Source organism: Mumia xiangluensis (assembly GCF_010994095.1).
Taxonomy (GTDB): Bacteria; Actinomycetota; Actinomycetes; order Propionibacteriales; family Nocardioidaceae; genus Mumia; species Mumia xiangluensis.
Window position 1 is genome coordinate 285137 of sequence record NZ_WJYO01000001.1, and the last position, 57671, is coordinate 342807.

At 71.3% G+C, this 57671-nt stretch carries 47 protein-coding genes (2 of these 47 running past the window's edge); 22 read left to right on the top strand and 25 right to left on the bottom strand.

What is annotated here, in order from left to right:
* The 3 genes from GH747_RS01280 to GH747_RS01290 all read left to right on the top strand — a co-directional run.
* Positions 1–1410, top strand: partial view of a sensor histidine kinase gene (locus GH747_RS01280; RefSeq protein ID WP_228552724.1) — the 3' portion only. The gene continues 3 nt to the left of window position 1, outside the view; the window shows 1410 of its 1413 coding nt (coding positions 4–1413); its start codon lies beyond the left edge, outside the window; it ends in the stop codon at positions 1408–1410.
* 63 nt (positions 1411–1473) lie between these two features.
* Positions 1474–2817, top strand: a complete 1344-nt coding sequence (locus GH747_RS01285; protein WP_228552725.1) for a S1C family serine protease — start codon at positions 1474–1476, stop codon at positions 2815–2817.
* A 105-nt stretch (positions 2818–2922) separates the two neighbouring features.
* Positions 2923–3885, top strand: a complete 963-nt coding sequence (locus tag GH747_RS01290; protein WP_149767535.1) for an endonuclease/exonuclease/phosphatase family protein — start codon at positions 2923–2925, stop codon at positions 3883–3885.
* A gap of 15 nt (positions 3886–3900) precedes the next feature.
* On the opposite strand, the gene GH747_RS01295 is transcribed toward GH747_RS01290, so the two are convergent.
* Positions 3901–5799, bottom strand: a complete 1899-nt coding sequence (locus GH747_RS01295; RefSeq protein ID WP_149767537.1) for an anthranilate synthase family protein — start codon at positions 5797–5799, stop codon at positions 3901–3903.
* 152 nt (positions 5800–5951) lie between these two features.
* Positions 5952–7598 carry a metallophosphoesterase family protein gene (locus GH747_RS01300; protein WP_149767539.1) on the bottom strand — a complete coding sequence of 549 codons (1647 nt, stop codon included), beginning with the start codon at positions 7596–7598 and terminating at the stop codon, positions 5952–5954.
* 134 nt (positions 7599–7732) lie between these two features.
* Here GH747_RS01300 and GH747_RS01305 point away from each other — a divergent pair, with 134 nt between their 5' ends.
* Together GH747_RS01305 and GH747_RS01310 are read left to right on the top strand one after the other, a co-directional pair.
* Positions 7733–9814 (top strand): discoidin domain-containing protein, encoded by a 2082-nt coding sequence (locus GH747_RS01305; RefSeq protein WP_149767541.1) that lies wholly within the window; start codon positions 7733–7735, stop codon positions 9812–9814.
* 88 nt (positions 9815–9902) lie between these two features.
* Positions 9903–10415 (top strand): flavodoxin family protein, encoded by a 513-nt coding sequence (locus GH747_RS01310; protein ID WP_149767543.1) that lies wholly within the window; start codon positions 9903–9905, stop codon positions 10413–10415.
* Positions 10416–10465: 50 nt separating this feature from the next.
* Here the strand turns inward: GH747_RS01310 and GH747_RS01315 are convergent, their stop codons facing one another.
* Complete coding sequence (locus tag GH747_RS01315) at positions 10466–12613, bottom strand: HelD family protein (RefSeq protein ID WP_228552726.1); 2148 nt, start codon at positions 12611–12613, stop codon at positions 10466–10468.
* 127 nt (positions 12614–12740) lie between these two features.
* On the opposite strand from GH747_RS01315, the gene GH747_RS01320 reads away from it, so the two are divergent.
* Positions 12741–13652, top strand: a complete 912-nt coding sequence (locus GH747_RS01320) for an ornithine cyclodeaminase family protein (RefSeq protein WP_149767547.1) — start codon at positions 12741–12743, stop codon at positions 13650–13652.
* 10 nt (positions 13653–13662) lie between these two features.
* Here GH747_RS01320 and GH747_RS01325 read toward each other — a convergent pair whose 3' ends face one another.
* Both GH747_RS01325 and GH747_RS01330 read right to left on the bottom strand, forming a co-directional pair.
* Positions 13663–14883: a globin domain-containing protein gene (locus GH747_RS01325; RefSeq protein WP_149767549.1), complete on the bottom strand. Its 1221-nt coding sequence runs from the start codon at positions 14881–14883 to the stop codon at positions 13663–13665.
* A gap of 53 nt (positions 14884–14936) precedes the next feature.
* On the bottom strand, positions 14937–15371 hold the full coding sequence (locus GH747_RS01330) for an RrF2 family transcriptional regulator (RefSeq protein WP_149767551.1): 435 nt from the start codon (positions 15369–15371) through the stop codon (positions 14937–14939).
* Positions 15372–15582: 211 nt separating this feature from the next.
* On the opposite strand from GH747_RS01330, the gene GH747_RS01335 reads away from it, so the two are divergent.
* From GH747_RS01335 to GH747_RS01345, 3 genes are all read left to right on the top strand, one after another.
* Positions 15583–19341, top strand: a complete 3759-nt coding sequence (locus GH747_RS01335; RefSeq protein WP_149767553.1) for an Ig-like domain repeat protein — start codon at positions 15583–15585, stop codon at positions 19339–19341.
* Positions 19342–19530: 189 nt separating this feature from the next.
* Complete coding sequence (locus tag GH747_RS01340) at positions 19531–20754, top strand: FlgD immunoglobulin-like domain containing protein (RefSeq protein WP_149767554.1); 1224 nt, start codon at positions 19531–19533, stop codon at positions 20752–20754.
* Between the two features lie 84 nt (positions 20755–20838).
* Positions 20839–21066, top strand: coding sequence for a hypothetical protein (locus GH747_RS01345; RefSeq protein WP_149767556.1), 228 nt, complete (start codon positions 20839–20841; stop codon positions 21064–21066).
* Between the two features lie 66 nt (positions 21067–21132).
* Here GH747_RS01345 and GH747_RS01350 read toward each other — a convergent pair whose 3' ends face one another.
* The 4 genes from GH747_RS01350 to GH747_RS01365 form a co-directional block, all read right to left on the bottom strand.
* The gene (locus GH747_RS01350; protein ID WP_149767558.1) at positions 21133–21822 is read right to left on the bottom strand and encodes a methionine ABC transporter permease; all 690 of its coding nucleotides are present in this window, start codon (positions 21820–21822) and stop codon (positions 21133–21135) included.
* Positions 21819–22847, bottom strand: a complete 1029-nt coding sequence (locus GH747_RS01355; protein ID WP_149767560.1) for a methionine ABC transporter ATP-binding protein — start codon at positions 22845–22847, stop codon at positions 21819–21821. The genes GH747_RS01350 and GH747_RS01355 overlap by 4 nt, the downstream gene beginning before the upstream one ends.
* Positions 22848–22852: 5 nt before the next feature.
* Positions 22853–23773, bottom strand: a complete 921-nt coding sequence (locus GH747_RS01360; RefSeq protein WP_149767562.1) for a MetQ/NlpA family ABC transporter substrate-binding protein — start codon at positions 23771–23773, stop codon at positions 22853–22855.
* A gap of 267 nt (positions 23774–24040) precedes the next feature.
* Positions 24041–25837 (bottom strand): NAD(P)-dependent oxidoreductase, encoded by a 1797-nt coding sequence (locus GH747_RS01365; RefSeq protein WP_149767564.1) that lies wholly within the window; start codon positions 25835–25837, stop codon positions 24041–24043.
* Between the two features lie 122 nt (positions 25838–25959).
* Here GH747_RS01365 and GH747_RS01370 point away from each other — a divergent pair, with 122 nt between their 5' ends.
* A complete protein-coding gene (locus tag GH747_RS01370) occupies positions 25960–26298 on the top strand; it encodes a winged helix-turn-helix transcriptional regulator (RefSeq protein ID WP_149767566.1) in 339 nt (112 codons plus the stop codon).
* Between the two features lie 58 nt (positions 26299–26356).
* On the opposite strand, the gene GH747_RS01375 is transcribed toward GH747_RS01370, so the two are convergent.
* The gene (locus GH747_RS01375) at positions 26357–27343 is read right to left on the bottom strand and encodes a TAXI family TRAP transporter solute-binding subunit (RefSeq protein WP_149767568.1); all 987 of its coding nucleotides are present in this window, start codon (positions 27341–27343) and stop codon (positions 26357–26359) included.
* Positions 27344–27350: 7 nt separating this feature from the next.
* The gene (locus GH747_RS01380; protein ID WP_149767569.1) at positions 27351–29468 is read right to left on the bottom strand and encodes a TRAP transporter permease; all 2118 of its coding nucleotides are present in this window, start codon (positions 29466–29468) and stop codon (positions 27351–27353) included.
* A 110-nt stretch (positions 29469–29578) separates the two neighbouring features.
* On the opposite strand from GH747_RS01380, the gene GH747_RS01385 reads away from it, so the two are divergent.
* A complete protein-coding gene (locus GH747_RS01385; protein WP_149767571.1) occupies positions 29579–30241 on the top strand; it encodes a response regulator transcription factor in 663 nt (220 codons plus the stop codon).
* A 3-nt stretch (positions 30242–30244) separates the two neighbouring features.
* Complete coding sequence (locus tag GH747_RS01390) at positions 30245–31642, top strand: sensor histidine kinase (RefSeq protein WP_149767573.1); 1398 nt, start codon at positions 30245–30247, stop codon at positions 31640–31642.
* Here the strand turns inward: GH747_RS01390 and GH747_RS01395 are convergent.
* Complete coding sequence (locus GH747_RS01395; protein WP_163695238.1) at positions 31581–32531, bottom strand: TAXI family TRAP transporter solute-binding subunit; 951 nt, start codon at positions 32529–32531, stop codon at positions 31581–31583. The genes GH747_RS01390 and GH747_RS01395 overlap by 62 nt on opposite strands.
* A 53-nt stretch (positions 32532–32584) precedes the next feature.
* Here GH747_RS01395 and GH747_RS01400 point away from each other — a divergent pair, with 53 nt between their 5' ends.
* Positions 32585–32878: a hypothetical protein gene (locus tag GH747_RS01400; protein ID WP_149767577.1), complete on the top strand. Its 294-nt coding sequence runs from the start codon at positions 32585–32587 to the stop codon at positions 32876–32878.
* 225 nt (positions 32879–33103) lie between these two features.
* Here the strand turns inward: GH747_RS01400 and GH747_RS01405 are convergent, their stop codons facing one another.
* The 9 genes from GH747_RS01405 to GH747_RS01445 form a co-directional block, all read right to left on the bottom strand.
* On the bottom strand, positions 33104–33853 hold the full coding sequence (locus tag GH747_RS01405; RefSeq protein ID WP_149767578.1) for an enoyl-CoA hydratase-related protein: 750 nt from the start codon (positions 33851–33853) through the stop codon (positions 33104–33106).
* 33 nt (positions 33854–33886) lie between these two features.
* Positions 33887–35053, bottom strand: coding sequence for an acyl-CoA dehydrogenase family protein (locus GH747_RS01410; RefSeq protein ID WP_149767580.1), 1167 nt, complete (start codon positions 35051–35053; stop codon positions 33887–33889).
* Positions 35050–37095, bottom strand: a complete 2046-nt coding sequence (locus tag GH747_RS01415) for an ATP-binding protein (RefSeq protein WP_149767582.1) — start codon at positions 37093–37095, stop codon at positions 35050–35052. Before GH747_RS01415 ends, GH747_RS01410 begins: the two co-directional genes overlap by 4 nt.
* Positions 37096–37168: 73 nt before the next feature.
* Positions 37169–38719, bottom strand: a complete 1551-nt coding sequence (locus GH747_RS01420; RefSeq protein ID WP_205602783.1) for an acyl-CoA carboxylase subunit beta — start codon at positions 38717–38719, stop codon at positions 37169–37171.
* Positions 38720–38799: 80 nt separating this feature from the next.
* Entirely contained in the window at positions 38800–39939 is a 1140-nt protein-coding gene (locus GH747_RS01425; RefSeq protein ID WP_149767586.1) for a winged helix DNA-binding domain-containing protein, read from the bottom strand.
* Between the two features lie 11 nt (positions 39940–39950).
* The gene (locus GH747_RS01430) at positions 39951–41150 is read right to left on the bottom strand and encodes an acyl-CoA dehydrogenase family protein (RefSeq protein ID WP_149767588.1); all 1200 of its coding nucleotides are present in this window, start codon (positions 41148–41150) and stop codon (positions 39951–39953) included.
* The gene (locus tag GH747_RS01435) at positions 41147–43090 is read right to left on the bottom strand and encodes an acyclic terpene utilization AtuA family protein (protein ID WP_228552727.1); all 1944 of its coding nucleotides are present in this window, start codon (positions 43088–43090) and stop codon (positions 41147–41149) included. The genes GH747_RS01430 and GH747_RS01435 overlap by 4 nt, the downstream gene beginning before the upstream one ends.
* Positions 43087–43974 (bottom strand): TIGR03084 family metal-binding protein, encoded by an 888-nt coding sequence (locus GH747_RS01440; RefSeq protein WP_149767590.1) that lies wholly within the window; start codon positions 43972–43974, stop codon positions 43087–43089. The genes GH747_RS01435 and GH747_RS01440 overlap by 4 nt, the downstream gene beginning before the upstream one ends.
* On the bottom strand, positions 43975–44574 hold the full coding sequence (locus GH747_RS01445; protein WP_228552728.1) for a TetR/AcrR family transcriptional regulator: 600 nt from the start codon (positions 44572–44574) through the stop codon (positions 43975–43977).
* Positions 44575–44689: 115 nt separating this feature from the next.
* Here GH747_RS01445 and GH747_RS01450 point away from each other — a divergent pair, with 115 nt between their 5' ends.
* From GH747_RS01450 to GH747_RS01465, 4 genes are all read left to right on the top strand, one after another.
* Positions 44690–45529 (top strand): MOSC domain-containing protein, encoded by an 840-nt coding sequence (locus GH747_RS01450; RefSeq protein WP_149767591.1) that lies wholly within the window; start codon positions 44690–44692, stop codon positions 45527–45529.
* Entirely contained in the window at positions 45526–46170 is a 645-nt protein-coding gene (locus GH747_RS01455) for an NAD(P)-dependent oxidoreductase (RefSeq protein WP_149767593.1), read from the top strand. The genes GH747_RS01450 and GH747_RS01455 overlap by 4 nt, the downstream gene beginning before the upstream one ends.
* 61 nt (positions 46171–46231) lie before the next feature.
* Positions 46232–47218, top strand: a complete 987-nt coding sequence (locus tag GH747_RS01460) for a DUF2804 domain-containing protein (RefSeq protein WP_149767595.1) — start codon at positions 46232–46234, stop codon at positions 47216–47218.
* 126 nt (positions 47219–47344) lie between these two features.
* A complete protein-coding gene (locus tag GH747_RS01465) occupies positions 47345–49684 on the top strand; it encodes a glycoside hydrolase family 3 C-terminal domain-containing protein (protein WP_149767597.1) in 2340 nt (779 codons plus the stop codon).
* A 3-nt stretch (positions 49685–49687) separates the two neighbouring features.
* Here GH747_RS01465 and GH747_RS01470 read toward each other — a convergent pair whose 3' ends face one another.
* From GH747_RS01470 to GH747_RS01485, 4 genes are read right to left on the bottom strand one after another with little or no spacing between them, the layout of a single operon-like run.
* Positions 49688–50200, bottom strand: coding sequence for an aminoacyl-tRNA deacylase (locus tag GH747_RS01470; protein ID WP_149767599.1), 513 nt, complete (start codon positions 50198–50200; stop codon positions 49688–49690).
* A 15-nt stretch (positions 50201–50215) separates the two neighbouring features.
* A complete protein-coding gene (locus tag GH747_RS01475; RefSeq protein ID WP_149767600.1) occupies positions 50216–50974 on the bottom strand; it encodes an SDR family oxidoreductase in 759 nt (252 codons plus the stop codon).
* A gap of 15 nt (positions 50975–50989) precedes the next feature.
* Positions 50990–51667: a histidine phosphatase family protein gene (locus tag GH747_RS01480; protein WP_149767602.1), complete on the bottom strand. Its 678-nt coding sequence runs from the start codon at positions 51665–51667 to the stop codon at positions 50990–50992.
* A complete protein-coding gene (locus tag GH747_RS01485) occupies positions 51664–52512 on the bottom strand; it encodes an SDR family NAD(P)-dependent oxidoreductase (protein WP_149767604.1) in 849 nt (282 codons plus the stop codon). Before GH747_RS01485 ends, GH747_RS01480 begins: the two co-directional genes overlap by 4 nt.
* Before the next feature lie 189 nt (positions 52513–52701).
* On the opposite strand from GH747_RS01485, the gene GH747_RS01490 reads away from it, so the two are divergent.
* From GH747_RS01490 to GH747_RS01510, 5 genes are all read left to right on the top strand, one after another.
* A complete protein-coding gene (locus GH747_RS01490) occupies positions 52702–53997 on the top strand; it encodes an ABC transporter substrate-binding protein (protein WP_228552729.1) in 1296 nt (431 codons plus the stop codon).
* Between the two features lie 133 nt (positions 53998–54130).
* Positions 54131–55042 (top strand): carbohydrate ABC transporter permease, encoded by a 912-nt coding sequence (locus GH747_RS01495; RefSeq protein WP_149767606.1) that lies wholly within the window; start codon positions 54131–54133, stop codon positions 55040–55042.
* Between the two features lie 10 nt (positions 55043–55052).
* Positions 55053–55961: a carbohydrate ABC transporter permease gene (locus GH747_RS01500; protein ID WP_228552730.1), complete on the top strand. Its 909-nt coding sequence runs from the start codon at positions 55053–55055 to the stop codon at positions 55959–55961.
* Complete coding sequence (locus tag GH747_RS01505; RefSeq protein WP_149767608.1) at positions 55958–57382, top strand: GH1 family beta-glucosidase; 1425 nt, start codon at positions 55958–55960, stop codon at positions 57380–57382. Before GH747_RS01500 ends, GH747_RS01505 begins: the two co-directional genes overlap by 4 nt.
* Positions 57379–57671, top strand: partial view of a LacI family DNA-binding transcriptional regulator gene (locus GH747_RS01510; RefSeq protein ID WP_149767610.1) — the 5' end (the start) only. The gene runs 748 nt beyond the window's last position; the window shows 293 of its 1041 coding nt (coding positions 1–293); its start codon is at positions 57379–57381; the stop codon falls past the right edge of the window. Before GH747_RS01505 ends, GH747_RS01510 begins: the two co-directional genes overlap by 4 nt.

The window sequence follows — 57671 nt, forward strand, 5'->3', positions numbered from 1 at the left end:
ACCGATCCCGCTCGCACCCGCTCGTGGCGTCGCTGGCTGCACGACCACACCGAGCAGGTCTCGCTGGCCGCCCGCATCTCGATCCTCACGACCGTCGCCGTCGGAGTGACCCTGGCGTGCGTGAGCGTGATCATCTACGTCAGCGTCAAGTCGGAGTTCACGTCGTCGGTCGACGAGAACCTCGTCTCGCGTGCGACGGCCGCCGTCCGCGCCGGGGTCGTCACCGAGTCCGACATCCAAGGCCTCCCCGAGGCCGCGCTCCTCGCCGCGGACGTCCACATGGCCGTGATCGAGGCCGATCGTGACTACACGGGGCTCGAGAGCTTCGTCGGGCCTGACGAGCTGGCGGTCGCTGCCGGGTCGAGGACGCACTCCCTGCGTACGTCCCAGATCGGCGGCACCAGCTATCGGATCGTCGCCGTCAACGCCGGCAACGGCCGTGCGCTGGTCCTGGGCCAGTCGCTCGCGAACATCGAGGCTGCGCTCGACCGTCTCCGGGTGGTCCTGTGGACGATCGGCGCGTTCGGCGTGCTCGTCGCCGGGCTGCTGGGCTCGGTGGTGGCGACGAGCGGGCTCCGCCCCGTACGCAGGCTCACGACGGCCGTCGAGCACGTCGCCCGTACCGAGGAGCTCAAGCCGATCGCGGTCCACGGCAGGGACGACCTCGCGCGTCTCACCGTCGCCTACAACCAGATGATGGTCGCGCTCGACGCGTCGCAGCAGCGGCAGCGGCAGCTGGTCGCCGACGCCGGGCACGAGCTGAGGACGCCGCTCACCTCGCTCAAGACGAACATCGAGCTGCTCGGCCAGGCCGAGCAGCGCGGCGGCATGTCGACCGAGGCGCGCCGGGAGCTGATCGGCGACGTGCACGCGCAGCTCGACGAGCTCGCGACCCTGGTCGGGGACCTGGTGGAGCTCGCCCGCGACGCGGGCGCCCCGGACCCGGAGCCCATCGACCTCGTCGACGTCATCGAGACCGCCGTCGAACGCGTCCAGCGGCGCGCGCCGGGCATCAGCATGAACGTGCAGCTCGAGCACTGGATCGTCGTGGGCGAGTCACGCGCGCTCGAGCGCGCGGTCACGAACCTGCTCGACAACGCCGCCAAGTGGAGCCCACCGCTGGGCGAGATCGACGTACGCCTCCGCGACGGCGTCCTCACGGTCGCCGACGCCGGACCCGGGATCAGCGACGAGGACCTCCCCCACGTGTTCGACCGCTTCTACCGCTCACGTGACGCCCGACGCCTTCCCGGCTCCGGGCTCGGACTGGCGATCGTCGCGCAGGCCGCCCAGCGGCACGGCGGCACGGTCACGGCCTCCCGCGGTCCGAACGGCGGGGCGTTGATGACGCTGCGGATCCCGGGGCGTGGCCTCGGCGACGACGGCACGACCCCCGCCGACCCAGTCTGACGTCTTCTTCTGATCCTAGGGATGTCTCAGGTACCTCTAAGAGACGCAGGACATGCTGAGGTCATGAACGAAGAATCCCGTCCGTCAGACCCCATGGGTCAGGCACCGCAGCCGGCGCCGCAGCCCACTCCCTCCTACGCGGCTCCGAGCGGCGCGGGATACCCGAGCACCTCGGGCACTCCGGCCGGCGCGGAGTACACGCACCGCTACGGCGCCACCGGCACGCAGGAGCGTCCCGCCGAGCACACCCAGCCGTACCCGTTCGGCTTCACCCCGAACGCGCTGACGCCTCCGCCGTCGAAGCCGAGGAAGACGCGCAGCGGCGGACTCGCCGCGGCCGTCGTCGCCGGCGCCCTCGTCGCCGGCATCGTGGGCGGCATCGGTGGCGCGGCCGGCTACGACGCGCTCACCGACGACGCGAGCACCGGCTCGCAGGTCTCGTCGCTCGATGCGTCGAACGTGTCGAACAGCTCGATCCCCGAGACCCAGATCGAGAAGGTCGCGCAGTCCGTCCTCCCGTCGACCGTCCAGCTCAACGTGCGCGGCGGCCAGGAGAGCGGCAGCGGCACCGGGATCGTCATCAGCAGCGACGGCGAGATCCTCACCAACAACCACGTGGTCGAGGCGGCCGCGGACGGCGGCGAGATCACCGTGTCGTTCAACGACGGCTCGATCGCCCGTGCCGAGATCGTCGGGCGTGACCCCGTGACCGACCTCGCGGTCGTCAAGGCCGCCGACAAGAGCGGTCTCACGCCGGCCAAGCTCGGCAGCTCCGCCGACCTCCGCGTCGGCCAGCAGGTGGTCGCGATCGGTTCGCCGTTCGGGCTGGAGAGCACGGTGACCACCGGGATCGTGTCCGCCCTGAACCGTCCGGTCCAGGCCGGCGAGAGCGCCGAGACGAGCAACGTCTTCCCGGCCATCCAGACCGATGCGGCGATCAACCCGGGCAACTCCGGTGGCCCGCTGGTCGACGCCGACGGTGCCGTCATCGGCATCAACAGCGCCATCCGTACGAGCGGTGGCGAGTCGGGCTCGATCGGGCTCGGGTTCGCGATCCCGATCGACCTTGCCAAGAACGTCGCCGCCCAGCTCGTCGACGGCAAGACGGTCGAGCACGCCCGGATCGGTGTGACCGTGTCCGACGCCGTCGAGACCGATGGCATGACGACGATCGGTGCCGAGGTGAAGTCGGTCAGCGACGGCAGCGCCGCGGCCAAGGCCGGCATCGAGACCGGTGACGTGATCGTCCGCATCGACGACCAGGCCATCGCGTCCTCCGACGCCCTCGTCGCCACCGTCCGCGGCTACCAGCCGGGCGACAAGGTGTCGCTGACCTACACCCGCGACGGCAAGCAGCAGACGGCCGACGTGACGCTCGACTCCGACGGCGGTTCGCTCGGCTCCTGACCGCCTCAGGTCCCCCTCCCCCCGAGAGGGCCGTACGCACGACGACGTGCGTACGGCCCTCGGTTTTTTGCTCCGGCCCCTCTCGCCGCACGGCACACTGTCCCCGTGCACACCGTCCTCCGGCTCGCCGCTCGTGGTCTCCCGGTCGCGCTCGCGGTCGCGCTCGCGATGCGCTGGCTCGACGTCACCGCCCGCGGGACCGTCCCCGCCGTACAGGCGCTCGCTCCTCTGTGGGTGGTGCTGACTGCGCTGGGCGTGGTCACGGTGATGGTCGTTCGCCGGTGGCGGGTGCTGGCCTGGTACGCGCCGGCGGCGCTGCTCGCGGCGTACGTCGCCGCGACGACGCTCACCCACGCGGGCGGCGCCGTCGACTCCCGCACACCCGGTCGCGACTTCACGCTCGCGTCGCTCAACGCGGACTACGGTGAGGCGGATCCTGCCGCGGTCGTGCGTCTGGTGGACGAGAGGCGCGTCGACGCCCTCGTGCTGCTGGAGGCGGACGCCGACTATCTCGCCGCGCTCGACGCAGCCGGGATGCAACGCCTCATGCCGTTCCGCGTGCACTCCGGCCGCGACAACCCGGTGGCCGGGTCGATGATCCTCGCCGGGGAACCCCTCGCCGCCGTCATCGCCCCGGCCGAGCCCGGGCCGTACGAGTTCGAGCAGCCGGCGGCCGACCTCGTCGTCGGCAACCGCCTGGTCCGCATCCGCGCCGTCCACCCGTGGCCGCCGATCCTGGGCGGCGCGTCCGCGTGGCGACGCCAGCTCGACCACCTCCGGATCTGGGCCGGCTCGCAGCCCGAGGGCGTGCCCGTCGTGCTCGCGGGCGACTTCAACGCGTCCGCAGACCACCCGGTGTTCCGGCGGCTGTCCGACGGGTTCATCGACGCCGTCGACGCGGCCGGACCACGACTCGCCCCGACCTGGCCGCGCGGACTGTCGCTGGTGCCACCGTTCGTCACGCTCGACCACATCCTCAGCCGCGGCGCTCGGCCGTACGTCGCCGACACGTTCACGATCGAGGGCACCGACCACGCCGGGGTGATCGCGCGGCTCCGCGTCCCCTGACCCGGTGCCCTCGAGTCACGCCAGGAGCTCGGCCACCATCTCGCCGATCAGACGGTCACCGTGCTGGGTGAGGATCGACTCCGCGTGGAACTGGATGCCGCGGTATCCCGGCCCAGCGACGGTGTGCACGTCGCCCGACTCCGCATCGGTCTCGATGCTCACGCCGGCGGGCAGCCCGGTGTCGGGCTCCCGTGCCACGAAGGTGTTGTAGAAGCCGACCGTCTCGGTGCGTCCGCGCAGCGGCAGCACCGACTGCGTGCCCTGGAACACGATGTCCTTGTAGACGAGGTCGAGCCCGACCGCCCCGCACAGGACCTGGTGCCCGAGGCACACGGCGAGGAACGGCGTACGCGACGCGAGCAGGTCGTCGACGGCACGGCGGACGGTCGCGATCTTCGGGTCGGCGAGATCACGGGGGTCGCCGGGGCCCGGGCCGACGACGACGAGGTCGTACCCGTCGTACGACGCAGGGCCGGCGTAGTCCTCGTGCCGGACCACGTCGGAGGCGATCCCCAGCACCCCGAGCACGTGCGACAGCATGTTGACGAAGTCGTCCTCGTTGTCGAGGATCAGCGCGCGTCGTCCCGCGAGCACCTCGGCCGGCGCCGTACCCGACTGGTCCGACAGCCAGAACTGGCTCAGCCGCTGGTTGCGGGACCCGAGCGCGATGAGCACCTCGTCGTCGTGCGCGAACGCGTCGAAGCCCGCCTGCGGCGTCGGCGCCGCAGGCACGAGGCCGAACGCGCTCAGCACTCCCGCCGCCTTCGCGTGCGTCTCTGCCGTCTCGTAGTCGGGGTCGGAGTCGCGCACCAGCGTCGCCCCCGCGGTCACCTTGAGGTTGCCGTCGAGGTCGACGTCGGCCGTACGGATCAGGATCGGCGAGTCGGCTGTCGGCTCACCGTCGGCATCCCGGCCGATCAGCGCCGCCGCGGCCGCGTAGTAGCCACGACCCTCCGTCTCGTACTTCTTGATCAGCCGGCACGCGTTCTCCACGGGGCTGCCGGTGACGGTCGCCGCGAACATCGAGTCGCGCAGCACCTCGCGCACGTCGCGGTGGGTCCGCCCCGCGAGAAGGTACTCGGTGTGGACGAGGTGCGTCATCGGCTTGAGGAACGGGCCGAGCACCATGCCGCCCTCGGAGCAGATGTCGCACATCATCTTGAGCTCCTCGTCGACGACCATGAAGAGCTCGTAGATCTCCTTCTCGTCGTCGAGGAAGCGCAGCAGCTCGCGCTTGCGATCAGCCTGTGTCTCGAGGCCGCGCAGGCGGAACGTGCCGGAGATCGGGTTCATCCGGACCTGGCCCGCGTCGACGCTCACGTGCCGTTCTGGGCTCGCCCCGATGAGGTAGCGCTCGCCGGTGAAGATCAGGAACGTCCAGTGCGCACCCCGCTCGCGCTCGAGCAGCCGCCGCAGCACCGTCAGCGCCGCCGTCGGACCCCAGTCCGCGAGGCGCGCCCGGTAGTGGCGCCCGATGACGAGGTTCGCTCCCTCACCCTGCCCGATCTCGGAGTCGATGACGTCGCGGACCATCGCGGCGTACGTCTCGTCGTCGGTCTCGAACCCGCCCTTGTCGTCCAGCCCGATCTCGCCGTCGGGGAGCGCCGCGAGCAGGTCGTCCAGCGCGACCTCGAGCGACGTCTCCGCTGCGATCACCGACAGCGGGGTGCCGTCGTCGTGCGCCTCGAAGCCCCGCTCGCGCACCTGGCGGTACGGGACGAGGACGAGGCTGTCGTACGAGTACCCCGTCGACGCCTCCGCGGTCGACGGCATGGCCGAGGGTTCGGTGAGCGGGACGTCGAGGAGCGAGTCGACATCGGTGCGGCCGCCGCCGAGCAGGAGCACGCGGTCGGAGTCGCGCACACGGATGATCGCGTACGCGGGAAGGGTGAGCAGGTGCTCGAGAGCGTTCATCGTCGGTCCTCGTACGGAGTGGTCGGCCGACGCGATCTCCAGACGCGGCCGAGAGGGCGGGGTCTGGGGAACAGCACGAGACACCACCTAGAGGTGGCGCCACCAACCGAGCGTGGTCCGTGCGGTCATGCGGCAGAGCGTAGCGCACGCGCTCACGGAGTCGGTGTCGGCGTAGGCGTGGGCGTGGGCGTGGGCGTGGGCGTGGGCGTGGGCGCGGTGAGCGTGGCGAGGTCGACGTACGGCTCGACGCCGATGGTGCCGTCGGGGTTGAAGTTCACCGGCTGCAACCCGACGGGGGTGCCGTCGGCGTAGGTGATGAGCGTCGCCTGCGCCTGGCGCCGCAGCTTGCTGCCCAGGGCGAACGCGAACGCGGCGCCTCCCGTGCTGGCGTTCGTGAAGCTCACCGTCCTGCGACCGTCCTCGGCGACCTGCACCGTCGGCCCACGCTGCACGTGCAGATGACCGGACAGCACGAGGTCGACGCAACCCGACGCGGCGACCTCGTCGCCCGTGGTCGGGCTGTGCACCACGACCGTACTGACGTCGCCGTCCTCGCACGACGTCGTGGTCAGCTCCTCGCCCTGCTGCTTGATCGAGGTGTTGCCCTGGCTCCATCCGGCCGTCAGGCCGGAGCTGCGGGGGTCGCTGAACCCGATGAACCGGATGCCCTCGACGTCGACCGGCTCGCCGTCGAGCACGGTGAAGCCCTCGTCCTCCATCTGGTCGGCGATGTACGGGCCCTCGTCGTGGTTGCCGGCCACCGCCACGACCGGCATGTCACGGAACTGGTCGGCGAGCGAACGGATGCTGAACCCCTCCCACGACCCGCCCGTCGACGTGTCGTCGCCGGCGTCGATCAGGAGCGACGCACCGACCTCGTCGGACACCGCCTTCACCACCGGGTCCATGCCGACGTTGTCGTGGCGGTCCGAGACGAGGACGGCGACGACCTCCCCGTCCTCCGGCTGACGCAGCTGGTCTGCGATCTCGGGGACGCGGTCGGCGAGGGCGCCGTAGAACTTGACCGACGTGTCGTACGTCGTGATGGCGGACTCGACGATCGACCTGCTTGCGTCGGTTGCACTCCCGGACGAGACCTCGATCCCGGCCAGGTCGACGTCGGCGACCTCGTCGGCGATCTCCGGGTAGACCTGCCCGATCGGCCGCCACCGCACGTCTGCCACGGTCTCCTCCGGCGGCTCCGGCCACGTCAGGAGGACGAGGGCAAGGACCGATGCCAGTCCGAGCGCGATCACCGCGCGCTGCGGTCGCTTCCGGCGTACGGCGCTGCGCACCCGCTCGGCGACCTCGCTGCGACGCCGCTGCCCGACGAGCATCCACACCGCGACCAGCAGGATCGCGACCACGAGCCCGGCGCCGAGCCCGCGCAGCGCCGACGTGATCGCGATGTCGCGCACCACGCTGCTGATCTGCGCGATCTCCGCCTCGGGCTGCGAGGCGATGACCGCGTCGCGGGCGACGAGCTCGTTGAGGCTGTCGGCCTCGGTGTCGCCGAGGTCGATGGACACCCCGAGGTCGAATGGCTGGTCGACCGCCATCCGTACCTTCGGGAGGACCGATCCGAAGTCGAGCGTGGCGTGGCCGTCGAACGTCGGCGTGACCGTGCCCGAGTGCGCACCCACGAGCACCGTGCGGTGGGCGTGCGTGAACAGGGTCATGCCGACGACGCACGCGACCGCCAGGCCGACGAGCGCGACGACCGCGGCCAGGAGCCAGCGGCGGGGGCGGCGGCGTACGGGGGTCGGGCCGGATGCGGTGGATTCGTTCGGGGAAGGCATCACCCCCAGTCTGTCGTACGCGCAAGGGGCGCGCGGCCGCCTTACACCACGACCGTCAACTTGGACTGGCGCCCAAGATGTGATGCCCCTAACATGCGTCACACCCGGTTGCACACCCAGTGGAGGTCGAGCCCATGCGAAGCAGCGCAAGACGAAGCGGACGGGGCAGGCGCGCGGCGACGGTCGGAGCCGTCCTGGCAGCGCTGGTGGGCGTCCTCGCGACGACGTCCTCGGCGCAGGCGCAGGGCGAGTGGTGGGAGCCCACCAACCCGCCGGCCGTCGAGTCCGAGGTCAACGTCACGGGCGCCCCGTTCACGGGCACGACCTCGACCGGCGACGTACGCGGATACATCGACGCGCACACGCACATGTTCTCCGACGAGGGCTTCGGTGGGCACGCGGTGTGCGGCGCGACGTTCAGCCACGCCGGCGTCGCGGACGCGCTCAAGGACTGCGACGGCCACGGCGTCTCGCTGCTCGAGAACCTCACCAACTCCGCCAAGGGCGCAGGGCCGCTCGACTCCCACGACACGACCGGGTGGCCGACGTTCCCCGAGTGGCCGTCGTACTCGTCGTTCACGCACCAGCAGATGTACTACAAGTGGGTCGAGCGGGCGTGGCGCGGCGGACAGCGCGTGATGGTCAACGACCTCGTCTCCAACACCGGGCTGTGCACGATCCTCGGCATCGTCGCCGGCCCCAACGAGGCACCGTGCGACGACATGGACGCGGTCCGCCGCGAGGCACGCAAGACGTACGAGCTCCAGGACTACGTCGACGCCCAGTACGGCGGCGCCGGCAAGGGCTGGTTCCGCGTCGTCACCACCCCGCAGCAGGCGCGCAGCGTCATCGAGCAGGGCAAGCTCGCCGTCGTGCTCGGCGTCGAGGTGTCCGAGCCGTTCGGCTGCAAGCAGGTCCTCGGGGTCGCCCAGTGCAACAAGGGCGACATCGACCGCGGGCTCGACGAGCTGAAGAGCCTCGGCGTCAGCAGCATGTTCCTCTGCCACAAGTTCGACAACGCCCTGTGCGGCGTGCGCTACGACGCAGGCACGACCGGCCTGATCGTCAACGTCGGCCAGTTCCTCACCACCGGCACCTGGTGGAACCCGCAGCCGTGCAAGCCGGGCGAGACCCCGGACAACACCGTCATCGGCGGCGTGATCCCGAAGGAGCTGTCGGTCATCCCCGGCCTGCCCGCGCTGCTGCCCGTCTATCCGACCGGCCCGCACTGCAACCCGCGCGGGCTCTCCGACCTCGGCGAGTACGCGCTGAAGGGCATGATGCAGCGCAACATGATGGTCGAGCTCGACCACATGAGCGCCAAGGCCGCCGATCGTGCGTTCGACGTCATGGAGGCCGGCGGATACCCCGGCGCGCTGTCGAGCCACAGCTGGCTGGCCGGCACCTCGACTGAGCGGCTGTACCAGCTCGGCGGCTTCGCCACGCAGTACGGCCACTCGACCGGCGAGTACGTCGCCGACTGGCAGGCGACGCGCGCCCTGCGCCAGAAGTACGGCGTCGGCTACGGGTTCGGCATGGACATGAACGGCTTCGGCGGGACTCCCGCGCCCCCTGCGGACGACACCGAGAAGATCACCTACCCGTTCACGTCCGCCGACGGCGGCGCGGTGCTCGACCGGCAGCGCACCGGGCAGCGGGTGTGGGACTACAACGTCGAGGGCGTCGCGCACTACGGCATGGTCCCCGACTGGATCGAGAGCCTCCGCCGCAAGGCCGGGTCCGCGATCACCGACGACCTGATGGCCGGCGCCCAGTCGTACCTCGACACGTGGACGGCATCGGCCACGTGGGCGCCGGGCCTGAACCTCGCCCGCGGCTCCACGGCGAGCGCGAGCTCCACCGAGTGGACGCTGCTCGGCCGCCTCAAGCCGTCGCAGGCGGTCGACGGCTCGCTCTCCACGCGGTGGGCGAGCGCGTGGGGCAGCGACTCCGAGTGGCTCCGTGTCGATCTGGCGACACCGCGCCAGGTGTCCCGCGTGACGATCGACTGGGAGGACGCGTACGCGTCGCGCTACCGGGTGGAGACGTCGCTCGACGGCTCGACGTGGTCGGCGGGGGCGACCGTCACCGCGTCGAACGGCGGCAGCGACGCCGTACGCATCCCCACGAGGTCCGCGCGGTTCGTCCGGGTGGTGAGCGAGAAGCGAGCCACGAAGTACGGGATCTCGATCCGAGAGCTCGGCGTCTTCAGCTGACGAGTCACGCTTTCGGCGGCCGCGAGTCACGCTCTGTGACTCGCGGCCGCCGGCCGTACGTCCTAGCGTAAGGCTGGGGGTGTCGCTGATGGCGCGCGTGCAGGTGGTCTACGAGTCGATCTGGGGCAACACCGCGGCGGTCGCGAGGGCGATCGGCGAAGGGATAGCCACGCGGCTCGGCGACGACGCCGTGACGGTGCAGGAGGCGTCCCCGCAGACGCCGCTCGATCCTGCCGCCGAGCTGCTCGTGGTCGGCGGGCCCACGCACGCGTTCGGCATGTCGAAGGCGGCCACGCGGGAGTCGGCCCGCGACCGCGGCGCGTCGCGGATCCCGGAGAGCGGCATCCGCGAGTGGATCGAGGCCCTCCCGTTCCCCGGGACGGCGGTGGGCGTCGCGACCTTCGACACCCGGACGGTGTCCCCGCGGCTCCCTGGCTCGGCCGCCAAGAAGGCACTCAAGCGGCTCGTCAGCCAGGGCTTCGAGCCGGCGGCGAAGGCCGAGACCTTCGGCGTCCACGGGTACGAGGGACCGCTCGCGGACGGCGAGCTCGAACGCGCCCGCGCCTGGGGCGCCGACCTCGCCGCCGCCGTACCGCAGTGACGCCTGGGCCCGCCGAGCAGAGACCCGGGGTCGCCCGAACATGAACCTGGTCAGGCCTCGACGCGGTCCAGCCATCGGCGCGTCGAGCCGACGGTGAGCAGGAGCTGGGTTGCCCGGGTCAGCACGACGTACAGCGTGCGCCACCCCGACTCCGCCTCGGCCACGACCTCGTCCGGCTCGACGACCAGCACGGCGTCGAACTCCAGGCCCTTGGTGTCGAGGCCGTCGAGCACGCGCAGACGATCGAGGTCGTCGAGCTCCTCGGCGAGCTCGGCGGTTGCCTCGACGCGACGCTCGGCCGGGACGACGACGGCGATCGTGCCCTCGACCTGCGCCGCGAGCTCGCGGACGCCCGTGCGCACCGCGGGCCACACCTCGTCGGGCGAGACGGCGACGTGGCGCGGCTCCTCCCCCGTGCGTCGGACGGCGTCCGGCGTGTCGGCGCCCGGGATCGCGACCCGCGCGACGTCCGCCGCGAGGTCGTAGATCTCGGCCGAGTTGCGGTAGTTCGTCGACAGGCGGAAGTAGTGCTCGTCCTTGCCGTCGAGGGCAGCGGCCCGTGCGGCGGCGGCCTCGTCGGGGTACGGCCAGGAGGACTGTGCCGGATCGCCGACGATCGTCCAGCTCGCGTACTTGCCGCGACGTCCGAGCATCCGCCACTGCATCGGCGAGAGGTCCTGCGCCTCGTCGACCAGGACGTGCGCGTACGAGTCGTCCTCGATCGACTGGGTCGCCCGCTGCTTGCGGACGGCGGACTCCTCGCGCTCGAACGACATCATCTGCTTGACGTCGTACGGGTCGTCGTCGGCGTCGTCCGGCGGCACCTCGCCGAGCAGGTAGCGCAGCTCGTCGATCAACGGGACGTCCTCGATCGACGGCGCGCCGCTCGACGAGCCGGTGTCGGCGCTGCGCCAGGCGGACGCGAGCAGGTCGATCTCGGCACGCTTCAGGACACCCTCGGCGTGCCGGCGCAGCGTGTCGGGATCGCCGAGCGACTCCCACACGTCCACGGCGTCGAGCGGCGGCCACCAGGCGGCCGCGAAGTCGAGGAACGCGTCATCGGAGGTGAGCACCTTGTCGAACTCGTCGCGCTCCTTCTCCAGCGCACGCTCACCCTCGACCTGCGACCAGAGCGCGTCGAGGAGGGTCTTCTGGACGCGGCCGTAGGCGCGGTTGCGCTGCTGGCCCGACAGCAGCTGCAGGCGCAGCCGGTGGAGGGCGGCGTCGTCGAGCCGCAGGACGTCGTCGCGGTAGAAGTAGCGGAACGAGGTCGGCTCGCCGGGTTGCGCGGCGCGCGCCGCCCGCGTCAGGAGCTGGACCATGCGCGCCGATCCCTTGATCGCCGCGACGGCAGGCGCATCGTGCCGGCGTCCGGAGACGCCGTCGACGACCTCGCCGAGCGAGCGCAGCGTCACCGACGTCTCACCGAGGCTCGGCAGCACGCGCTCGATGTAGTTCATGAAGACGCCGGAGGGCCCGACGACGAGAACGCCACCGGACTCGAAGCGGCGCCGGTCGACGTACAGGAGGTACGCGGCGCGGTGCAGCGCGACGACCGTCTTGCCCGTGCCGGGGCCACCGCCGATCGTGGTGGCTCCTCGGCTGGGTGCGCGGATCGCCTCGTCCTGCTCCTTCTGGATCGTGGCGACGACGGAGTGCATCGAGGCGTCTCGGGCGCGGCTCAGGCTCGCGAGCAGCGCACCCTCGCCGACGACCACCATGTCGGCGGGCGCGTTGTCGCCGTCGAGCAGCTCGTCCTCGACACCGACGACGGTCGCACCGCGGCTGCGCAGCACGCGGCGGCGGACGACGCCCGCGGGGTCCTGGGCGGTCGCCTGGTAGAACACCGCCGCGGCGGGCGCGCGCCAGTCGATGAGGAGGACCTCGCGCTCGGCGTCGCGGACGCCGATCCGGCCGATGTAGCGCTTGTCGCCGTCGACCAGGTCGAGGCGCCCGAAGACGAGGCCCTCGTGCGCGGCGTTGAGCGCCGCGATCCGCTTGGACGCCTGGTAGACCATCGCGTCGCGCTCGACGAGGCCGCCCTCGTGACCGACGTGGCCGCGCGCGTAGCCCTCACGGGCGAGCGCCTGCGCGGCCTGGGTCGACGCTTCGAGCCGGCCGTAGACGACGTCGACGTACGCCTGCTCGTCAGCGATCTCACGCTGCTCGGCGGGCACCGGGGTATCTGGGTCCGACACGTAGCTCCTCGGGAACGACACCTTTGACAGAACTCTCAAGTCTATCCGGGGTCCCCTCATTCCCACCGGGGTACCGCTGCACGGACTCCGCCTCGCCCGCCGGAGCCGTCTCTGCGACGGTGGAGCCATGGTCGAGCTCGTCACCGACACCGCGGTCCTCGCGACCCTCCGCGCGTCCGACGCGGTGCGCTGGATGAAGGAGGCCGCGGTCGCGGCGCACCGGGGTGACCTCCATGCTCCGGCGCGGGTCGCCGCGGACATCGGCGCCGGCGCGCTGGTCGTCACCGCGGGTCACCTCGACGGCTCCTGGTACGGCTACCGCGCGTACGACACCCTCGGCCTCGTCGCCGGGGAGCAGGTCGTCGTCGTCCACGACGCCGAGGCCGGCCGCGTCCATGCGGTCGCGATCGGCGCCGAGCTCGGCCCGCGCCGTACGGGGGCGATCGGCGGTGCCGCCGCGGACGTCCTCGCGAACCCCGACGCGTCACGCCTCGCGCTGATCGGCGCCGGGACCCAGGCGTGGACGCAGCTGTGGGCGATCGACGCCGTGCGTGAGCTCGAGGACGTCCGGGTGTTCGCGCGTGACCAGGGCCACCGCGCAGGGTTCGCCCGTCGTGCCCGCGAGCACTTCGACGTCCCCTGCACAGCGGTCACCTCCGCGCGCGAGGCCGTCGAGGGCGCCGACCTCGTCGTGTGCGCGACACCGAGCCCGAGCCCGGTCATCTCCTACGACTGGCTGACGCCCGGCGCGTACGTCGCCACGCTCGGGCCCAAGCAGATGGGCCGGCACGAGATCGGGTCGGACCTGCTCGACGCCGCCGACGTGGTCGTCACCGACTCGCGGGCGCAGGCCCTCGGGTACGACCCACCGAGCACCGTGGTCGGGACACGCGTCGAGGACCACCTCCACGAGCTGGGGGCGGTCCTCGACGGTGCAGCGGCCGGACGGACATCGCGCGACCAGGTGTGCCTCTTCTACTCGGTGGGGCTCGCGGGCACCGAGCCGTACCTGCTGGCGAAGCTGACCGGACTCGCGTGACGCGCTCCGGTCAGGAGGCGGACGGGATCCAGGTGTCGGGGCCGAACACCTCGTAGTGGATGCGCTCGGCCGGGACGGCGCGCGCGACCAGCGCGTCGCGGACGCCGAGCATGAACGGCAACGGGCCGCACAGGTACGCCGTCGCGTCGGCCGGCACCTCGACGGCCTCGAGGTCGACGCGGCCCGCACGGACCCGGCCCTGCGGCTCCCTCGTACCGAGCTCCTCGTACCAGGTGTGCAGCGTCGCGCCGGGGATCCGCTCGACCAGCGCGGACAGCTCCGCTCGGTGGGCGTGCCGCGCGGGCGTCCGGTCGGCGTGGATCACCTCGACGCGGCGCTCGGCGCGTGCCGCCGCGAGGTGGTCGAGCATGCCGAGGATCGGTGTCACCCCGATGCCCGCCGAGACGAGGACGAGCGGGTCGGACGAGTCGTCGAGGGTGAGGTCGCCGAACGGCAGCGAGACGCGGACGCGGTCGCCCTCGAACACGTTGTCGTACAGGTGGTTCGAGACCTCGCCCGCGGGCTGCGGCGTGCCGTCGGCTGCGAACGGGGCGATCCGCCGTACGCCGATGCGCCAGGCGCCGGCTCCCGGGGCGGCCGACAGGCTGTACTGGCGGATCTGGTGCGCGCCGTCGGGGAGCTCCACCTGGACCGACACGTACTGGCCGGGGAGGAAGGTCGGCAGCGCCACCCCGTCGGACGTCGCCAGCGTGAAGGCGACCGTGTCGGTGGAGACCAGCTGCCGCTCGGTGACGACGAGCTCGCGCCAGACGTCGCCGGCCTCGACGCCCGCCCCGGCGTACAGGCCCTTCTCGGCGGCGATCAGGGCATCAGCCATGTGCCAGTAGACCTCGTCCCATGCCGCGGCGACCTCGGGTGTGACGGCGTCCCCGAGCACCTCGACGATCGCGGCGAACAGGTGCTCGTGCACGATCGCGTACTGCTCCGGGAGGATGCCGAGCGAGGCGTGCTTGTTCGCGATCCGCGACATCAGCGCCGCCGGCGGGGGCGCGTCCGGGTCGACGAGAAGGGTCGCGTACGCGGCGATCGCCCCTGCCAGTGCGCGCTGCTGGTCGCCCTGAGCCTGGTTGCCGCGGTTGAACGTGTCCCGCAGCAGCTCGGGGTGCGCGGCGAACATCCGGCGGTAGAAGTTCGGCGTGATCTCACCGATCGCGCCGCCGACGACGGGCAGGGTGGCGCGTACGACCTCGGTGGAGGTGGCAGACAGCATGGGGGCTCCCTTCCTGGGGGATTGACGCTTCCTGAGGGGTGGACGTGACGACGTCATCGCGTCGCCAAGGTGAGGAGGACGGGCCCCGTCGGGTCGCCGGAGATGTCGGCCACCGTGTGCCCGTCGAGGGTGGAGAAGAACGCTTCACGTGCTTGCTTGAGGAGCCCGCGCAGGCGGCAGGCGTCACGCAGCGGGCACGGCACGCCGCCCTCGCAGTCGACGACCTCACCCTCACCCTCGAGCTGACGTGCGAGCCAGCCGATCGAGGAGGCGCGTCCGGCGTCGGTGAGCGAGAGCCCGCCCGTGCGCCCCCGGCGGGTCTCGACGACCCCGAGCGACGCGAGCCGGGCGACGACCTTGGCCGAGTGGGTGGCGGAGACGGCCATCTGGTCGGCGACGTCCTGGGTGCGCATCGTCTCGCCGGCCGGAAGGACCGCGAGGCGCATCACGATCCGGAGTCCCAGGTCCGTGAACTGCGCGAGCTGCATGACTCGACGCTACTTAAATCGGAATCTCAGATGCAAGATATGTGGGGCGTCGTGAAGATCACACGTGACCGAAACCGGACACCGGTTTAACTTTCCTGACATCCCGTCGTCTCAATTCACGCGATGGAGACTTTTAGCGTCTCCGCGGGGAGCCGAACCAGCGCTCCTCGCGGTCAGCGTCTGCCCTTACAGACGCCGAGCTGGAGTCACCTTGAGAAGAAGCATCCTCGGCCGTCGCCTCGTGCACGGCCTGGTCGCGGCAGGCCTCGCCACGAGTGCCGTCGCCGCCGTCCCCCTCCCCGCATCGGCGGAGACCGGCTCCGTACGGACGGGCGACGGCTGGACCGTCACCGACCTCGGCGGCGCGTACGAGGTCACCGTCGAGCTGGACGACCCCCTCCCGATCAAGTCCGACGCGCCGACCATCGAGGCGGACGGGCACGCGGTCGGCCTCGCTGCCGAGTCCGCCGACGGAACGAGCCTGACGACCATCACCACCGACCGGGCCGTGCTCACCGCGACCTCGCTCGAGGCCGGCTGGTCCAGCATCGAGAGCGCTGACGTCGACTCGGCTGCGAAGGCGCGCGGCGTCGCCGCGACCACCGTGCCGGACCTGTCCGCGCAGGCGGAGCTCGACGACGACCCCGGCTCGCTCGGCTCGTACGCCTGGGACGAGGACATCTACGACTTCGGCGACCAGTCGATCGACCTTGTCTCGATCGGCGGCATCCGCGGCGAGGTCCGCGGCAAGGTCTACCTCCCCCGTACCGGCGGCGCACGCCCGGTCGTGATCTTCATGCACGGCCGACACACGTCCTGCTCGCAGGGCACCGCCAACCCCGCCCGCTGGCCCTGCGGCCCGAACCAGGTCCGCATCCCCAGCTACCAGGGGTACGACGACGCCGCGCGCGCCCTCGCCAGCCACGGATACGCGGTCGTGTCGATCTCGGCCAACGCGATCAACGCCAACGACAACCAGCTGTCGATCGACTACGGCCAGCTCACCCGTGGCCAGCTGACGCTCGACACGCTGTCGCTGCTGAAGAAGGCGAACGCGGGCGAGACCGTCTCCCTGCGTGACAACGCCGCCGACCGTGACATCACGCTCGACCAGGCGCTCGCCGAGACCGACGACGACATGCTCGACACCGCGCACGAGGCGTCGCTGACCGCTGGTGACCTCGTCGGCCGCCTCGACTTCTCGAGCATCGGTCTCATGGGGCACTCACGGGGCGGCGAGGGCGTGGCGTCTGCTGCGGTCCTCAACGCCGCGCTCGACGAGCCGTGGGCGATCAAGTCCGTCCTGCCGCTCGCTCCGGTCGACTTCAACCGGTTCACGATCCCGGACGTCACGATGATGACGCTCCTGCCGTACTGCGACGGCGACGTCTCCAACCAGCAGGGCCAGCACATGTTCGACGACTCGCGCTACGCGTTCGACGACGACGTGCTCCGCTCGGCGATGTGGGTGATGGGCGCGAACCACAACTTCTTCAACACGGTCTGGACACCGGGCGTCTACCCATACGCGGTCTCCGACGACTGGTCGAACGGCACCCGCATCAACGATCCCGTCTGCGGGACGTCCGCTGCCGTCGCGGAGACCTCGATCCGCCTCAGCCCCGCCGACCAGTACGACGTCGGCACCGCACTCGTCGCCGGGTTCTTCCGCCTGACGCTGGGCGAGGAGAAGCAGTTCCTGCCGGTGTTCGACGGCACCGGCGCCGTCGCCGGCACGCTCGTCGGCAAGGACATCCGGACCACGGCGGTCCAGGCACCGTCCAGCCGCCAGGACATCGAGACGTTCACCGAGACGAGCAGCAACGTCCGCCCGTACGGCGCCGCGTCCTTCGGCATCTGCGCGAGCCTGGGCGGACGCGCGGTGTCGCAGCCGTTCGCCGCCTGCGCGCCCTCCACGCTCGGCAGCGGCCAGGTGCCGCACTGGGCCCCGATGAACTGGGGCGGCGACGTGCCGACGTCGCCGATGGGCAAGCTCTCGTGGACCAGTGCGGGCGAGGTTCGCGTCACCGTCCCGAAGGCCGCCCGCGACGCCTCGGCGTACGACCGGCTGTCGCTGAAGGTCGCCGCCGACGAGACCATGGCCGCCGAGACCGATCTCGCCATCACGCTCGTCGACGGGGCGGGCGCCACGGTCACCAAGCAGGTGTCCGAGCTCAACCCGCTCGCCCTCCGGCGGATGCCGATCAGCACGGGGGCAGGCGCGGCGACGCTCGGCAAGATCGTGCTCCAGCAGGTCAACCTGCCTCTGGCGGGTCTCGGTATCGACGTGAGCGACCTGCGCGAGGTCCGTCTCGGCGCAGGGGCGGCGACGACCGCAGGGTCGGTGCTCGTGTCCGACCTGTCGCTCGACGCGCCCTCGCTCGGAAACCCCGAGTCGAGGACGCGTCCCTCGGTCGGCGTCGGCGCCCAGCGCGTCGACGAGGGCACGGGGCCGGGCACCGTCGACGTCGCGGTGACGCTCAACCGTCCGTCGGACGAGCCGGTCGTCGCCTACGCGTCGGTTCTCGGTACGGCGAGCACCACGTCCAAGGTCGGCCGCACCGTGCGGAAGGTGACCTTCGCCCCCGGCGAGGTGTGCAAGGTCGTCGAGGGGCCGACCTACGGCGACTCCGCGACGTCGGCGAGCGCGAGCGTCACCTTCAAGGTCACCGCCACCAACACCAGCGGCGGCGTCATGGGGCCGCGGGCTCTCGACTGGCTCACCGTCCGCGAGGACGACGGCGTCACCGTCTCTGACGGCGACCCGACGACGCCGGACCCGGTCGACCCGGCAGCCTCGCTGCCGGCCGTCGGGACCCCGGGCGACGCGTGCGCCGAGCTCACCGCCCAGGGCACCGTGCACGACCTCACGGTCAGCGACGCCGCTCCCGCACCGGAGGAGACGACGACGGTGTCGGCGACCGGGTTCCGCGCCGGTGAGTCCGTCGCCTTCACGCTCGGCGGAGATCCCGCTGGGTCGGCGACAGCCACGTCCACCGGTGCGGTGTCGTACGACCTCGTGGTGCCCGCGGGCACGCCCACCGGCCCGGTCGCGGTGACCGCGACCGGCGCGGGATCGCTGCGCGAGGCCGCAGGCGACCTGACCGTCCTTGCCACGACGTCGACCGCGCTCGCGATCGAACCGGCCCTGCCGGCGATCAACGAGCCGGTCACGATGACGGCGACCGTCACCGGGGCGTCGGAGGGCACGGTCACGTTCACCGACGGCGGCAAGCCGCTGGGGAGCACCGACGTCGTCGACGGCACCGCGACGCTCGAGGTGCCAGGTCTGAAGGCCGGCACGCACACCCTCGCCGCGTCGTACGCCGCGACGACGAGCGCAGACTCCTCCACCTCCGACGCGATCTCGCTGACGCTCGAGAAGGGGCGGTCGACGATCGCGCTCGTCCTCTCCGCCACCGCCAGCACCTTCGGGAGCACGGTGCGCGGACAGGTGGCGGTCGCGGGCTCGCCGGACGGCACCGTGCAGATCGGGTACGGCTCGGTGAGGCGGAGCGTCCGCCTGACCGACGGACGCGGGAGCTTCACGCTCCCGGCCACGCTGGCCCCCGGGACGTACGCGGTCGCAGCGACCTTCCTCGGCACCGACGAGGTCGACGCCAGCTCCACGGCGACAGCCTCTCTGCGCGTCGCGAAGAAGGCGACCGCCGCGTCCGTCTCGTCGAAGTCGTCGGTGAAGCGCGGCAAGAGGCTGACGCTCACGGCGAAGGTGCGCGGCGCCGTCGCCGGGACCCAGCCGACCGGCACGGTGAAGGTCTACGTCAAGCGCGGTGGCGGGGCGTACAAGGTCGTCAAGACCGTTCGTCTCACCGCTGCTCAGGCAGGCACCGCCACCGTCGGGTACGAGGCCCCGCGCACGAAGAAGCTGCGCGTGAAGGTCGTCTACAGCGGCGACACCCGCTACGGCGCGAGCACGTCGGCCGTGAAGGTGGTGACGATCAGGCGCTGACGCCGCGGCCTCGGGCGTTGGGCCGGGACCTGCTCGGGCAGGTCCCGGCCCGTGCGACGTGGCGACACTACGACTGAGACATCCCCGAGGTCACGGTTCGGAAACACGCCAGCCGCCCGCCTGGCGTACGCCGTACGCTGACGCAGCACGCCACCCCCGGCGAGCACGATCCCCCGCCGAGGTTCCCCCATGCGTCGCACCCTTGTCCCTGCCCTCGCCCTTGCGCTCGTCCCCTTCGTGGCAGCGCCCGCCGCTCACGCCGGCACGGCCACGCCGGGTGTCATCACCCCCGGCGTCCCGGCGACCCTGACCTTCACGCTCGCCGAGGAGATCCCCTCGGCGGTCGTCGAGATCCGCGCGGCAGGGAGCTCCACGGTCGTGGCGTCGCTGCCGCTGACCGAGCTCCCGATCGGCGACGCGAGCGTGCTGTGGGACGGCCGGGCCACCGGCGGCGCACAGGTCGCCGACGGTGTGTACACCGCGAGGCTTCGCGCCGACGTCGACGGCTCCACCCCCGTCGACGAGGTCACCGTCCGCGCCAACGTCGTCGCCCCGCGTGCGACCGCGGCGCCGAGCGTGTCCGCCAGCACGGTCTTCCCGCACGTCGACGGGTACGGCGATGCCGTCACGCTCACCAGCCCAGGGGTGACGAGCGAGGTCGCGACGACCTCCTCGCTGCAGGTCCTCAACGGCTCGGGTGCCGTCGTCTGGTCCAGCGCCGCGCGCAGCGCCCGCTGGACGGGGCGCACGACTGCCGGAGCCACGCTGGCGAAGGGCACGTACCGGGTCCGTTCGCGCTTCGTCGACTCCGACGGTCTCGTCGGCTACAGCCCCGTACGCAACGTCGCCGTCTCCGCGAAGCGGCTGGTGACCTACGACGTCCGTGCGACCGTGTCGCCCCGCGGGTACCTCTCCGGCAGCTACGTCGGGAAGTGCGGCAAGATCGTCAAGCCCGCGCGCAAGGGCAAGGCGTGGAAGAAGTCGGTCGCTGTCTCGAGCAACCACCGCTGCACGCGCAAGGGAGCGCGCTCGGCCGCCGAGGCGTACTTCTCCGCTCGCGGCATCGGCGCCTACGACTACCGCTCCTTCACCGTCCAAGCCGTCGGCGGCGGCCACACGAAGGCACGCAAGAACACCGCCGGAGGCTTCGGGATCACCGGAGCGTGGGACGACATCAGCACCATGCGCCGGCTGTCGCCCACGTACGGCACCCGCACGGTCTTCCGTGCCTCCGGCGCGTCGCTTCGCCGGTTCGTCGAGCGTGGCCAGTGGATCTCGTGGGGCGTCGCGACCGTCGACGGCGGCCGGTACGACATCAAGGCGTTCCGGATCACGATGAGCTACCGCGCACTCGTCGACCCCACCGCCCGTGGTGCGCGCGTCGCGCCGGGTGGACTGCAGGCGCGCGGCTGATCTCGCAATCTGCGACTGGCGCCCACCCTCGCTAATCTGGCGCATCGTCCGCCGACCCCGCGGCGGACGGGCCCAGGAGGAGCCATGGCCACCAGAACGTCCAGGAAAGCGTCCACCCGACAGGTCGTCACCGTCATCGTCGTCGTGTGGCTCGTGATCGGCGCACTCGCGGCAGCGCAGCGCGGATACTTCCGCGGCTCGGACGCGAACTGCGCGAAGATCAGCACCATCGCGGTGACGATCATCGCCGGACCGCTCAACTACGTCGGCGCCAACCCGAAGATCGACTGCAACATCGAGCCGAGCAAGTAGCCGGCACACGTCGGGCCCGGCACGTGGATCACGTGCCGGGCCCGACGTCGTACGGAGCCGTCGTCGTCAGCGACGCAGCACCCGTCGCGCCAGCCGGTTGCCGGCGAACTGCACGACCTGGACGATGGCGACGATGATCAGCACCGCCGTCCACGTGACGACCGTGTCGAACTGGCGGTAGCCGTACTGCAGGGCGAAGTTGCCGAGCCCGCCACCGCCGATGACGCCCGCGATCGCCGACATGTCGATGATGGCGACGAACGCGAACGTGTAGCCGAGGATCAGTGGCCCGAGCGCCTCGGGGATCAGCACGGTGCGGATGATCCGCGTACGGCTCGCGCCCATCGCTCGCGCTGCCTCGATGACACCGGGCTCGACCGTGACCAGGTTCTGCTCGACGATGCGCGAGATGCCGAAGGCCGCCGCGAGCGTGATCGCGAAGATGATCGCCCGGTTGCCGATCCCGATGCCGACCACGACCCGCGCGAGCGGCTGCAGCGCCGCGATGAGGATGACGAACGGGATCGGCCGGAAGAAGTTCACCAGCACGTTGAGGATCACGTTCACCGTGCGGCTCGGGACCAGGCCCGCGGGGCGCGTGACGTACAGGCTCATGCCGAGCGCCATGCCGATGATCCCGCCGAGGACGAGAGCGATCGCGACGATGTAGAGCGTCTCGTACGTCGACTGCCAGACCAACGGCCACAGCTCGCCGAGGTTCGTGTCGACGGCCCTCACGACAGTCGGGGCACTCATGCGAGCTCCCGCGCGTCGATGCGCGACCGGATGGCCGTGAGCGCGTCGTCGACGTCGGCGTCCGCGCCGTCGAGCGCGAGCGTGAGGTTGCCGAACGTGCGGCCGCCGATGTCCTCGATGCCGCCGTGGACGAGCTCGAACACGACACCGCGGCGTACGAGCTCGGCGTACACGTCGGCCTGCCTCACCGCAGGGTCACGGAACGCGAGCCGCACGAACCGACCGGGGTGGCGTGCACGGAGCCGCGCCAGTGCCTCGTCGTCCGGCAGGTCGTCGACGATCGTCGAGACGAACCGGCGCGTGACCTGCGCCTGCGGATCGGAGAACACGTCGAAGACGGCGCCGCGCTCGACGATCCGACCGCCCTCCATCACCGCGACCTTGTCGGCGATGGACTTCACGACCTCCATCTCGTGCGTGATGACCATGATGGTGATCCCGAGCTCCTCGTTGACCCGACGCAGCAGCGCCAGGACCTCCTGGGTCGTCTCCGGGTCGAGCGCGCTGGTCGACTCGTCCGCGAGCAAGAGCTTCGGGGACGTCGCGAGCGCGCGAGCGATGCCCACGCGCTGCTTCTGCCCGCCGGAGAGCTGGTCGGTGTAGGTGTGCGCCTTCTCGGCGAGCCCGACGAACTGCAGCAGCTCGGCGACCCGCGCGTGCGCCTCGTCCTTGCCGACGCCCGCGACCTGGAGCGGATAGATCACGTTGCCGTACACCGTCCGCGACCGCAGGAGGTTGAACTGCTGGAAGATCATCCCGATCCCCCGGCGCACGTGCTGGAGTCGGCGCTCGGACAGCCCGGTGATCTCCGTGCCGTCCACCCTGATCGACCCGGACGTCGCCGTCTCCAGCGCGTTCACGAGACGGATCAGGGTGGACTTGCCGGCGCCGGAGTATCCGACGATCCCGTAGACGTCCCCGGCCTCGACGTCGAGGTCGACGCCGTCGATCGCGCGCACGGGGCTGCCGTGGCGCGACGCGGCCGGGAACACCTTCGTGACGTCGCGCAGCTCGACCAGAGGCATGGGGCCTACTGCTCCTGGATCTGCGACTCGACGTCGGACAGGGTCTTCTCCAGGTCGGTGTCGGGGATCTTCACGATCTCCGCAGTGTTGCCCGAGACCTCCTGCACTCCGTCGATGACCGGCTGGCTGGTCTGGTAGATCTCGACCAGCTTGCGGTAGGTCTCGTTGTCCTTGTCCTCCGCGCGGACGGCGAAGATGTTGACGTACGGCTGCGCCTTCGGGTCCGAGGCGTCGTCGGTGACGAGCGCGTCGGAGAACGAGAGGCCCGCCTTCTCGACGAAGTCGTTGTTGATGACCGCGGCGGCGACGTCGGGCAGCGAGGTCGGGGTCAGGTCGGCCTTGATGGCCTGGACCTTGACCTTCGAGTCCGACTCGACGTCGTTGAGGGTCGAGAACGGGCTCCCGCCGTCCTTCAGCGAGATCAGGCCCGCCGACTGGAGGAGGAGGAGCGCACGTGCCTGGTTCGTGTCGTCGTCCGGGACCACGACCGTGTCGCCGTCCTTGATCGCGTCGACTGAGTCGACCTTCTGCGAGTAGAGGCCGAGCGGGTAGATCGCCGTCGACCCGATCGGGTAGAGGTCGTCGTCGTTCTTCACGTTGTAGTCGGCGAGGTAGATGATGTGCTGGAACTGGTTGATGTCGATCTCGCCCTCGCTGACCGACGGGTTCGGCTGCGCGTAGTCGGAGAAGTCGACGACCTCGACGTCGATGTCCTCCTTGGCGGCCTCGTCCTTGAACGTCTTCCAGTACGGGTCGCTGGCACCGACCACACCGAGCCGGACCTTGGTCGCACCCTCGGCGTCGTCGTCACCTCCCGCGACGAGCACGTAGGCGAGGACGGCCACCACGAGGGCGGCGACGGCGGCCACGATCCAGAGACCCTTGCGGGACTTCGGCGGCGCGACTTGGGGGACCTGCTCGGACATGGGTTGCTCCTTGCGGCAGTGTGCTGCTGGCTCGGTAACGGGTGCGGGGATGTATGCCCCGTACATCCGAGACTGCGTCGGCCATCCGCATCCTGACCAGGCGTCTCATGATGCGAGATTCCTGCGATCGCCGAAACCGCCTGGAAACAGAGGGATCCGCGCGGAACGGCGTGACCGATGCCACGCCGTTCCGCTCATCGTGAGCGATTGGCAGCCCCCTCGGCGGTGAGAGCGGTCCTACAGCGCGCGCCGCTCGTGGGACCAGGCTCACCGCGGCTGCGGATGACCCGCCCCGGCCCCGAGCGATGCCGCCAAGCGCGAGATCCCCTCGCCGCCGTGGCCGTCCGCGACGACCTTCGCGGCGAGCGTGGCAGCCGCCTCGATCACCGACCCGTCGATGCGGTGCTCGCGCGACACCTCGACCACGTGCGTCATCGTCGCTGCGGCCGACGCCACCGACGCGTCCTCCCCGGGGTACGCCCCGGCCTCGAGCTCTGCCGCCATCTCAGGGACGACGGCGTCCATGATGGCCACGATCCCCGACGCGTACGGCGCAAGGTCCGACGGGGCGACCCCCTCGGCGCGAGCGAGGGCGAGCGCGTGGGCGTACCCGTTGACCGTCGTCCAGAAGAGGTCGAGGAGGGCGACGTCGTACGCCGAGGCGCGACCGGGGTCCTCGCCGAGCCAGGTCACCGTGCCGGCGAGGGTCTCGAGCACCTCGGCGACGCGTGCGAAGACGTCGTGCCGGCCGCTCACGAGGACGAGCGCCGCTGGTCCTCCGATCGTCGCGGTCGGCGTCATCACCGCTCCGTCGAGGTAGGCCGAGCCGCGCTCGGACGCCCAGTCGGCCAGGCCCCGGGCGCGCCGTGGCGTGTCGGCCGTGAGGTTGACGACCGTTGCTGCCGACAGCGCGGGCCCGGCCGCCTCGAGGATCTCGCGCGCGGCGGCGTCGTCGATCACCGAGACGAGGGTGACCTCGCTCGCCGCCATCGCCTCCGCGACCGAGCTCGCCTCGCGCGCGCCGTCGCGGACGAGGTCACCGGCGCGACCCGGCGTCCGGTTCCAGACGGTGACCTCGTGCCCGGCGGCCACGAGCGTCCCGGCGAGAGCGCGCCCCATCGGGCCCATCCCGAGCACCGTCACCGACGATCTGGACCGTGGCGGCGCCGCCGCCCCGCGACTGTGGAGCAGCTCGACCACCCCGGCCATGTCCTCCGCACCGTGACCGTCGTCCACGCGACGCTGCATCAGTGCGTGCAGGGGTGCGTACAGCTCGGCACTCACTCCCTGGGCCGCGCTCGCCTCGCCGATGGAGTCGTTGGCGACCTGCATCGCCAGCGGGGAGCCGGTCTCTGCGTAGTCACCGCGGTCGATGCTCCGCGCGGACTCGGGCAGGGTGCCGAGCATCGCGGACAACCACGGTACGAGCAGCTCGTCGGTGAAGGACTCGACCCCGTGCCCCGCCGACCGGACCAGCGCGGCGGCGTGGAAGAACCCGCCGAGCATCCCGTACATCCCGGCCAGCAACGAGAGGTCGTACAACGAGGCGGCCCCGTCGTCGTCGCTCACGTAGACGGGCCGGCCGAGCACGGTGAGGACCTCGCGCGCGGCGTCGTACGCCTCCCGCGGGCCGCTGTACAGGACGAACGCGTGCGGCCCTCCGATCAGCTCGGGGACCGCCATGATGCCGCCGTCGAGGACCGCGTGCCCGCGATCGCGGGCCGCCGCGGCGAAGGACTCGGCCTCCTGCGGGGTGCCGTTCGTCAGGTTGACGACGACGCGGCCGTCCGACGGGGGCGCCGCTGCGAGGACGGCGCGAGCGGCCTCGTGGTTCACCACGCAGAGCACGACGACGTCGCTCGCTGTGAAGGCCTCGGCGAGGTCGCCGGCACCGCGTGCACCGCGGGCCACGAGACCGTCCGCCCTCCCGGCGGTGCGGTTCCACACCGTCGTGTCGAACCCCGCGTCGACGAACGTCGACGCGAGCGCGGAACCCATCGCGCCGAGGCCGATCACAGAGACGCTCGTGGGGGTGGTGGGGCTGCTGGTCCGGTCGTCGGTCATGTCGCCTCTGCTCTCCGTCGGCGAGACGCTCGGCGGCCTCGCTCTCCTGACCAGCGTGGTTCGGGCACCGTACGATCGACAAGTACCTACTTTCTAGTTCGGTACTCACCCGGAGGTAAGAAATGAGCGATGACGGCGACTTCGGCCCGTACACCTGCGCACTCGATGCCGGTATGACGGTCGTCGGAGGCAAGTGGAAGGCCCTCATCCTCTGGGCACTCCGGGACGGACCGCTCCGCTTCGGCGCGCTCCGGCGGGAGGTCGGGGCGATCAGCGAGAAAATGCTGATCCAGCAGCTCAAGGAGCTTCAGGCGTACGGCGTCGTCCACCGCGAGTCGTACCACGAGGTCCCGCCACGCGTGGAGTACTCGATGACGCCCTCGGGCAAGGCCCTGCTCGACGCCCTGGATCCGCTCGGCGACTGGGCGGAGCAGCACCGGGAGCAGATCCTTACGCGCTGAGTGCGGGGAAGGACCCTCGCCCCTCCCCGCACGCAGCTCCGCGCCGCACCGCGGGCGGCTACTGGATCTCCTCGATCGCCCGCTCCGACCCGGGGTGGACCGGGATGGGGTCGGACTTCGCCGCGTCGTCGATCGTGATGTCCTTGGCTGCCGGGTGCACCGCGACCAGCGCGTCGGTGTCCTCGTAGACGAGGGTCGTCAGCGCGCACGCGACGTTGTCGGGCATGTCGTTGCGAGCGAGCAGGACGTTCGGGACGGCGATCGTCGGCACGTCGGCGTCCAGCTCGTACGTGGCGGCCGGGATCGTCGCCTCCTCGTAGACCGGGTTGACCTCCTGCAGTGCCGCCAGCTGCGGCGTGATGTCGAGGAACTCCACGTCGTCGCCCATCGAGGTGAACAGGTCAGTGATCGCCGGCGTCGGGAGACCCCCGGACCAGACCAGCCCGTCGATCGACCCGTCCTTCATGCCGTCCACGGTCTTGGTGAGGTCGAGACGCTGCGCCGAGACGTCGTCCTGGGCGAGCCCGGCGGCCTCGATCAGCCGCTGTGCGATGACCTCCGTGCCCGACTTCGGCGAGCCGGTGGAGATCCGCTTGCCCTCGAAGTCCGCGATCGACGCGATGTCGGCGTCCTTGCGGACGACGACCTGGGTGTAGTTCGGATAGATCCGCCCGATCGAGGAGACCTCCTGCTTCTCCGTGAACGACCCCGTGCCCTCGACGGCGTCGGCGGCGGTGTCGGCGAGCGAGAACGCGATGTCGTAGTCGCCGGCGACGAGCTGCTGCACGTTCTGCACCGACGCGCCTGTCTCCGCCGCCGTCGCCTTGAGGTCGGTCTCGTCGTTGATGAGCTGCGCGAGTCCGCCGCCGACGACGTAGTAGACGCCGGTCGAGTTGCCGGTCGCGATGCCGATCCGGCCCGAGCCGGCGTCGCAGCTGTCCTCGTCGCCGCCCGCCTGGTCGTTGTCCTGCTGACCGCCGCAGGCCGCGAGCGCGAGGGACGCGGTGAGGGCGCCGGCGGTGATGAGCGTACGGGTTCGTCTCATGGCTACTTCACTCCTGGGTGATGGGTGTGGCGGTGGGCGTCGGACGACTCCCCCGGCGGCCGAGCACGTGGACGACCACGGCCGCGGCGAGCAGCGCGAGGCCGACGGCGATCGACACCGGGACGAGGTAGAGGAGGAGGAGAGCGGCCGGGATGCAGAGCAGCCGCTCGAGGCGCCGGGTCGGTCCGAACATCCAGCCCGACGTCGCGACGGCGAGCGCGGCGACCGCGCACGCGACGACGAGGGTCGTCCAGACGACGTCGACGAACGGTCCACGCCCGAGGAGGGCGGCGCCGTTGTCGGTCATGATGAAGGCCATCGGGGCCAGGAACGCGGGCAGCGTGTACTTGCACGCCTGCCACATCGTGGCGATCACCTTGCCGCCCGTGATCGCGGCGGACGCGACGGCCGCGAGCGCCGTCGGCGGTGACACCTCCGACAGCACGGCGTAGTAGAAGATGAACATCGCGACCTCGGGACCGTCCGCGCCGAGGCTGATCAGCGCCGGGCCGATGACGATCCAGCTGAGGATGAAGGACGCGGTGACCGGGACGGCGAGCCCGAGCACGATGATCGCGACGGCGGAGAACAGCGCGCTGAGCACGACCAGCGTGGCGTGGTTGGGCGCGAGAGCGTCGGCGGCGTCGACGAGCAGGTCCGACAGCACCTGGCCCAGGCCGGTCTTCGCGATGGTCGACGTGATCACACCAGCGGCGGCACAGACGGCGATCACCGGGACCGCGGCGCGGATGCCGGTCGCGAGCGCGACGTAGAGACGGGCGGCGTAGTCGCGGACGGAGTCGCCCAGCGGCAGGGTCTCGGCCGTGGCCTGGTCCTCCTCGATGCCGCCGGCGAACCTCCGTCGCGACAGCACCGCCTCGAGGAGCCCGAAGAACGCGGCTACCGCCGTCGCGTACACGACCGCCTTGAACGGCGGGACGTCCAGCGCGAGGAACACGATGATCACGCCGAGGCTCACGAAGTGGTAGCCGAACCGGCCGAGCAGCGCCCACGGGCTGTTGACGTCGACGTCGACCCTGCGCGCCCCGAAGCGCCGCGCGTCGATCTCGACCGCCAGGAAGATGCCGAGGTAGTAGAGCAGCGTCGGGACGAGCGCCCAGCCGAGCACCTGGAGGTACGAGACGCCGAGATACTCCGCGATGATGAACGCCGCTGCACCGAGGGTCGGCGGCGACAGGATCGCGCCGATGCCGGACGCCGCGAGCATGCCGCCGGCCGCCTCGCGCGGGTAGCCCGCACGCTTGAGGATCGGCCACGCGAACGACCCGAGCGTGACCGCAGTCGCAGTCCCCGAGCCCGACACGGTGCCCAGCAGGAAGCCGGACGTCGCGACCGTACGACCCGGAGCCGTGCCCGACTTCCGGAACAGCGAGAAGCTGAACTCCACGAAGAAGCGCCCCGCGCCCATCCGGTCGAGCACCGCCCCGTAGATCGTGAAGAGCACGATGTACGACGCTGCGACGTCGAGCGGGACCCCGAAGAAGCCGCTCGCCTCGTTGTAGAGCGCGTTGACGATCTGGTCGATGTCCTCGCCCCGGTGCGAGATCACCCAGTCGATCGGCAGGAAGCCGCCGTAGTAGGCGTACGCCAGGAACGCCACGCACACGATCGGGAGGACCCAGCCCGTCGTACGGCGCGTCGCCTCGAGGACGAGCAGGAGGAGGACGAGGCCCGCGGCGACGTCGAGCGGCTCGAGCGCGCCCTGCCGGTCGAGGAATGAGCTGAAGCCCCCGCCGCCGGCGCTCCACTCGGGGAGGGGAAGGACCGGGTAGAGCCCGACGACGAGGGCGGCCAGTGCGAGCAGCCAGTCGACCGGACCGGGATCGTCACGGGTGTCGGTACGGCGTCGGGCGCGCCCGCGGTACAGGAGGAAGGCCAGCGGCAGGGTGACGCCGAGGAAGACGATCAGGTAGTACTGGTTGCCCTGCCGCAGGGGGAAGAACACCTGCCAGAGGACGAAGGCCGCGACCACGAAGCACCACAGCGTCATCGCGCGGTCCCACCGCCTCGAGAGCCGACGTGAGGGGCGCTCCTCGTCGTACTCGGATGCGAGGTGGTCGAGGTCTTCCTTGTCGACCGGGGTATCGCGCTCGGCGGTGGGCATGACCGGTAACGTATGCGTGACCCAGGTCACAGAGACCGGTCCGAGCGCCAGCCTTTACACAGTCTTGACGTCGCGCACGATGCCATCGAGACACCCCCAGGAGGCCCGCCGTGCGAGTCCTTCTCGTCGAGGACGACGACGCCGTCGCCAGCGCACTCGCGGCCGCCCTCCAACGCGTGGGGCTGGCGGTCGACCGCGCCGGCGACGCCGAAGAAGGGTGGCAGAAGCACGGCGACGCGGCACTCGTCCTGCTCGACATGGGGCTTCCCGACTCCGACGGGTTGGCGCTGTGCCGACGCATCCGGGCCGCACAGAGCGAGGTGCCGATCATCGCCGTCACGGCTCGGCGCGCCGAGGCGTCCGTCGTGGCGGCACTGCAGTCGGGGGTCGACGACTACGTCACCAAGCCGTACAGCACCGAGGTGCTTCTGGCGCGCATCGACGCAGTCATGCGGAGGGTCGGTCGAGGGCTGATGATCGGCGACGTCGTGGTGGGCGACCTCGCCCTCCAGCCCGAGGACCAGCGCGCCGCCCTCGGCGACACCGAGCTCGACCTCACTCCGAAGGAGTTCGAGCTCCTCCTCGTCCTCGCCCAGAACGCGGGCCACGTGGTCGACCGGACCGCGCTCATGGAGCAGATCTGGAACACGACCTGGGTCGGCGGTTCGCGGACGCTCGACGTCCACGTGGCCACGCTGCGGGCCAAGCTGGGCCGCCCCGACCTGATCGAGACCGTGCGCGGCAAGGGCTACCGCATGCCGACGGCAGGGTGAGCCGTGCGCCGCCGTCTGCTCGTCCTCTCCACCGTCGCCCTGTCGTTCCTCCTCGTCGCGCTGATCGTCCCGTTGATCGGCACGTACGCCTCGGACCGCACCCAGGACCTCTTCGTGATCCGGCAGGCCGACCTCAACCGGCTCACGGTCGTCGCCGGCACCGCCGTGGAGACCGGGTCGGTCGCCTCGCTGAGGTCCGAGCTCGCCCGGTACGAGGAGGTGTACGACGCCCGGCTCGTCGTCGTCGACGCCGACCGCCGTACGGTCGCCGCCTCCCCCGGTGAGCTCGACCCCGCAGCGGTCCCCCGCGAGGTCTCCCGGGCGCTGGCCGGGAACAGCGCCGAGGAGCCGCAGCCCTTCTGGCCGTGGTCGGCCGACACGTACGTCGTCGCGGCGCCGATCGGGCGCGACGCCCAGGTGCTCGGTGCCGTGGTGATGGAGATCCCGACCGGCGGGGTCCGCGGCGACGTCGCCGCGCGTCTCGCCCTGCTGCTCGGCGCCGGACTCGGCGTCCTGCTCCTCGCCGCCGTCGGTGTCGCCGTCCCGCTCGTCCGGTGGATCCTCCGCCCCGTCGACGAGCTCGACGACGCGACGCGGCGGATGGCGCACGGCGACCTCTCGACCCGCGTGCCGGCCGACGACGGACCGCCCGAGCTGCGCCGGCTGGCGTCGTCGTTCAACGACATGGCCGACCATGTCGAGGTCTCCCAGCAGCAGCAGGCCGAGCTGGTGGCCGACGCCTCCCACCAGCTGGGCAATCCCCTGACAGCGCTCCGGCTCCGCGTCGAGACGTTGAGCGCGAAGGCCGACGCCGACGTCGCGGCCGAGCTCGACCTCGTGCTCCGCGAGACCGACAGGCTCACCCGCATCGTCGACTCGCTGCTCGACCTCGGCCAGGTCGAGGCCGAGCGCGCCCCGCAGGTCCCGGTGGACGTCGCCGACGCCGTACGCGCACGCTGCCGCGTCTGGGAGCCCGCGATCGCCGACCTTCGGGTCGACGCTCCGCCCCGTGCGACGGCGCTCGCGACCGCCGACCTCGTCGACGTCGTCCTCGACGCGGTGCTCGACAACGCGACGAAGTTCGCTGGCGGCGCCGCGGTCGAGGTGACCGTCGCCGAGGGATCCCGGACGGTCGACCTCGTGGTGCGGGACCACGGCCCCGGGATACCCGACGAGGACCTGTCGAAGGTGGGTGCGCGATTCTTCCGTGGGACGCGGCACCAGAACGTGCACGGCACCGGCCTCGGGCTGGCGATCGTACGGGCGCACGTGGCCAAGTCGGGCGGGGAGCTCGCCGTACGCCGGCCGGACGGCGACGGCCTCGAGGTCTGCGTGACCCTCAGGCGCCCCGCTCGCGGTAGTAGCGCAGCGCCCCCGGATGCAGCGCGAGCGGCGACGTGAAGATCGCCGCACCGAACGTCGGTTGACTGACGCCGGGCTCGAGGCGCTCGATCTCGTCCTGCGCCTCGAAGACGAGCCGCGTGATCGCGTACGCGAGGTCGTCTCCGACGGCTGGGTTCGCGACGAGGTAGTTCTTGACGCTGAGCGTGCTCACGGCGTCGGGCAGGCCGTACGCGCTCGGCGGGATCGGCGCCCGCACGTACTGCGGCCCGTACGCCGCGACCATCGGCTCGACCGCGTCGCCCAGGTCGAGCAGCCGGAGCGGCACCTGGTCCGAGAGCAGCGCGATGGCCTGGTTGGGGAGACCGCTGACGAAGAAGAACGCGTCGAGCCGTCCCGAGCGAAGGTCGTCGGCCGAGTCCTGCAACGAGGAGTCGGCGAAGCGTGCGGTCGGCTCGCGCACGCCGTGGACGTCGAGGATGCGGCCGGCGATGACCCGCGTCCCGGACCCTGGCGCGCCGACGCCGATGCGCGCCGTCCGCAGGTCGGCGACGCGGCGGACTCCGGAGTCCTCGCGGACGACGAGGTGGACGAAGCTGTCGTACATCCGCGCCAACGCGACCAGGTCGCGGTCGTCGGACGTGACGGCGTCGGCGGCCGCATCGCCGAGGGAGAATCCGACGTCGCACTCCCGTTCGGCGACGAGGCGCAGGTTCTCGAGGGAGGCATCGGTGCCGTGCGCCTGCGCATCGACGCCGTCGAGCCTCGTCTCGAGCACGGTCGTCAGCGCGCGGCCGTACCGTACGAAGACGCCGCCCGGGTTGCCTGTCGCGATGCGTACCCTGGCGCTGTCGAACTGGGCCCAGCCCCGGCCGACGCACCCCGAGACGCCGGCGAGCAACGGGAGTCCGAGCAGCGCCAGCGCGCGACGGCGGGGAAGGTCGGGCACCGGACGATCATAGAGCCTTGCGCGTCGTACATGTGTTCGAATAGACTCCAGTCATGTTCGAGATCGGATGCGTCGACGGGGTGATTCGGACGCGGGCGTCGCACCGGAGCGCCGACGTCCTCAACGTCGGCCGCACCCAACGCCTCGCGACCGACCGACACCGCGACTTCGGGCGCACCGACCTCGACGACCTGCTCGGGCTCTGTCCGCGCTGTCACCACCTGCTGCACGCGGGCAAGCTCCACGCAGAGCGTGACTCGGACACTGGGGAGGTCGTCCTCCGGAAACGTCTCGGCAGCGGGTCAGCGCACGGGAGGAGCTCGAGCGCGGGGTCCGTCGGATGCTGATCCAACGCCAGCTGCGCGAGATCCGGCGACTGATGCGCGAGACCTCGCAACGTGAGCAATCCGCACACGCGGCGTGAGGTTTCGCCGCACCCTGGATGCACGCACGCCGGGCACGACCGGACGGGGGACCGGTCGTACCCGGCGTGCGTCGTGCTTCGCGCGTCGTGCCGGCGTACCGCGCGTGCAGCAGGCAAACGTGTCTGGGCAGCGGAACAGCCCAGCGCGTCAGCCCTTCTTGCGGTTCAGGAATGCCAGCATCGCCGTACGCGCCTCGTCCGAGCCGAACAACCGCCCGGACTGCTCGGCGACCTCGTCACCGAGTGCGTCGATCCGCGCGACGAGGTCGGCGTTGAGCAGTGCCTTGGTCTCGCGCAGCCCCTGCGGGTACGCCTTGCGGAGACCGACCAGCACCCGCTCGAGCGCGGAGTCCAGCTCGGCCGCGGGCACGACCTCGGTCACGAGCCCGTACGCCGCCGCGTCCGCCGCCGAGAAGGTCTCCCCCGTCAGGAACGTCCGCGACGCGGCACGCGGAGTCATGCGCGCGAGCGTGGTCAGGGAGATGACCGCAGGCGCGAGCGCGAGGCGTACCTCGGTGAACGCGAACGTCACCTCCTCCGCGCACACGACGACATCGGCCGCCCCGACGATCCCCAGACCACCCGCACGGACCGGTCCGTGCAGCCGGACGACGACTGGTTTCGGCAGGGTGGCGATGAGGCGCTGGAGCTCGACGAGTCCCTTCGCACCCTCGACCATCCCGCCGCCCGCCGCCTCCGAGAGGTCGGCGCCAGAGCAGAACACCGTCCCCGCGCCGGCGATCACGACGGCGAGCACGTCGGGGTCGGCGGCCGCCGTCTCGAGATGTCCGGAGAGCTCCGTCACGAGCTGCTTCGACAGCGCGTTGCGGTTGTGCTGGCTGTCCAGGGTGATGGTCGCGACCTGGTCCGCGACCTCGAGGTGGACGAGCTCGGTCATGGGTTGTGCTCCTTCGGTGGGGCCGGGCGGGGATCAGTACGACTTCGGGAGACCGAGCGAGAACTGCGCGACGAAGTTGAGCACCATCTCGCGGCTCACCGGTGCGATGCGCGACAGACGCGAGCCTGCCAGCATCTGCACCAACCCGTACTCCTCCGCGAGGCCGTTGCCGCCGTGGGTCTGGATCGCCCGGTCCACGGCGGCACAGACGACCTCACCCGCGGCGTACTTGGCCATGTTCGCGGCCTCGCCGGCACCCATGTGGTCGCCCGCGGCGTAGAGCGCCGCCGCCTTCTGCGTCATGAGGCGAGCGAGCTCGATCTCGATGTGGGTCTGCGCGAGCGGGTGCGCCACGGCCTGGTGGGCACCGATCGGCGCCTTCCACACCTGACGCGTCTTCGCGTACTCGGTGGCGAGCTCGAGGGCGAGCCGTGCCGTGCCGGTCGCGAACGACGCCGCCATGATCCGCTCGGGGTTGAGCCCGGCGAACAGCTGCTCGATCCCGGCGTCCTCGCTGCCGATCAGCGCGTCCGACGGAAGGACGACGTCGTCGAAGAACAGCGTGAACTGCTTCTCGGGGCTGACGATCCCCATCGGGATCTCCTGCCACGTGAATCCCGGGGCATCGGTGGGGACGAGGAACAGCGCCGGCTTGAGGTTGCCGGTCTTGTGGTCCTCGGTCCGCGCGACGACCAGCACCTGGCTCGCCTCGTCGACGCCCGAGATGAAGGTCTTTCCGCCGGACAGGCGCCAGCCACCGTCCTCCTGGCGGTACGCCGTCGTGGTGATCTTGTGCGAGTTCGAGCCGGCGTCCGGCTCGGTGATCGAGAACGCGAAGGTGCTCGTTCCGTCAGCGAGGCCAGGGAGCCAGCGCTGCTTCTGCTCGTCGGTGCCGTACTGCGCGATGATCGTGCCGACGATCGCGGGCGAGACCACCATCAGCAGCAGCGGGCACCCGGCCGCGGCCAGCTCCTCGCAGACGGCCGCGAGGTCGCCGATCTCGCCGCCGCCACCGCCGTACTCCTCCGGCACGGCGACGCCGAGGTAGCCGAGCTTGCCGGCCTCCTCCCACAGCTCGGTCGTCTTGCGACCCTCGCGATAGGCGGCGTTGAAGTAGTCGCGGCCGTACTTGCGGCCGAGCTCGGCTACCGCCTTGCGGAGGTCACGGCGCTCCTCGGACTCGGCGAATGCGGTGCTCATGCGGTCTCTCCTTCGTCGGTGCCTTCGATCACGGCGAGCACGGCGCCGGACTCGACCTGCGAGCCTGCGCTGACCGCGAGCTCGGTGACGACGCCATCGGTCGGCGCCGTGATGGTGTGCTGCATCTTCATGGCCTCGAGGACGACGACCACGTCGCCCTGCGAGACGGCCTGGCCCTGCTCGACACCGACCGAGATCACGGACCCCGGCATCGGCGCGAGAAGGGACCCGGCGACGACCTGGTCGGCGGGGTCGGTGAACCGTGGGACGACCGTGAGGTCGAGCGGTCCGGCGGGGCCGTCGACGTCGATGGAGGCGCCGTCACGTGCGACCGCGTACGCCCGTGCCACACCGTCACGCTCCAGCACGACACGGTCTGCCGTGACAACGCTCGCGACAGGCACGACCGCGTCGTCGTCGGAGTCGGCGGCCTGCGGGGTGAGGCGGCCGACCACCGACGCGTACGCGACGGAGACCTCTTCACCCCGGACCACGTACGACGCGGTGTGCGGCTGACTCGCGACGTTGCGGAAGCCCGCCGGGATGCGGGACAGGACCGGCGCCGACTCCGCAGCCGCCACTGCCGCAGCGAGCGCTGCGGCAGTGGCGTAGTCGGCGATCGCCGACGCGTCGGCGCGCGGTGCGGACCAGTCGTCGATCCGCTCCTCCAGCAGCAGCGTGCTGAGCTTCCCCGCGGCGAACTCGGGAGCGCCGAGGATGCCGTGGAGGAGGTCGAGGTTCGTGGTGACGCCGTGCAAGCGCGTACGGCCCAGCGCCCCGCGCAGAGTCCGGATCGCCGAGGCGCGGTCAGGGCCGTACGCGATCACCTTGGCCAGCATCGCGTCGTAGTGGATACCGACCTCGCTGCCCGCCTCGACACCGGAGTCCAGCCGCAGTCCGTACGCCGACGGACCGGTGAAGCGGGCGACAGAACCAGGCAGGTCGAACGAGCGGACCGTGCCGGTCTGCGGAGAGAAGTCGTCGGCGGCGTCCTCGGCGTACAGGCGGACCTCGATCGCGTGGCCCCGCGGTGCCGGAGGCTCCGACATCCCGGCCACCTCCTGGAGCGCCCGCCCCTCGGCGACGGCGATCTGCAGGGCGACCAGGTCGAGTCCCGTGACGGCCTCGGTGACCGGGTGCTCCACCTGGAGCCGCGTGTTCATCTCCAGGAAGGAGATCAGCGCGGACTGCTCGTCTCGTTCCTCCACGCTCTGCCCATGCTCGTCTCGTTCCTCGACGAGGAACTCGACCGTCCCCGCGCCGGTGTATCCCACCTGCTTCACGAGAGAGCGGGCGGCGTCGTGCAGCGCCGTACGGGTGGCGTCGGACAGCCCGGGTGCGGGAGCCTCCTCGACGACCTTCTGGTGCCTGCGCTGCAGCGAGCAGTCACGGTCACCGAGGACCCAGCAGGTCCCGTGGGAGTCGGCCATCACCTGGACCTCGATGTGCCGGGCGTGCTCGAGGTAGTGCTCGACGAACACGGTCGTGTCGCCGAACGCCGACCCGGCCTCCGCGGCAGCCTGCTCCATCGCGGCCGGCAGCGCATCGAGGTCGCGCACGACGCGCATGCCGCGACCGCCGCCACCCGAGGACGCCTTGACGACGAGCGGGAGGTCGGAGGTCGTCATGGCCTCGGGCTCGAGCATCCCGGCCACCGGGCCGCCTGCTGCCGCCATGAGCTCCTTGGAACGCACCTTCGACCCCATCGCCTCGATCGCCTCGGGATCGGGGCCGATCCAGACGAGCCCGGCGTCCCGCACGGCGGCGGCGAAGTCGGCGTTCTCCGACAGGAATCCGTAGCCCGGGTGGATCGCGTCCGCACCCGACGCCTGCGCAGCCGCGATGACGAGGTCTCCACGCAGGTACGTCTCACCGGGCGCGTTGCCCGGGAGGCGGACGGCGGCGTCGGCGTCGCGGACGAACGGGGCGTCCGCGTCGGCGTCGGAGTGCACCGCCACCGTCGCGATGCCGAGTGCTCGGCACGTCGCGAACACCCGCCGGGCGATCTCGCCCCGGTTCGCGACCAGCACCTTCTGAATCATCGTGCTCTCTCCTTCATCCATCCCGCTGGTCGAGTAGTCCGAGCCCCCCAGGGCGAGGGCGTATCGAGACCCGTCACAGTCGGAACACCCCGTAGCCGCGGGCACCCTCGACGGGGGCAGTCGCGATCGCGCTCAGGCAGATGCCGAGCACGGTGCGGGTGTCGCGCGGGTCGATGACACCGTCGTCGTACAGGAGCCCTGACGTGAAGTACGCCAGCGACTGCTCCTCGATCTGCTTCTCGATGAAGGCGCGCATCTGCTTGTCGCCGTCCTCGTCGTACGGCTGCCCCTTCGCCTCGGCGGCTCCGCGCGCGACGATCGAGATGACGCCCGCCAGCTGCGCCGGCCCCATCACCGCGGACTTCGCGTTGGGCCAGCTGAACATGAAGCGCGGGTCGTACGCCCGTCCGCTCATGCCGTAGTGGCCGGCGCCGTACGACGCCCCGATGACGACCGAGATGTGAGGCACCGTCGAGTTGGAGACGGCGTTGATCATCTGGGCGCCGTGCTTGATGATGCCGCCCTGCTCGTACTCGGCACCGACCATGTATCCGGTCGTGTTGTGCAGGAACAGCAGCGGCGTGTCGGTCTGGTTGGCGAGCTGGATGAACTGCGTCGCCTTCTGGGCCTCCTCGCTGAACAGCACGCCCTGCGCGTTGGCGAGGATGCCGATCGGGAAGCCGTGCACGGACGCGAACCCCGTGACGAGCGAGGAGCCGTACAACGGCTTGAACTCGTCGAAGCCCGATCCGCCCTCCGGAGCGCCGTCGACGATGCGCGCGATCACCTCACGCGGGTCGAACGGCACCTTGAGGTCCGACGGCACGAGGTCGAGCAGCTCGTCGACGTCGAAGGCCGGCTCCGCGTACGAGGCAGCGGCGGACGGCCCCTGCTTGCGCCAGTTGAGGCGACGGACGATCTGGCGGCCGAGGCGGATCGCGTCGTACTCGTCGACGGCGAGGTAGTCCGCCAGTCCCGAGGTGCGCGCGTGCATCTCCGCACCGCCGAGCGACTCGTCGTCCGACTCCTCGCCGGTCGCCATCTTCACCAGCGGCGGACCTCCGAGGAAGACCTTGGCGCCCTCCTTCACCATGACGACGTAGTCGCTCATGCCGGGCACGTACGCCCCGCCTGCGGTCGAGTTGCCGAACACCAGCGCCACCGTCGGGACCCGCGCCGCGCTCGAGCGCGTGATGTTGCGGAACGTCGCGCCGCCCGGGATGAAGATGTCCTTCTGCGTCGGCAGGTCGGCACCGCCGGACTCGACGAGGTTGATGGTGGGGAGCCGGTTCTCGGCGGCGATCTGCGCCGCGCGCAGGCCCTTCTTGACCGTGAGCGGGTTGCTCGACCCGCCCTTCACGGTCGGGTCGTTGGCGATGATCATGCACTCCACGCCCTCGACGACACCGATGCCGGTGACGATCGAGCCGCCGACCGGGAAGTCGGTCCCCCACGCGGCGAGCGTGGACAGCTCAAGGAACGGCGCGCCCTCGTCGAGCAGCAGCTCGATGCGCTCACGGGCGAGCAGCTTGCCGCGCGCGTGGTGGCGGTCGATGTAGCGCTGTCCGCCGCCGGCGAGTGCCTTCGCGTGCTGCTCCGCCAGGTCGGCGATCTTCTCCAGCATCGCCTCGCGGTTGGTCGGCACAGTGCGATCGGACGGTGGTCCGTCGCCGGTGGTCGGGGCGGCGTCGGCCGCGGTCGTGGTCATGCGGGTTCCTCCAAGGTGAGCTCGACCGGTTGGCCGAGGTAGCGGGAGAATCGGTCGGCCTGGTGCGCGAAGCGCTCGCGCAGGTCGGCCGGTGTGGGGACGAGCATGGTGAGCGTCAGGACCACCGGGTCGGCCTTGCGCTTCGGACGGGGCCACTTCCAGCCGCCCACGACCCGACCGTCGTCGGTCGCGAGGCCCCAGAAGAAGATGCCCTCCATCGGTTCGCGGACGAAGTCCTCGGACGCGTCGACGACCTGGCGGTTCTTGTACGAGATGAGGTACTCGTCGTACGGCGGGAGCAGGTGGCTGCCCAGCCCGTCGCCGCCGCTGGTTGAGCGAGCCTGCGAGTCGAAGCCACCCACCCCCCAGTACGTCAGCCCCTCGCGTTCGAACGACGCCGCGCCGCACGCCTCGAAGCCGCGGCGCGCGTCGCCGACCGTGATGCCACCCCACCACGACAGGTCGTGGGGGGTCGCCGGGCCGTGGCCCAGCAGGTACCGTCCGGCGAGCCGCGCAACGGCCTCGTCGTGATCCAGCGGAGCAGACGCCGGCACACGGTCGTCGAACGCGGCGAACGTCTGCTGCTTGCCCTGGGGTGCGCCGCTGATCACGACCCGCTCGAGCTCGGCGCGGAGCGTGATGAAGCTGATCCGCTTGGCGGTGTCGACGCCGCGCTGCTCCAGCCGCTCGGCGAGATCCTTGCGGGTGAGGTGGTCGCCGTCCGCGAGAGCGTCGGCAACCGCGTCGAGGACGTTCGTCAGCTCGGCCGGGTCGTCGAGGCCGGTCGCCCGCCACGCCGACCCCATCGTGCGGATGACTCGCGGCCCGGTCAGCTCCAGCATCCAGCGCGCGTCGGCCGGGCGTACGAAGTGCCAGGTCGGACGGAGGACGTGCGTCCGCAGCAGCTCGCCGCTCCCGACGAGCGCACCCACGTCGGCCGCCGTCACCTCGCCGGCGCTGCGCTGGGCGAGCGCCCAGCCGGCGTCGACGTACTCCTGGGCCTGGACGGCACCCAGCAGGTCCACGACGTCGGGCGGGGTCGCGAACGGCTCACCGACGAGGCGCTGGCGCCGCATGCGCTCGGCGCGCACGTCGGCCCAGTCGCCGTCGGATGCCTCGATGTACGTCGCGACCATCGCCGTCCTCCTCAGTAGCCCAGGATCTTCGCGATGAGATCGTTCATGACCTCGGTGGCGCCGCCGCCGATGCCGAGGATGCGGGAGTCGCGGTAGTGGCGCTCGACCTCGGTCTCCCGCATGTATCCCATGCCGCCGTGGACCTGCACGGCCTCGTCGACCACGAAGTCGCAGGCGGCGACGGCGTCGTTCTTGGCGATCGCGGCGTCGGCGGCGAGTCGCATCGGATCGACGCCGGTCGCGCCCGCGGAGAGCGCGGCGGCGCGCTCGACGACCTGCCGCGTGTACGCGCGTGCCGTGACCGTCGCTCGGTGCATCTCGACCAGCTTGTGCCGGATCACCTGGCGCGTCGCGAGCGGTCGTCCAAAGGTCTCGCGCTCCCGCGCGTAGGCGACGGTCAGGTCGAGCGAACGCTGCGCCGTCGCGTACGCCTGGACAGCGAGGCTCAGGCGCTCGTTGACGAACTGCTGCATGACGAGGACGAAGCCGCCGTTCTCCTCGCCCACCAGGTTCTGCACGGGCACGCGAGCCTCGGCGTACGACAGCTCGGCGGTGTCGGAACAGTGCCAGCCCATCTTGCGCAGCGGGTTCGCGACGGTGAACCCGGGCGTCCCCTTGTCGACGACGAGCAGCGAGATGCCGCCGTAGCCGTCGCCGCCGGTGCGTACGGCCGTCGTGACGAAGTCGGCCCGCACTCCGGAGGTGATGAAGGTCTTGGCCCCGTCGACGACGTACGCGTCGCCGTCGCGCACGGCACGGGTCCGCAGGTTCGCGACGTCCGACCCGCCGCCGGGCTCGGTGACCCCGAGCGACCCGATCGTCTCCCCGGCGAGGGTCGGGCGGACGTACCGCTCGATCAACGACGCGCTCTGCTCGGTCGGGTTCGCGCGGTGTGCCGACACGATGTGCGGGAGCGCGATCCCGTGCGTGTAGAGGGCGGCGATCAGACCCGACGAGCCGCCGGCCTCGATCATCGCCTCGGTGACGACGGAGATGTCGAGGACGTCGCCGCCCTCGCCACCGACGTCCTCGGGGAAACCGATCCCGAGCAGGCCCGCCGCGGCTGCCCGCTTGTGCAGGTCGCGCGGGATCTCGCCGTCGTCCTCCCAGCGCGGCAGGTTGTCGACGACCTCGGAACGGACGAACCGCGTCACGGAGTCGCGAAGCGCGGCACGCTCCGGCGTGGACCAGGCGTCGTACGGCGTGGTCATCGCGCCCCCTCGGCCGTTCCTGTGGGGAGGATCGAGGAGGGGACGGACGCGACGCGGGCGCGCAGCCACTCGCCGAGCGCCTTCGCCTGCGGGTCGAACCGTGTGGACGCTGCGACCCCGTCGCCGAGGAAGCCGTGCAGCACGACGTTCACGGCGCGCAGGTTCGGGAGCGGGTGGATCTCGAGGTCCAGCTCGGCGGCCTCGGGCAGCAGCGCGCGTACGCCGGCGTCGTCGAGGAGGTCGACGAGCCACGCGTAGGCGGCCTCGGGGTCGGCGACGTCGCCGCGCACCCACACACCGACGTTGGCGTCGCCCCCCTTGTCGCCCGAGCGCGTGTGCACCACGCGTCCGAGCGGGACCGCTCGCGTGTCGACGCCGCCCTCGCCCGAGCCGGGCCCACCCCCGCTGGTCGAGTAGCCCGAGCCGGGCCCACCCCCGCTGGTCGAGTAGCCCGAAGCCGGCCCGCCCCCGCTGGCCGAGGAGCCCGAACCGGGCGCCCCCCCGCTGGTCGAGTCGCCCGAGCCGGGCCCACCCCCGCTGGTCGAGTAGCCCGAGCCCCTGGGCGAGGGCGTATCGAGACCCCCACCCGACGCCGCGGTCGCGGTCGCGGTCGTGGTCGGCGCAGCGATCTCGATGCGGGTGCCGTCCGCGAGGACGACGGTGTGCGGGACCAGCTCCTGCGCGACGTAGCCGGGCGTGTACACCCCGTACGGTGTCCCGGCCGCCGGCGGGCGGGTGACGGTGAAGCCGGGGTACGAGGCGAGAGCGACCTCAACCGCCGCCGACGAGAACGCACGACCGACCGGGTCCGGAGACGAGTCCTTGACGTGGCAACGCAGCAAGGCGGTGGCCCGCGCCTGGGTGTCGGGGTCCGGCACGTCCGTCCGGTCGAGCTGCCATTCGACCTCGGCCGGCACCCCGGCCGGGGAGTCGGCGAGGGCGTCTTCGATCTGGGCGCGCACGAGCGCGGCCTTCGCCTCGATGTCGAGCCCGGTGAGGACGAGCTCGACGCTGTTGCGGAAGCCGCCGAAGGCGTTGAGGGCGACCTTCGTCGTCGCCGGGGGCGCGGACCCGCGCACGCCGGAGACGGCCACCCGGTCGTTGCCTGCCTGCTCGAGACTGACCGTGTCGAGGTGCGCGACGACGTCGGGTCCGGCGTAGGCGGGGCCGGCGATCTCGTACACGAGCTGGGCCGTGACCGTGTCGACGGTGACGACGCCGCCGGTGCCCTCGTGCTTGGTGATGACGGAGCTGCCGTCTGCCGCGATCTCGGCGATCGGGAATCCGGGGTGCAGCATGAGCTTGGGGTCGAGCTCGGCGAACCCGGCGTAGTTGCCACCGGTCGCCTGGGTCCCGCACTCGATCACGTGCCCGGCGACCACGGCGCCCGCGAGCCGGTCGAAGTCCTCGCGACCCCACCCGTGGGCATGGATGGCCGGCCCGACGACGACCGACGCATCGGTTACGCGCCCGGTGACGACGATGTCGGCACCCGCGTCGAGAGCGGCGGCGATACCGAAGGCGCCGAGGTAGGCGTTGGCCGTCAGGGGCTGCTGACCGGCGTGGCCGACGAGGCCGAGCTCGTCGGCACGCGTACGGAGGTCGTCGCCCTCGACATGGGCGACGACGACGTCGACGCCCTGCTCGGCAGCGATCTCGCGAAGCTTCGCGGCCAGCCCTGCGGGGTTGAGTCCGCCGGCGTTGGTCACGATGCGGACGCCGCGTTCCTTCGCGAAGCCCATGCACTCGGCCATCTGCTTGACGAACGTCTTCGCGTAGCCGAGCGAGGGGTCCTTCAGCCGGTCGCGGCCCAGGATCAGCATCGTGAGCTCGGCGAGGTAGTCACCGGTGAGGTAGTCGAGCTCGCCCTCGGTGAGCATCTCGCGCATCGCGGCGAGACGGTCGCCGTAGAAGCCGGAGCAGTTGCCGATGCGGATCACGCGGCGCCCTCCGCATCCCCTGCCGGACGAGCGTCGCGCGACGCCAGCGGCTTCGGGTCCGGGCCCGGGAGGCCGGCGAACGCCTGGACGAGGTCGAGGTACTCGTCGGCAGCGGAGCCGTGCGCGGTCACGTCGACGTCGGCGCGCACGCGGCGGCGGGTGGCGAGCAGCGCGAAGTCGTACCCGTCTCCTGTGACCCGGTCGACGGCATCCTCCGGCCCGAACGCCCACAGATCACCGTCGGGTCCGGACAGCTCGACGCGGATCGGCGTCGTGGGGACCTCGCGCCCACGAACCAGGTACGCGAAGCCGCGCGTGCGGTAGCCCAGGTTGGCGACGTGCTTGGCGCGAGCGTCGCGCGGCAGCTCGATCCCCAGTGCCTCGGCGACGTCGCGGGCGTGCGCCCAGGTCTCCATCAGGCGGGCGGTCGCCATGGAGGCGGGGCTCATCGGTGGTCCGAACCACGCGATCTTCTCGCCGCGCGGCACGGCCCGCAGCGCATCGGCCAGGCGCGTACGCCCGCCGCGCCACGCCTCGAGCAGATCCACCGGCCCGAGAGCTGCGAGCCGCTCGGCCTCGGCGTCGACGAAGCCGGTCGGGTTCGCGGCGGCGTTCTTCATCAGCTGTCCGAACGCCTCGCCGCCCTCGATCGCAGCGAGCGACGCATCGTCGGTCCAGTGGAGGTGTGCGACCTGGTGGGCGATCGTCCAGCCCTCGGCCGTGGTCGGACGGGCCCAGCCGGCGTCGTCGAGGTCCGCGACGAGGGCATCGAGCTGGGCGCTCTCGGCCCCGAGGTCGGCGAGCACGGAGTCGAGCACGCTGGTGGATCCAGCGGCATCGCGCTCGGCCGGCGCGGGGGTGGTGTCGGGTGATTCGGTGGTCATTCAGCGCTCCAGCTCGGTGTCGAGGGTGTCGGCCCAGGTGTCGAGGATCGAGGCCCGGCGTGCGGTGTCGTCGGTGAGGGACGCCGCGAGGCCGAGGCCCCGGGCGAGGTCGAGGGTGGCTTGGACCAGCTGCCGGTTGCGGCCGCGGGAGTCGTCGATGCCGAGGAGCTCGACGGCGTACGCGTGGGTCTCGCGGCCGATCCTGCGCTCGAGCGGTGCGACCGCCTCGCGGAGGTCCTCGTCGGTGCGCGCGGCGACCCACAGCTCGAGCGCGGCGAAGAACACCGGCGACACGAACTGGGCGGCCAACGCCTCGAGGACGGCGCGGGTGCGGCCCTCCTGCGGGAGGTTGGCGACGGACTGCGCCATCTCGTCGCGGCGGAGCTCGGTGAGGTGCTCGACGGCCGCGATGACGAGCGCCTGCTTGCTCGGGAAGTGGTGCAGCTGCGCGCCGCGGGAGACGCCCGCGCGGTGGGAGACGACGGTGGTGCTGGTCCCTGACCAGCCGACCTCGACCAACGAGTCGACGGTGGCTTCGAGCAGCCGCTGCCGCATGAGCCGGCTGCGCTCTCCCTGGGGCGTGCGCGTGGTCGAGGTCACCCCTGCATCATCACCCCGTAACTAACAAACAGTCAACCCTGTTTCTTTCTTCGTCGGCCCTTCCCTCGCGCTAATACGCTCGTACGACCCAGGGCGCGGCCCCTACGCTGTGCCGGTGCGCATCCGTTCGTTGCACCTCTACCCCGTCAAGTCCGCCGCGGTCCTGGACGTCTCCGAGGCCGCCATGGAGCCGTGGGGCCTCGCCGGCGACCGGCGCTGGCTCGCCATCGACCCGACGGGCGGCAAGGCCGACCCCCTCCGGCATCCGCGGATCTTCGCGGTCCGCCCGACGCTGCTCGACGGCGGGATCCTGCTCACCGCGGACGGCCACCCCGACCTGTTCGTGGCGACCCCCGCGGACGGCCCCAGGATCCGGATCGCGCTGTCGCGCCAGCCCGACCTCCGGTACGCCGGGCCGGACGCCGCCGCCTGGCTGACCGAGGTCGTCGGCACCGACCTCCGGCTGGCGTGGCAGGAGGACCCGCACGCGAGGAGCGTCTCGGCTTCGCACGGCGGCGAGCCCGGGGACGCGCTCTCCCTCGCCGACACCGCCCCGATCCTGCTGACGACCACGGCGTCGCTCGACCGGCTCAACGGACTCGTCGCGGAAGGCCCCGAGCCGGATCCGCTGCCCATGATCCGGTTCCGCCCGAACGTGGTCGTCGAAGGAGACCTCGAGCCGTTCGTCGAGGACGGGTGGCGGTCGGTCCGGCTCGGCGCGGTGCCGCTCCGCTTCGCCGAGCACTGCGACCGCTGCGCGATCACGACGATCGACCCCGTGACGCTCTCCCGCGGCAAGGAGCCCGTCCGAACGCTCGCCCGGCACCGCAAGTGGGATGGCAAGACCTGGTTCGGTGTCCGCCTCCTCCCGGTCGGATCCGGCACGCTGCACGTCGGCGACGAGGTCGAGGTCGTCGCGACGGCAGAACCGAATCCGCCTAACGTGAGCGGATGACCACCATCGCCGTCATCGGCGCCACCGGGTTCGCCGGCGGTGCGATCGCGTCCGAGGCCCTCGCCCGCGGCTACGACGTGATCGCCGCCGCACGTGACACCGCCTCGATCGGACCTGCCGAGCACCAGACCACCCGCGACGGCGACGTGTTCGACGCCGCCTTCGTGGACAGCCTGGCCGAGGACGCGGACGTCGTCGTGGTGGCCGTGCCGCACCACGGCCCCGATCGCGACCTCGTGGAGGCGGTGCCCGCGCTCGCCGACGCCGTACGCCAGCATCACCGCCGCCTCGGCTGGGTCGGAGGCGCGGGATCGCTCCGTGTCGGTGAGGACGGGCCGCTGCTGATGGAGACGCCCGACTTCCACGAGGCCTGGAAACCCGAGGCGCGCGCCGGATACCAGGCGCTCGACGCGCTCACCCGGACGACGGAGGACGTGAGCTGGTTCTACGTCAGCCCGTCCGCGGCGTTCGGCCGACTGGCCGACGTCGGCCTGCGCGGCACCTACCGGCTGGGCGGCGACATCCTCCTCACCGAGCCGGACGGCACGTCGTCGATCTCCGGTCCCGACTTCGCGCAGGCGTTCGTGGACGAGATCGCGAGCCCGACGCACTTCCGCGAGCGGTTCACGGTCGGCTACTGACGGCGAGGCGCAGGCTCCACCCGCGGCCGGGCCTGCCCCGGCGTCCACTACGGTGGTCGCCGTGCCCGAGCGCGAGATCACCAGCGACGTCGCCCTCTGCCTCCCGAACGGGCGGCTCAACCCGGAGGCGGTCGGGTGGACCCGGCAGCCGCTGCACCAGGCGAACCTCCGCGGCTGGGGGCGTACGAAGCGCTGGGAGTACTGGGGCGTCGTCTCCCCCACCCACGTGGTTGGCATCCAGGTGTCGTCGCTCGACTACGCCGCCGTGCACGGCCTGTACGTCCTCGACCGCGCGTCGGGCGAGGAGTGGCGCACCGACGCCATCAGCCCGCTCGGACGCGGGGTCGCGTTCCCCGACCGTGCCGGCTCGGGGCGGGTCGCGGCGGTGGCCCAGGACCTGACGGTCGACATCGTCCAGCCCGAGCGCGGAGAGCGCGGCACGACCACGATCCGCGCCAGCTCGGCCCGGATCTCCCTCGCGCTCGCCGTCGCGCAGCCTGAGGCTCACGAGTCGCTGGGCGTCGCCGTGCGCTGGAGCGACCGGCGCTTCCAGTACACGGTCAAGGACCTCGCACGCCCGGTCACGGGCACGCTCATCCTCGACGGGACGTCGTACGAGATCGAGGACGCGTACGGGGTGCTCGACCACGGCCGCGGCGTGTGGCCCTACCGGATGACGTGGAACTGGGGTGCGGGCTCCGGGCCCGACGGCAACGCCGTCCAGCTCGGCGGAGGATGGACCGACGGCACGGGCTCGACCGAGAACGCGATCCTCGTCGACGGCACCCTCCACAAGATCGGCGCGAGCCTCACCTGGGAGTACGACCGCGACGACTGGTCGAAGCCGTGGACCGTCACCGGCGACGGCGTCGACGCGACGTTCCGTCCCGAGCACGTCCGGGTCGCGAAGACCGAGCTCGTCGTCCTCGGCAACAGCACGCACCAGGCGTTCGGGACGTGGGCGGGGTCGGCGCGCGGCGACGATGGCACGACTCTCGACCTCACCGGTCTCGTCGGCTGGGCCGAGGAGGCACGCAACCGCTGGTGACGGCCGTGGACCTGACCCGGCCGCGTTCCCGTGACCGAAACCGGCGTACGACCTGCGGGTGAGCGGTTGCGTGGTTAGGCTCCCCAGAGCCGGTATCGGGGACCGGTACGAGGGAGCGGGGGCAGGATGACCGAGCAGGACCGTCCGGATGGGGACGCGGCGTCGCGTCTCACGCTGGAGCAGAAGGCGTCGTTGACGTCCGGCGCCGACTTCTGGCACACCCAGGGTGTCGAGGACGCCGGGATCGCGTCGATCATGATGGCCGACGGCCCGACCGGGCTGCGCAAGCAGGACGGCGAGCCCGGCGTCTCGATGGGTCTGCGCTCGAGCATCCCGGCCACGTGCTTCCCCACCGCCACGTCGCTCGGGTCGTCGTGGGACACCGACCTCGTCGAGCGCGTCGCTGCCGCGATCGCCCGGGAGGCGCGCGTCGAGGATGTCTCGATCGTTCTGGCGCCCGGCGTGAACATCAAGCGGTCACCGTTGTGCGGACGCAACTTCGAGTACCTGTCGGAGGATCCCTACCTCTCCGGCGAGCTCGGTCTCGCCTTCGTGCGCGGCCTGCAGTCGCAGGGCGTCGGCGCGTCGATCAAGCACTTCGCTGCGAACAACGCCGAGACCGACCGGATGCGTGTCTCGGTCGATGCCGACGAGCGGACGCTGCACGAGATCTACCTCGCGGCGTTCGAGCGCGTCGTCACCGACGGCGACCCGTGGACGGTCATGGCGTCGTACAACAAGATCAACGGCACCTACGCGACCGAGAACACCTGGCTCCTGCGCGAGGTCCTGCGCGACACGTGGGGGTTCGCCGGGGTCGTCGTCTCCGACTGGGGCGCGGTTCACGACCGTGCCGCGGCGCTCGTCGGCGGGACCGACCTGACCATGCCGCCGTTCGGCGACGACGACGCGGTCGTCGACGCAGTCCGCGAAGGATCGCTGGACGAGAGCGTGCTCGACGAGGCCGTACGCCGGGTGCTGGCGCTGGTCGGCCGAGCACAGGCGGTCGACCGGGACGCCGACGATCGCGACGACGCGGCCGCCGCAGCGCTCCACGAGACCAACCATGCGCTCGCCCGCGAGGCCGCCGCGGCCGGTGCGGTGCTGCTGAAGAACGAGCGGGTCGGTGGCGTCCCCGTGCTGCCGCTGAACGACCAGACGCCGCTGCTCGTGGTCGGCGAGCTCGCTCGGACTCCACGGTTCCAAGGCTCCGGCTCGTCGCGCGTGAACCCGACCCGGGTCGACGTGCCCCTCGATGCGCTGCGCGAGGCGTCCAGCGCCGACGTCGCGTTCGAGGCCGGCTACACGCTCACCGGCACGCCCGAGGAGGACCGGACTTTGCGTACGGCGGCCGTCGAGGCCGCGGCGCGCGGTGACCGCACGGTCGTGTGCTTCCTCGGGCTCCCGGAGGAGTACGAGTCCGAGGGCTACGACCGGACGCATCTCGAGATCCCGCCCGCGCAGGTGGAGCTCGTGCAGGAGCTCGCCTCCGCGAACCCGCGTGTCGTCGTCGTCCTCGCGAACGGCGGCATCGTCACGCCGGTGGCCTGGTCGCGCGAGGTGCCGGCGCTGCTCGAGACCTGGCTCGGTGGGCAGGCCGCAGGCTCGGCCACCGCCGACCTCCTGCTCGGACGCGTCGAGCCCACCGGACGCCTTGCGGAGACCATCCCGTTCCGGCTCGAGGACACCCCGGCCTACATCGACTTCCCCGGCCACCTGGGGCACTCGCGCTACGGCGAGGGAGTGTTCGTCGGCTACCGCTACTACGACACGAAGCGGATCCCCCCGGCGTACCCGTTCGGTTTCGGCCTGGGCTACACGACGTTCGCCCAGTCCGATCTCGCGGTCGACGTCGTGGGCGAGGGCGACGGGGTCCGCGCGACCGTGTCCGTGACCGTCACGAACACGGGCGGCCGCCGCGGGACCGAGGTCGTGCAGGTCTACGTGTCGGACCTGGAGGCGCCCGTCGCCCGACCGGAGCGCGAGCTCAAGGGGTTCGCCCGCGTCACCCTCGATCCCGGCGCCTCGGAGCGCATCACGATCGAGCTCGGTCCGCGGGCTTTCGCGTACTGGCACCCGACCCTGCGACGCTGGACCGTCGAGCCGGGCACGTTCACCGTCTCGATCGGCGCCTCCTCCGCAGACCTGCGGCGCAGCGTGACCGTCCAGGTCGACGGCGACGCGCTCCGGACCCCGCTGACCGCGGAGTCGACCCTCGCCGAGTGGTTCGCCGACCCCGTCGGTGGCCCGCTGGTGGCGAAGGCGCTCGGAGGCAAGGACGACGAGCCGAGCCCGACGGAGACCGCGATGGCGGCACAGGTCCCGCTGTCGACGCTCGCCGGGCTCACGGGTTTCCCGCGCGCCGACGTGGACGCGCTGGTACGTCAGCTGACGAACCCGCCGGCGGAGCCGACGACGGCCACGGAGCCGGACCAGCCCGCGGAGCCGACTTCCGACCAGCCGTGAGCGTCAGGCCGGCGCCTCGCTGATCTCCGCCCGGGTCGCCCCCACAGCCTCCGCCAGCGCATCGGCGTCGACCGTGATCCCGACGCCGTGACCGCCTCCGCCGATCGAGATCGGCCCGGTGATCTCGACGTCCATCACGACAGGCCACGGGGTCGTGCTGCCGAGCGGCGTGATCGTGCCCCGCTCGTAGCCGGTGACCGCCTTCGCCGTGCCCGCGTCCGGCATCGACACCCGGTTCACTCCGAGCAGGGTGCGCAATCGCGGCCACGAGAACTCACGGTCACCCGGCACCATGACGAACCGGTAGTCGCCGTCGCTCACCCTCACCACGAGGGTCTTCACGAGGGCTCGCGGCTCGATGCCGCGCGCCGCGGCCGCCTCCTCGAGCGACCGCACTCGTCCGTGGCGGGTGACGGAGTACGCGAGTCCGAGCTCCTCGGCGGCAGCGATCGCCCGGGCGGACTGGTCGGTGGGGTCGCCGTCGGACGGACCGGCGTCACGAGAATCAGCGCTCATGCCTCCATCGAAGCATCAGACCATGCGGCGGACGATCCCCAGGGGCGCGTGCCGCAGCACGAACGCGAGCGGCCGCCACGGCCACGAGGGCACGATGCGCTCGGGCTTCTCGCTGTCGATCGCCGCGACCAACGCCTTCGACCCCGTCACGGTGTCGACCATGCCCTTCGGCTTCTGCTCGACCTGGTCGTTCATCTCCGACGCGATGTAGCCGGGGAAGATCGCGCTCACCGCGATGTCATGGCCCTTGCGGTTGACCAGGTCCGAGCGGATCCCCTCGGCGAGGTGGGCGAGGCCGGCCTTGGTCGCCGCGTACGTCGTCATCGAGCCTGGCATCCCCCGCATCGCCGACACCGACGAGATGACGACGAGGTGGCCGGAGCGGCGCTCGTAGAAGTGCTCCATCGCCGCCTCGCACTGGGCCAGCGCGGCGACGAAGTTCGTCTGGACCGTCTCGCGGTTCGCCTCGAAGCGGCCCGTGCCGATGCGTCCGCCCTTGCCGATGCCGGCGTTGACGACGACCCGGTCGAGCCCGCCGAGGTCGGCAGCCGCTGCCTTGAAGACCGCGAAGACCTGCTCGTGGTCGTCGACGTCGAGCGCGTGCACGACCACGCGGATCGACGGGTACGCGGCCTCGAGGTCGGCCTTCAGCGCCTCGAGGCGTTCCACCCGGCGAGCGGTGAGGGCGAGGTCGTGGCCCTTCGCGGCCCAGACGCGGGCCATCCCGGCGCCGAGGCCCGAGCTGGCACCGGTGATGAGGATCGTCTTGCGCATCGGATTCTCCAGCGTTCAGCGGTAGGTGACGAGGTCGGGCGGCAGGTGGGTGTGCTCGTTGAACGAGACGAGCGTGCGTCCTGAGGAGCCGGTGATGATGGTCGTGACGCCGGCGTTGATCGCGACGGTGTTGAGCCGCGGCCACAACGCCTGCGCCTGCGGCGTCCAGGTCGGCGAGTCGCCGGCGAGGACGTGCGCGGCGACGATCGCGAGCGGTCCTCCCGAGGTGAAGACGACGGCGGAGTCGCCCTTCCCCAGCGAGTCCGAGAGCCGGTCGAAGGCCGCGAGCACGCGCGCGGTGAAGTGCGCGTACGGCTCGGGGTACTCCTCGTCGCGCTCACCGGCCATCCACCGCTGCACTGCCGCCACGAAGACGCGCTGGAACTCCTTGGGGTCGGTCACCGACGTGCCGGCACCGGGGGCGTACGCCTCGACGACCGACTCGTGAGGGAACTCGTCCCACCCGTGGTCCACGTCGTAGCCGTCCGACGGACCCGCGGCGTCGAGCGCGGCGATCGCGGTCTGCGCGTGACGCTTCATCGCACCCGCGACGGCGTGCGTCGGCAGGTAGCCCGAGGCCTCCCAGGACTGACCGAGCGCCGTGGACTGGGCGTACCCGCGCTCCGAGAGCTGGTCGTAGTCGTCGGCGCCGAACGACGCCTGGCCGTGCCGGACGAGATGGATGGCGCTCACGACGACACCCGCGCACCCACGCGGCGAGCACCGCCGGACGCCTCGTCCTCGGCAGCGGCCTGGCGCGCGGTGCGGAGCATCATGGCGCGGTAGAGCCACGGGGCGAAGCGCTTGGCGGCGTACGCGACCCGCGCGTCCCGGTCGGGCAGGATCACGTGCTTGCCGGCGTCGAGCTGGCGCAGCACCTCGACCGCGATCGAGTCGGCGCTGCGGCTGGAGCCCTCGATGAGCCTGCGTGCCGACTCCTTCGCTGCCGGGTCGGCGCTGCGGATCGAGTCGGCGAGGTTCGTGCGGAAGAACGACGGGCACACGACGGAGACGCCGACGCCGTACGGCTCGAGCTCCCAGCGCAGGCTCTCGCTCAGCGCGACGACACCGGCCTTGACCGCGGTGTACTCGGTCATCCGCGGTGGGTGGACGAGGCCCGCGGCCGAGGCGGTGTTGACGACGTGGCCGCTGCGCTGCTCCTTGAGCATCGGCGCGAAGGTCCGACAGCCGCGGGCGACGCCGAGGAGGTTGATCTGGGTGAGCCAGTCCCAGCTCTCGGAGGTCGTCAGGTCGATCCGGCCACCCGACGCGACTCCGGCGTTGTTGACGACGAGGTCGATGCCGGACCACGTCTCGCGGACCCACCCGAGGGTGGTGGACCAGTCGTCGTCGCTGCGTACGTCGAGCTGGCGGTACGTGAGGTTGCCGGACAGCGCGGCCAGGCTGGACGGGAGGTCCAGGTGCACGTCCGTGGCGAGGACGCGGCACCCGCGCTCGAGCAGGCGGGTCACCAGCGCGAGGCCGAGGCCCGAGGCTGCGCCGGTGACGAGGACACGGTCGCCTGTGCTGACGGTCATGCGGCAGACCCTACCTAAGCGGACGCTTACTGTGACGCCCGACCACCATGAAGCCCACCCGTCGCTCCGGTTACGGTTCTGTAACAACACGTGGGAGCGCTCCCACAGCCCCTTGACCTGGCGCTGTGACACGCACCACAGTGCGTGGGAGCGCTCCCATCGGCGGGAGCGGCGAAGGAGAGGGTCACCGTGTCACACACACGCCGTTCGCGCTGGCTGGCCACCGCAGCAGCGCTCGTCGCGATGTCGTCGCTCGCCGCCTGTGGCGGAGACGATTCCGGCAGCGACTCCGGAGAGGACGTCACGCTCCGCGTGAACCTGTTCGGCAAGTTCGGGTACACCGATCTGTACAAGCAGTTCGAGGAGGAGCACCCGGGCGTCAAGATCGTCGAGACGGCCGAGGGCGACCTCGGAAAGTACAACACCCAGCTGACGCAGCGCATCGCTGCCGGCTCAGGCGCCGGCGACGTCGTCGCCATCGAGGAGGGCCAGGCGGTCAACTTCCTGGCGAGCGCGGACAAGTTCGTGAACCTCCAGGAGCACGGCGCGAAGGATCTCGAGGACCAGTTCCTGCCGTGGAAGTTCGCCGGTGCCACCACCGCCGACGGCGCGACCACGATCGGTCTCGGCACGGACGTCGGCGGTCTCGCGATGTGCTACCGCCGCGACCTCTTCGAGAAGGCGGGCCTCCCGACCGACCGCGAGGCCGTGGCCGCGCTCTGGCCGACGTGGGACGAGTTCATCGCCACCGGTGAGAAGTTCCAGGACGGGATCAAGGGCAGTGACGCGAAGTTCATCGACAGCGCCACGAACACCTACAACTCGATCCTCATGCAGTCGGCGGACCACACCTACTTCGACAAGGACGACAACCTCGTCATCGAGAGCAACCCCGCGGTCAAGGCTGCGTGGGACAAGGCCCTCGAGATGGACGAGAAGGGCATCTCGGCCGAGCTCAAGTCGTTCTCGCCCGAGTGGAACGCCGGCTTCAAGAACGGCGACTTCGCGACCATCGCCTGCCCGGCGTGGATGACCGGCTACATCAAGGACCAGGCCGGTGAGGAGAACGCCGGCAAGTGGGACATCGCGACCGTCCCCGGCGGCGGCGGCAACTGGGGCGGTTCGTGGCTCGCGGTCCCCGCGGACAGCAAGAACCAGGACATCGCCATCGAGCTGGTGAAGTTCCTCAGCAACGCCGACGGGCAGCTCGCCGCGTTCAACGCGGTCGGCAACCTGCCGTCCAACCCGAACCTGTACGAGGATCCCGCGCTCCAGGAGGCGACGAACCCGTACTTCAGCGACGCCCCCGTGGGCCAGCTGTTCGTGGCAGGCGCGGCCAACCTGGAGCCGGTCTTCCTCGGTGCGAAGAACCAGCCGGTGCGCGACGCCGTCGAGAACGCGATGCGTTCGGTCGAGAACGGCCAGCGCAGCTCGTCCGAGGGCTGGGACGTCGCCGTGAACGACGCCGAGAAGGCCGCCGGCTAGTCCCGACGAGACCACGCTCGCACCTCCCCGCGAAGCGTGACCCGTGGTGCCCGCGCAGCGACCCCTACCGCGGCGCGGGCACCACGCACCACGCACCACATCCCACCGTCCGACCTCGTCCCCAGGAGCCGGCATGCACCTGCGTGACAGGCTCGCCCGGATCGACATCCACGGCGCGCCGTACCTGTTCATCGCCCCGTTCTTCCTGCTCTTCGGGATCTTCGGGCTCTTCCCGCTCGGCTACACGCTGTGGGTCTCGCTGCACGACTGGACCCTGCTCGGCGGCAACGAGGGCTGGGTCGGGTTCGGGAACTACACCGAGCTCTTCAGCGACGACTACTTCTGGAACAGCCTGCTCAACACGTTCGCGATCTTCCTGATCGCGACCATCCCGCAGATGCTCGTCGCGCTCGGGCTGGCGCAGGTGCTCAACGCGAGCCTTCGGGCGATCACCTTCTGGCGGGTCGGCGTGATCATCCCGACCGCCACGTCGGTCGCCGCCGTCGGGATCATCTTCACGATGGCGTTCTCGCGCGACTTCGGGATCGTCAACTGGATGATCGGTCTGGTCGGCGTCGACCCGATCGCCTGGAACCAGGAGCGCATCCCGTCCTGGATCGCGATCGCGACGATGGTCGACTGGCGCTGGACCGGCTACAACGCCCTGATCCTGCTGGCCGCCCTGCAGGCGGTCCCGAAGGACCTGTACGAGTCAGCGCGGCTCGACGGCGCCTCGGCGGCCCGGCAGTTCTGGTCGATCACGATCCCGATGCTCCGGCCGACGCTGATGTTCGTCGTCACGGTCTCGACGATCGGCGGGATCCAGCTGTTCACCGAGCCGCTGCTCTTCAACCCCGGCGCGAACGCCATCACCGGCGGCGACATGAGGCAGTTCCAGACGAGCGCCATGTACGTGGTGGAGCAGGCCTTCACCGGCCAGCGCTTCGGCTACGCGGCCACCGTCGCGTGGGTCCTGTTCGCCGTGATCGTGCTGGTGTCGCTGGTGAACTCCCTGCTCGTACGACGAATCCGCTCGGCGGACTGAGGAGCGCCCGATGACTACCCCGATGACTGCGACCCTGCCGACGCTGACGGCCACCGACGATCCGGAGGCACCCAGCCGGAAGCGGCGCCGCTCACGCGTGCACCGCGCGTCACCCCTGACCTACCTCGTCCTGGCGTTCGTCGTCCTCGCCTCGATCGGCCCGCTCTACTACATGGTCGTCATGGCGTCGCGTCCCAACAGCGACATCACGTCCAACCCGCCGCCGCTGACGCCCGGCAGCGAGCTGGGCGACAACGTCACGCGGGTCTTCGAGAACCCCGACGTGGTCTTCGCCCAGTCGCTGCTGAACTCGCTGATGGTCGCGACGGTCGCGACGATCAGCGTGGTGACGCTGTCGGCGCTGGCGGGCTTCGCGTTCGCCAAGCTGCGCTTCCGTGGCAAGAACTTCTTCCTGCTGTGCGTGATCGGCACGATGATGGTCCCGGTCCAGCTGGGTCTCGTCCCGCTCTACATGCTGATGGGCTGGATCGGCCTCGCCGGCAGCCTCTGGTCGGCCGTGCTGCCCTTCCTCGTCACCGGGTTCGGTGTGTTCTTCATGCGCCAGTACGTCATGCAGGCCATCCCCGACGAGCTCATCGAGGCCGCCCGCGTCGACGGCGCGTCGACGACGCGCATCTTCTTCCAGGTGATCTTCCCGGCGCTGCGTCCGGCGGTCGCCGTGCTCGGTCTGCTCACGTTCATGGAGCGCTGGAACGACTTCATGTGGCCGTACCTCACGCTGGCCCCCGAGAACCCGACCGTCCAGGTGGCGCTGTCGCGGCTGTCCGGCGGCTACTACACCGACCAGGCGCTGGTCATGGCGGGCACGCTGCTCGCGACCGTGCCCCTGGTGCTCGTCTTCGTCCTGTTCGGCCGCCGCATCGTCGGCGGAATCATGGAAGGTGGAGTCAAGGGATGACGGAGCTCGTCACCGATCCGCTCACTGCTCTCGCGTCGGCGTTCCCGAGGGACTTCGCGTTCGGCGCCGCGACCGCGGCGTACCAGATCGAAGGGGCGGTCTCGGCCGACGGTCGTACGCCGTCGATCTGGGACGTCTTCTCGGCGGAGCCCGGCCGGGTGCACGACGGCGACACCGGGGAGGTCGCGTGCGACCACTACAACCGGGTGCCGTCCGACGTGTCGCTGATGCGCGACCTCGGGCTCGGCGCGTACCGGTTCTCGGTCTCGTGGCCCCGGATCCAGCCCGGGGGATCCGGACCCGCGAACGCTGCCGGTGTGGCCTTCTACGACCGGCTCGTGGACACGCTGCTGGAGAACGGGATCGCCCCGTGGGCGACGCTCTACCACTGGGACCTGCCGATCGAGCTGGAGCGCGCGGGCGGCTGGCCGTCACGCGACACCGCGTACCGGTTCGCCGAGTACGCCGGCATCGTGGCCGACGCGCTGGGCGACCGGCTGCACGGGCTGATCACGCTCAACGAGCCGTGGTGCTCGGCGTTCCTCGGCTACGGCAACGGGGTTCACGCCCCGGGACGACGCGACGGCGCAGCCGCCCTCGCGGCCTCCCACCACCTGCTGCTCGGCCACGGGCTCGCGGCCCAGTCGGTGCGTGCCGCGGCCCCGTCGGTGCCGTTCGGGATCACCGTCAACCTGTACCCGACCGCGGCGGCACTGCCTCCGTCGTACGACGGTCCGGACCGCCCGGCGTACGACGACGCGGTCCGCCGCATCGAGGGACTGTCGAACCGCTGGTTCCTCGACCCGCTCTTCGGTCGCGGCTACCCGGCCGACGTCGTCGAGGACGTCCGCGCCACCAGCGGCCTGGACTTCGTCCATGACGGGGACGCCGACATCATCGCGGCACCGCTCGACTTCCTCGGCATCAACTACTACACGCGGCACATCGTGGCGCCGTCCGCGTACCCCGGGTCGTCCGGCGTCGAGTTCCTCTCGCGCGGGCTACCGGTGACGGCGATGGGCTGGGAGGTCGACCCGGACGGCCTGTACGACATCGTGCGCTGGGTCCACGAGACGTACCCGGCGGTCCCGATCTACCTCACCGAGAACGGCTCCGCGTACGAGGACGTCGTGGAGCACGACGGCCAGGTGCACGACCCTGAGCGCCTCGCGTACCTGCGCGACCACCTCGAGGCGGCTGCACGGCTGATCGACGACGGGGTCGACGTGCGCGGATACTTCGCCTGGTCGCTGATGGACAACTTCGAGTGGGCGTACGGCTACGACAAGCGGTTCGGGCTGGTCCACGTGGACTACGCGACGCAGCGGCGTACGCCCAAGGACAGCGCGGTCTGGTACTCCGCGCTCCTCGAGGCCCATCGGAGCGGGACTGGCCAACGAAGCGGGATAATGGGCGGATGACGGGTAGTCGGGCGGACGGTACGCCACAGCGCCCGACGCTCGAGCAGGTCGCAGCGCTCGCCGGCGTCGGACGCGGCACGGCGTCGCGGGTGATCAACGGTTCGCCGTCGGTGTCCCCGCAGACCAGGGACGCGGTGATGAAGGCGGTCGCCGAGCTGGGGTACGTCCCCAACCAGGCCGCGCGCTCCCTCGTCACGCGTCGCACCGGCGCGATCGCCCTCGTGATCTCCGAGCCCGAGGAGCGGCTGTTCAGCGAGCCGTTCTTCGCCGGTGTCGTGCGCGGCATCTC

Bases quoted from the DNA above. Each gene is read 5' to 3' on its own strand.
- GH747_RS01285 (WP_228552725.1), top strand. From the start codon at position 1,474: ATGAACGAAGAATCCCGTCCGTCAGACCCCATGGGTCAGGCACCGCAG.
- GH747_RS01295 (WP_149767537.1), bottom strand. From the start codon at position 5,799: ATGAACGCTCTCGAGCACCTGCTCACCCTTCCCGCGTACGCGATCATC.
- GH747_RS01300 (WP_149767539.1), bottom strand. From the start codon at position 7,598: ATGCCTTCCCCGAACGAATCCACCGCATCCGGCCCGACCCCCGTACGC.
- GH747_RS01305 (WP_149767541.1), top strand. From the start codon at position 7,733: ATGCGAAGCAGCGCAAGACGAAGCGGACGGGGCAGGCGCGCGGCGACG.
- GH747_RS01310 (WP_149767543.1), top strand. From the start codon at position 9,903: ATGGCGCGCGTGCAGGTGGTCTACGAGTCGATCTGGGGCAACACCGCG.
- GH747_RS01320 (WP_149767547.1), top strand. From the start codon at position 12,741: ATGGTCGAGCTCGTCACCGACACCGCGGTCCTCGCGACCCTCCGCGCG.
- GH747_RS01325 (WP_149767549.1), bottom strand. From the start codon at position 14,883: ATGCTGTCTGCCACCTCCACCGAGGTCGTACGCGCCACCCTGCCCGTC.
- GH747_RS01330 (WP_149767551.1), bottom strand. From the start codon at position 15,371: ATGCAGCTCGCGCAGTTCACGGACCTGGGACTCCGGATCGTGATGCGC.
- GH747_RS01340 (WP_149767554.1), top strand. From the start codon at position 19,531: ATGCGTCGCACCCTTGTCCCTGCCCTCGCCCTTGCGCTCGTCCCCTTC.
- GH747_RS01345 (WP_149767556.1), top strand. From the start codon at position 20,839: ATGGCCACCAGAACGTCCAGGAAAGCGTCCACCCGACAGGTCGTCACC.
- GH747_RS01350 (WP_149767558.1), bottom strand. From the start codon at position 21,822: ATGAGTGCCCCGACTGTCGTGAGGGCCGTCGACACGAACCTCGGCGAG.
- GH747_RS01355 (WP_149767560.1), bottom strand. From the start codon at position 22,847: ATGCCTCTGGTCGAGCTGCGCGACGTCACGAAGGTGTTCCCGGCCGCG.
- GH747_RS01360 (WP_149767562.1), bottom strand. From the start codon at position 23,773: ATGTCCGAGCAGGTCCCCCAAGTCGCGCCGCCGAAGTCCCGCAAGGGT.
- GH747_RS01365 (WP_149767564.1), bottom strand. From the start codon at position 25,837: ATGACCGACGACCGGACCAGCAGCCCCACCACCCCCACGAGCGTCTCT.
- GH747_RS01370 (WP_149767566.1), top strand. From the start codon at position 25,960: ATGAGCGATGACGGCGACTTCGGCCCGTACACCTGCGCACTCGATGCC.
- GH747_RS01375 (WP_149767568.1), bottom strand. From the start codon at position 27,343: ATGAGACGAACCCGTACGCTCATCACCGCCGGCGCCCTCACCGCGTCC.
- GH747_RS01380 (WP_149767569.1), bottom strand. From the start codon at position 29,468: ATGCCCACCGCCGAGCGCGATACCCCGGTCGACAAGGAAGACCTCGAC.
- GH747_RS01400 (WP_149767577.1), top strand. From the start codon at position 32,585: ATGTTCGAGATCGGATGCGTCGACGGGGTGATTCGGACGCGGGCGTCG.
- GH747_RS01405 (WP_149767578.1), bottom strand. From the start codon at position 33,853: ATGACCGAGCTCGTCCACCTCGAGGTCGCGGACCAGGTCGCGACCATC.
- GH747_RS01410 (WP_149767580.1), bottom strand. From the start codon at position 35,053: ATGAGCACCGCATTCGCCGAGTCCGAGGAGCGCCGTGACCTCCGCAAG.
- GH747_RS01415 (WP_149767582.1), bottom strand. From the start codon at position 37,095: ATGATTCAGAAGGTGCTGGTCGCGAACCGGGGCGAGATCGCCCGGCGG.
- GH747_RS01420 (WP_205602783.1), bottom strand. From the start codon at position 38,719: ATGCTGGAGAAGATCGCCGACCTGGCGGAGCAGCACGCGAAGGCACTC.
- GH747_RS01425 (WP_149767586.1), bottom strand. From the start codon at position 39,939: ATGGTCGCGACGTACATCGAGGCATCCGACGGCGACTGGGCCGACGTG.
- GH747_RS01430 (WP_149767588.1), bottom strand. From the start codon at position 41,150: ATGACCACGCCGTACGACGCCTGGTCCACGCCGGAGCGTGCCGCGCTT.
- GH747_RS01440 (WP_149767590.1), bottom strand. From the start codon at position 43,974: ATGACCACCGAATCACCCGACACCACCCCCGCGCCGGCCGAGCGCGAT.
- GH747_RS01455 (WP_149767593.1), top strand. From the start codon at position 45,526: ATGACCACCATCGCCGTCATCGGCGCCACCGGGTTCGCCGGCGGTGCG.
- GH747_RS01465 (WP_149767597.1), top strand. From the start codon at position 47,345: ATGACCGAGCAGGACCGTCCGGATGGGGACGCGGCGTCGCGTCTCACG.
- GH747_RS01470 (WP_149767599.1), bottom strand. From the start codon at position 50,200: ATGAGCGCTGATTCTCGTGACGCCGGTCCGTCCGACGGCGACCCCACC.
- GH747_RS01475 (WP_149767600.1), bottom strand. From the start codon at position 50,974: ATGCGCAAGACGATCCTCATCACCGGTGCCAGCTCGGGCCTCGGCGCC.
- GH747_RS01485 (WP_149767604.1), bottom strand. From the start codon at position 52,512: ATGACCGTCAGCACAGGCGACCGTGTCCTCGTCACCGGCGCAGCCTCG.
- GH747_RS01495 (WP_149767606.1), top strand. From the start codon at position 54,131: ATGCACCTGCGTGACAGGCTCGCCCGGATCGACATCCACGGCGCGCCG.
- GH747_RS01500 (WP_228552730.1), top strand. From the start codon at position 55,053: ATGACTACCCCGATGACTGCGACCCTGCCGACGCTGACGGCCACCGAC.
- GH747_RS01505 (WP_149767608.1), top strand. From the start codon at position 55,958: ATGACGGAGCTCGTCACCGATCCGCTCACTGCTCTCGCGTCGGCGTTC.